Below are 57671 nucleotides of genomic sequence, written 5' to 3'. Positions count from 1 at the left end.
CCCATCATAGATCCTATATCAGTTAAAGATTTAAAGTCAATTTTTGTATCTAATAAATCTGCTGGTATACATCCACCAGAAGGCCCTCCACTTTGAACTGCTTTAAACTGTTTATTGTCATTAATTCCTCCGCCTATATCATATATTATAGTCTTGAGGGTAGTTCCCATAGGAACCTCTATTAATCCAGTATTATTTATCTGTCCTGCTAACGCAAATACTTTTGTTCCTTTACTATCATCTGTTCCAATACTCGAATACCAATCGGCTCCTTTAAGTAAAATTATTGGTATATTAGCATAAGTTTCAACATTATTATTAAGAGTAGGTTTTTCCCAAAGTCCAACCTCTGCTGGGAATGGCGGTCTAGGTCTAGGTTCGCCTCTAAACCCCATAACTGATTGAATTAGAGCAGTTTCCTCTCCACATACAAATGCTCCTGCTCCAAGTCTTATATCTAAATCAAAATCAAAAGATGAACCAAGTATATTTTTTCCGAGCAATCCTGTCTTCCTTGCTTGATCTATTGCTATTTCTAATCTTTCTACCGCAATAGGGTACTCTGCTCTTACATATACATATCCCTTATTAGCACCTATACAGTATCCAGCTATAGCCATTGCTTCTATTACGCTGTGAGGATCACCTTCAAGAATTGAACGGTCCATAAACGCCCCTGGATCACCTTCGTCAGCATTGCACAATACATATTTTTGTTCATTTTTATATAAAGAGGCATATTCCCATTTAAGTCCAGTTGGAAATCCTCCCCCACCTCTACCTCGAAGACCAGATTTTTTTATCTGATCTATAATTTCTTTTGGATCAATATTATTAGATAAAATATTAGCTAAGGCCATATATCCGTCCATAGCTATATATTCATTTATATCTTCAGGGTTTATCACTCCACAATTTCTTAATGCTATACGCATTTGGTTATTGAAAAAATCTAACTCATCTATAGTTCGTTGGATTTCATCATTTCTAGAAGATTTATATAATAATCTCTCTACAACATTACCATTTTGCAAATGATTCTCTACTATATCATCTACATCTTCTGGAGTAACTCTAGTATAAAATGTTCTATCTGGATGCACTACAATAATAGGACCTAATTTACAGAATCCAAAACAGCCTGTTTTGAATACTTTAACATTATCATTTAGTTTCCTTTTGTTTATTTCGCTTTCAAGTTTTTCACGCACAATACCACTTTTTGAGGAATTACATCCAGTTCCTGCACACACAAGAATATGATATTTGTTAATTTCATGGTCTATTTTGTAATCTTTAAAACGAAGTTTAATATTATTGAAATTTTCGTCCTTTAGTTTCTTAAGATCAGATATAGATTTTATATGTGTTAGTTCCAAAGTGTTCACCTCCTAATTATTTAATTTGTTTTTTCTTGTTTTATATATTGGTATAATATACCTGGAATATCTGAGGGAGAAAGATTTCCGTAGACATCCTCGTTTATTGTTATAACAGGCGCAAGTCCACATGCTCCTATACATCTAGTAGCTTTTAGTGTGAAAAGTTGATCCATACTAGTTTCGTTCACATCTATTTGGAGTTCTTCTTTTATAGCATTTAATATATCTTGAGAACCTTTTACATAACATGCTGTTCCCATACAAACCCCAATTGTATATTTCCCTTGAGGCTCTTGAGAAAATAATGAATAGAAGCTTACAACTCCATTAATTGTTGAAATTGGAATGTTTAATTTTTCTGAGATATAAGCTTGCACCTTAACAGGTAAGTAGCCAAATAACTCCTGTGATTTTTGTAATATACGAATAAGCATTCCTTCTTCTTTGCTATACCTGTCGATTATCTCGTCCAACTCTTTAAATTTTTCTATTTCTTTTTCATCTAAACGAATATCCATAAAAATTCACCTCACTTCTACTTGGTAAGTACATACTTAATCATCAGTATTATTTACTAGTATAAATATCATTATTCACTCACATTTAAATATTTATATCCATAAAAAATAAGGAATGGTAATAAAACCATCCCTTATTTTTTATTCTTTATCAAATAAGTCTAAAAACTCTTCATGTATGCAGCCATTTTCTTCAACTTTTACTTCATCGTACCTGCAGAAATTATCATCGTCAAACTTAATATCTAAACATCTAATATTTACATCATTAAACCACACCTTTATTACATAATGATTATCTGGACATAAAGGACCGAATAAAAACTGACCATGTTCATCTGTAAAGGCATGAGTTATAGGAATCAGTTTTTTATTACATGATACTTCAAACAATTTTACAACAGCATCTTCAACTACTTTTCCTTTATAATCCTTTACAACTCCATGAATCACACTTCTACGTTCTTTAGGTACTTTCACAACTACTTCTAATTGTTCATTTTCTTGAGGTTTAAAATCAAATTTAACTAATTTTGCTCCCATACAGCATACCCCCTATAATATAATCTTACAATAAATTTATTATATACAACTAAATAATATGTTTAAAAAATTTATTTATAACCAATATAAGATTTTGAAAATATATACAAACTAACAATTATAGACACATTAATAACTTAAAGGTATAATCAATATGTTTAATAAATTTATAAATAAACTTAGTAGGTGATAATATGGAAACAAATAAATACATGCCTATATCTAGACAAGATATGGAAAATAGAGGATGGAATGAACTAGATTTCATTATTGTTACAGGAGATGCGTATGTTGATCATCCAAGTTTTGGAACAGCTATTATATCTAGAGTATTAGAAAGTGAAGGATTCAAAGTCGGAGTAATTGCTCAGCCCAATTGGAAAAGTATAGATGATTTTATAAAGTTAGGAAGACCTAGGTTAGCATTTTTAGTAACTGCAGGTAATATGGATTCGATGGTAAATCATTACACAGTCAGCAAAAAAGTTAGAGAAAAAGATTATTACTCTCCTGGCGGAAAAATGGGATTAAGACCTGATAGAGCTACAATAGTATATTGTAATATGATACGACAAGCATACAAAAATATCCCCATAATAATAGGTGGCATAGAAGCAAGTCTTAGAAGGTTTGCTCATTATGATTATTGGAGCAACAAAGTTAGGAAATCTATATTAATAGATAGTTCTGCTGACGTACTAGTTTATGGTATGGGAGAAAAACAAATAGTAGAAATAGCGAGTTATCTAAATTGTGGTTTCGATATTAAACATATAACTCATATCCCTGGAACATGTTATCTGACAGATAACCTTGAAAATGTATATGATTATATAGAAATTCCTAGTTACAAAGATATTAGTGAAAATAAGCATGAGTACGCTAGAGCATTTAAAATTCAATATCAAGAACAAGATCCAATACGAGGAAAAAATTTAGTTCAAAAACATCATAATAAGTATGTTGTTCAAAACAAACCTATGATGCCACTTACTAGACAAGAACTGGATAAAATATACTCTCTTCCATACCAAAGAGATGTTCATCCTATATATAAAGAAAGTGGAGGAATTCCTGCCATAGAAGAAGTTAAGTTCAGTATAATAAGTTCTAGGGGTTGTTTTGGTAACTGTTCGTTTTGCGCTTTATCATTCCATCAAGGTAGAATAGTTCAAAGTAGAAGTCATGAATCAATATTAGAAGAAGCTTTGATTATAATAAAGGATCCAGATTTTAAGGGATATATCCATGATGTTGGAGGCCCTACAGCTAATTTTAGATATCCAGCGTGTAAAAGGCAACTTAAAATAGGAACTTGTAAAAATAAACAATGCTTATTTCCAAATCCTTGCAAAGAAATGAACGTTAGTCATACAGAATATTTAGATCTTCTAAAAAAATTAAGAAAATTGCCTGGTGTTAAAAAAGTATTTATTAGATCAGGAATAAGATATGATTACCTTATAGCTGATAATAATTCTTCTTTCTTCGAAGAGTTATGTAAGCATCATATAAGTGGACAGTTGAAAGTTGCGCCAGAACATATTTCTCCTACAGTTCTTAATTTAATGGGAAAACCTAAAAGAGAGATCTTTGATAGATTTACTAAAAAGTTCTACGATATTAATGAAAGAATAGGAAAGAAACAATACATTGTGCCGTATTTGATGTCTAGTCATCCAGGTAGTACCTTAAAATCAGCTATAGAATTAGCTGAATATTTAAGAGATATAAACTATCAACCCGAACAAGTTCAAGATTTTTATCCTACTCCAGGTACTTTATCTACTACAATGTTCTACACAGGCCTAGATCCTAGAACTATGAAGAGTGTATATGTACCAAAAACTAAGTCAGAAAAAGCTATGCAAAGAGCATTGCTTCAATATAAAAATCCAAAAAATTATGAGTTGGTTTATGAAGCACTTAAGCAAGCAAATAGAGAAGACCTTATTGGTTTTGGATCTAAATGTTTAATTAAACCTAAAAATACAGCTATAAAGAAACAAAATAAAAAAAATAACAAAACTAATAAAAGTTCAAAAAATAAATTAAAATCTAAGAAAAAACGTTAAATTTGCTAAAGCCTCTGCAAATTATGTGTGCAGAGGCTTTAACTTTTTTTGATGTAAGAACATATATTTTGTATAAACAGATAATTTTTTTAGGAAGGGGGAGAGAATGCTCAATACTGAAAATATATATTTGAAGGAGGGAAGATAAGTGAATAATGTATTATACAACTATAGTTTATATTTTTTATTAATAGCTGTTATTTGTGGGTATATGATATACATTTATAAGAAATACGAGGAAAAAGTAGCTATAAAAGAAGCAAGAGAGCTAGCCTATAAATTGATGCTTACAGCAGAAAAACTTTTTGTAAAAGGAGATGAAAAATTCATCTGGGTTGTTAATAAATTTTATAATATGCTACCAGAGTATACAAAAAATCTGTTTACAGAAGAAGATGTCGAAAACTTCATTCAAAAATCATTTGATGAAATAAAAGACATATTAGATGATGGTATGAAAAATAATTCTATAAATAAATAGTATATTTTCTTGTTTAACTCATATAAAATGTTAAAATAAAAAGAGAAACTTTAAAGTTTCTCTTTTTTATAACACATAGGAAATTATGTACTTTAATAAATTGTAAAAAAGTTATAATTTACGTAATGTGTTTCAATAAAGTCTTCTTTTTGAATCTTTATAAAGAGAGACTTTGTTCAATAGAAAAATATTGTGAAAGGGTAATTTTCTATGAAAGAATATTTGGACAAGCTAAACACTATACATAATTTCATATTTTCTGTTTTTGAAAATGAATTTGAATATAGATATGAAAAAGATATAGAATTTAAATATTTGATAGACAATGTATTTAGTAATACTTTCAAAAAAAATGTATTGGATGATAAGTTTAAAAAAGAATTTCTTAAAAAATGCAGTATAGTTTTAATAATCAAACTTATATTTCTAAATACTTGTTCTAAAAAAGGACTAGTAAAATCTAGAGACCACTTTTTATATTTAATTAATACTTACAAAATCAATACTCTTATTTCTAAATTTATTAAAGGATGTAAAATCAATTTTCAAAATATAGATATATATGAAATAATTAATATTGACAATACTACTCTTTATAAAATCATAAATGAATTTTATATGAGTATATTTGATGAGAGAGAAAATTGGATTGGAAAAGTTTATGAAAATAACTTAGATGATCATAAAAAAAAATCTTTTGGTGTATTCTATACACCTGAAATAGTAATAAGTTATATCTTACAAAATACAGTGAATAAGGTAGATGTTGTAAAAAAACCATTTGTAAGGATTTTAGACCCTGCATGTGGGTGTGGAGATTTTTTGATAAAATCCTATGATATTTTGTTTGAAAAATTTTCCAAAAACATTGATGTTTTAAGAAAAACTTATGAAAGATGTAAATATGAAATGTTAATAGAAGGAAAACTTGGATATATATTGGGAAAAGATTACTGGATAAAAGAAAACATAAGTTATCATATATTGAAAAATTGTATATATGGAGCAGATATTGATAGTTTTTCTGTAAATATTGCAATATTTAATTTGCTGTTAAAAAATATTGAAAATACATATGAAATTAATGTTGTAAATTGTGATAGCTTAATTAGGTATGAAAACATGAATAATCTTAATAGTTCTAATGATTTTTTATTTAAATTAAGTGAATCTAATATTATGTGTAATGAAAAAAATATAAGTACACTAAAAGGGTTTTGGAATCAAAGTTATGATTATATAATAGGTAATCCTCCTTATGTAGGACACAAATCTCTAAAAAAATCATACAAAAATTTTCTTTTAGATAATTATCATGAAGTGTTTAGAGATAAATCAGATTTATATTTTTGTTTTGTCAAAAGAGCTTTAGAAAAAGTTAAAAAAGACGGAATAATATCTTTTATAGTTCCTAGATATTTTTTTGAAAGTCCCAATGGATTGCATCTGAGAAGTTATTTGCAAAATTTCTCAGATATTATAGAGCTTGTAGACTTAAAAGATATACGGGCTTTTAAAAAAGCTAACATATCCACAGCTATATTAACTTGTAAGATAAAAGAAAGTATTAATAACAGCATAAAGATTCTGAAACCAAAAGATTCAAAAGAAGATATAAACAAGATTTTGGGTAATACAAATTTTTATATATTTAACGTAAATCAAGAACATTTAAATCAAGATAGGTGGATTTTTATTAAAGATGATTACATTGATATTGTAAAAAAAATAGAAGAACATTCTAAAATCCGACTTAAAAACATAGCAGAAAGTTTTCAAGGAATAATAACTGGATGTGATAGAGCTTTTGTTTTAGATTATAAAGATGCAGACAGTAATAAAATTGAAGAAAGTTTGCTAAGAAACTGGATCAAAAGTAGTTATGTACACAGATATTTTGTCAAAGATACTGACTTAAGATTGATATATTCTAATAATATAGATATTATTGATAACTTTCCTAACGCTATATCCTATGTATCTAAATATAAAACTTTATTACAAAACAGAAGAGAGTGTAGACTAGGCCTTAGAAAATGGTATCATTTGCAGTGGGGTAGACAAGAATCTATATTCAATAGGCCCAAAATTATATATCCATATAAATCTAGAAATAATAGATTTGCATTAGATAATCACGGCTACTATTTTAGTGCAGATATTTATAGTATGTATATAAAAGATGAGTATGTAGATATTTTCTCTTTAGAATATGTTTTATGTTTACTTAATTCAAAATTATATGAATTTTACTTTAAGCAGTACGCAAAATATATAGGAAATAACTTATATGATTATTATCCTAATTCAGTCATGGATATGAAAATTTTAGATATGAAAAATAAAGATCTGATAAGCAGCAAAGCTTTCAAGCTAATTGAATTATATAAAAGATTAAATCATTGTGAAAATGAAAAAGTAGATATTTTAAGAGAAATAAATAGACTAGAGGAGGAAATAAATAACATCATATACGATTTTATGGATTTAACTGATTATGATATTAAGTTAATAGATAATTTTCTAAAAAATAGTTAGGCTATATAGCTATTGTAGCTATATAGCCTTTATTTTATTGTTTATGTTTCTGTGTTCTTTCCATAGCCTCTTTACTAATTTTTCCTGTGAATTTACCGTCTTTATAATCTAAACCTAATTCATTTGCCGTTTCTATTTTTAATTGGTTTAGGTTACTTTTTCTATCAGTTTTCTTATTTTTGCTTTTTTTATTACCCATACTTATTTCCTCCATATTCTCAAATAAATATTTATTTTTTCTTGTGAGAAAGTTTAGATCTCTTTGTTAATTTTCTTCCATTTTGCCCTACTTTTTCTACATGAATAATACCTATTTCACTACCGTGTTCTGAATACATTTTTCTTAATTCTGCATTTGTTTTTTTATCAGTTTTTCTTAAATTTTTATTGTTATTCAATCCAATCACTCCTCTCATAATTAATTTAACCAATAACTCAAATAATAATAATATAAAATTTTTCATTTTATAATTTTGATGTATAATAAAATAATCATCATAAAAAAAACTAAGGAGGAATATATGAATAGTATTAAATTAATTGCACCTTGTTTATTTGGCCTTGAAAAGGTACTATCTAGAGAAATTAAGGAGTTAGGATATCACATAGAAAAAGTTGAAGACGGCCGAATAACGTTTTTAGCAGACGAGTATGGTATATGTAAATCTAATTTATGGCTTAGAACTGCAGAGAGAGTAATGGTTAAATTGGGCGAGTTCGAAGCTAAGAGTTTTGAAGAATTATTTCAAAATACCAAAAAAATAAAGTGGTCTAATTGGATACCTAAAAATGGTAACTTTCCAGTTTTCAAAGCTTCATCTATAAAATCAAATTTATCTAGTGTACCAGATATACAATCTATTGTCAAAAAAGCAGTTGTAGAAAGTTTAAAAGAAGAATATAATTTAGAAATTTTTCCTGAAACAGGAGAAAAATATCCTATTCATGTGTTTATTAATAAAAATATAGTAACTTTATCTATAGATACTAGTGGCGAGACTTTACATAAAAGAGGTTATAGAGAAAAATCTAATAAAGCTCCTATTAGAGAAACATTAGCTGCAGGTTTAATTTCCTTAACCCCTTGGAGAAGTAATAGATTACTAGTAGATCCATTTTGTGGTTCAGGAACTATATTAATAGAAGCTGCTATGATAGCTTTAAATATGGCTCCTGGATTAAATAGAGAGTTCGTAAGTGAAAAATGGGCAAAAATTCCGAAAAAAATGTGGTGGGATGCGAGAAAAGAAGCTTACGATCTTATGGTAAAAGATACAGATTTTATGTTATATGGATATGATATAGATAAAGATGTAATTGAAATAGCAAAAGAAAACGCTCAAATAGCTGGAGTTGACCATTGTATTAAATTTATACAAAAAGAGCTAAAAGAATTATGTATTGAAAATAATTATGGTTTCATTATTACTAATCCACCTTATGGTGAAAGGTTAGAAGACAAAAAATCCGTAGAAAAGTTATATCGAGATATGGGAAAAATTTTTTCTAAGCTGGATACATGGTCTTTTTTTGTTATAACTTCTCATCCTGAATTTGAAGCTCTATTTGGAAAAAGTTCTGATAAAAAAAGAAAGTTATACAATGGAATGCTGAAAACTTACTTTTATCAATATTTTGGACCTAAACCTAATAATAAAGAAAGCTCTAATTACTAATGTATGAAATTCCACCTACTTTTTTAGAATTTTTTATCCTGTTTTGGGAAAATCTAATTGTAAAAACTGAAAAGTAGGTGAATAACATGACAGAAATTCACATGGATCAGCCACTATCACACATACATATAGGTAATGCTTTATTTAATGAGTTGAAATCTAGATGTAAGAATAAAGCTATAGTATTATTATGTATAGGTACAGATAGATGTACAGGGGATTCTTTAGGTCCTTTAACAGGATACAATCTTAATAAAAATGTTTATACTAGAAAAAATATTCATATTCATGGAACTTTAGATAATCCTGTGCATGCTAAAAATCTTCTTGAAACAATAAATACCATACACTCTAAATATGAGTCTCCTTTTGTTATAGCTGTAGATGCATGTTTAGGAAATAAAGAAAGCATTGGAAAAATAAAGTTATCAAATAGTCCATTGCGTCCTGGAGCAGGTGTAAATAAAAATCTTCCTACTGTTGGAGATATTAGTATTTTAGGAATCGTAAACTTAGGTGGATTTATGGAGATTATGACACTCCAAAGCACTAGGTTAAATTTAGTGCTAAAAATGTCTGAAGTAATTTCCAAAGGTATAGAGTTTGGAATATGGAAATTTTTAAAGGAGTCTTCTTTTAACAATTTAGTTGATAATCAACATATACACATACCTTATATTAACTCTTATTAAATTTTATATGTAACATCTTCTTATCCCCATGCATAAGATACATTGTAGAAAAACTTTCTATCTAGGAGGATGAGAAGATGGCTATTTTAAGACTTAGGAAAGGATTATTTAGAAAACGTAAATCTAAAAAAAATAAAACTGAAGAAAAACATCAGGTCAAAGCAGAACCTAAAAAATCAAAAAAAGATAAACCTAGGGATGTAGAGTGTGACTTAAGTCAAGTACAACAAGAAATTAGCGAAAACAATTGTGAAGAAGTTGATTGCGAACATAAAAAAAACGTACTTAAAAATCCTAAATTATCTAAAAAGAAAAAATATAGAGACTCTAAAAAGGATGATACAAGTGATAACATAGACGAAGACCTTGATAATGAAGAAGAATAATTTTAGTTGAGAAAAGGAAGTTAAAGAGATTTTATCTTTTTAACTTCCTTTTGCGTCTTCTTTTTTAGAATATTTTTTGGTATAATATAGTTCAAACTTTTTAAAATATAATTTGTAGTATTAATACAGTGTTTAACCGTGGAAGGAGTCTGATTATGGGCAAAAGAAAAAATGTAATTATATCAGAAGATGAAATACAAAAGCAAGAAAATTTAATCAACCATATATATAAATTGAATCTTGGAAAGAATCTAAAATACACTATAAAAACGTATGGATGTCAAATGAATGAACATGATTCTGAAAAACTTTCAGGAATGTTAGCAAAGATGGGATATACCGAGACAGACGTTCTAGAAGATAGTGATATTATAATATATAATACTTGTGCTGTTAGAGAAAATGCTGAGCTTAAAGTATATGGAAATTTAGGACAACTCAAAAATCTAAAACAAAACAAGCCTTCGCTAAAAATTATAGTATGTGGGTGTATGATGCAACAACCTCATATAGTAGAAGAAATAAAAAATAAGTATAATCACGTAGATATAGTTTTTGGTACTCACAATTTATATAAATTCCCTGAACTTCTTGCTCAATCTTTTGATTCAGATATGATTTTGGTGGATGTTTGGGATATAGAAGGAGAAGTATTAGAGGGACTTCCTAGTAAAAGAAAATATGACTTAAAAGGATTTGTAAACGTAATGTATGGGTGTAATAATTTTTGCACTTATTGTATAGTACCTTATACACGAGGCAGAGAACGCAGTAGAGAGCCTGAAAAAATAATACAGGAAGTGAAAGAACTGGCAAATAATGGTACTAAAGAAATAACTCTCTTAGGTCAAAATGTAAACTCTTATGGTAAAACTTTGGATAAACCTTTTTCTTTTGCTGATTTATTAAGAGAGTTAAATAATATTGATGGAATAGAAAGAATAAGATTTATGACATCTCACCCTAAAGATTTATCTGATGAATTAATATATGCTATTAGAGATTGTGAAAAAGTATGTGAGCATGTACATTTACCTTTACAATCTGGTAGTTCTAGAATATTAGAAATTATGAATAGAAAATACGACCAACATTATTACTTATCATTAGTTGAAAAAATAAGAAAAGAAATACCTAATGTAGCATTTACTACAGATATAATTGTTGGTTTCCCAGGAGAAACAGAAGAAGATTTCCTTCAAACTCTTGAAGTTGTAAAAAAAGTAAGATACGATTCTGCATTTACATTTATATATTCTATAAGGCAAGGTACTCCAGCTGCTGATATGAAAGAACAAATTCCTGATAACATAAAACATGAAAGATTTAATAGGCTTCTAAGCGAAGTAAATGCTATAAGTAGTCAAATTAATTCCTCATATAAAGACAAAGTTGTAGAAGTGTTAGTAGAAGGTTATAGCAAAACGGATAAAAACAAATTAACAGGCAGAACTAGACAAAATAAACTTGTCAACTTTGAAGGAACTGAAGATTTAATCGGAAAACTTGTCAATGTAAAAATAACAGAACCTAAAACATTTTCTTTAAATGGAATAGTTGCAAAATAGGAGCACTCAAATCTGAGTGCTTTTGTACTTGATGGATTGGGGGAATTTTAGCATGAAAAAATTAACGCCTATGATGAAACAATATTTTGATATAAAGCAAAATTATAAAGATTGTATTTTATTTTTTAGACTAGGAGATTTCTATGAAATGTTCTTTGATGATGCCATTATAGCATCTAGAGTTTTAGAAATTACTTTAACATCTAGAGAATGTGGTTTAGACGAAAAAGCTCCTATGTGCGGAGTGCCCTACCACTCATCAAGTTCATATATATCAACACTTGTCCAAAACGGCTATAAAGTTGCTATTTGTGAACAAACTGAAGATGCTCAAAAATCAAAAGGATTAGTAAAAAGAGAAGTTGTAAGAGTTATTACCCCTGGAACTATAATGGAAGATGTTACATTAAATAATAATGATAGCAACTACTTAATGTCTATTTTTTCAGACGGAATATCAGTAGGCATCTCTTACGTAGATATATCCATAGGAGATATTTTTTGTACATCAGTACAAAATTCAACATTAAAAGAGGAAATATCTAAAATCAAACCAAAAGAAATAATATATAATTGTGAAAGTCTCAAATTTGATTTACAGGTAGTATGCAATCAAAATAATATATTTTTAAACAACAATAGTTCGGAATTTTTCTGTGGCAAAAATGACATAATGTATAAATATTTCGATAGATCGTATTTAGAAAATTTAAATATACTAAACAATTTAAGTATAAAATCAAGCTTATTAGGATTGTTAGAATATATATATTCAACTCAAAAACAAATTACGTCTAATATCAATAATATCAATTATTACAACTCATCAGATTTTATGTTTTTAGATACTTTCACAAGAAAAAATTTAGAACTTACAGAAACTATTAGAAACAAAGAAAAAAAAGGTTCTTTAATTTATGTACTAGACAAAACTAATACTGCCATGGGAGCTCGTCTATTGAAAAAGTACATAAGTGAACCTCTTATAAACAAGGATTCTATCGAATATAGATTAAATCTCTTAGATGAACTTGTAAATGAGTATTCTTTAAGAGAAGATTTAGATATAGAACTAAAACATGTCTATGATATAGAAAGATTGTGTGGAAAAATTGCTTTTGGTAATATAAATCCAAAAGAAATGATAAATTTAAAAAAATCCATAGACAGGATAAGAAATATAAAAACAATAATATCAAAATACAACAGTATTAATTTAAAAACATTATCTAGCCAACTAGATGATCTCTCAGATTTATATGACATAATAGATAAATCTATATTAGATGATCCATCTGCTAATTTAAAAGATGGAAATATAATTAAAGAATCGTATAATGACGAAATAAGTCAGCTTAGAAATTTGTCAAGAAATGCAATAAATATAATAAAAGAAATAGAAAGCAAAGAAAGAATTAGGACAGGAATTAAATCATTAAAAATAGGGTTTAATAAAGTTTTCGGATACTATATAGAGATAACTCATTCTAACTTGAAACAATTAGATATTCCTGATTATTATATAAGAAAACAAACTTTAAGTAATGCAGAAAGATTTATAACATTAGAGCTTAAAGAAATAGAGGAAAAAATACTAAACGCTGATGAAAGGATAAAAGATCTTGAATATCAGCTTTTTGTAGATATACGTAATAAATTATATAAAAATATAAACAGGATACAAAGTGTAGCCAAAATAATTGCTCAAATAGATGTATTTAATTCATTGTCTAAAGTTGCCTATGAAAATAATTATTGTAAGCCACAAATTAACACATTAGGTAATCTAGAAATTATAGACGGAAGACATCCTGTTATAGAGAAACTCATAAAAGAAGAAAATTTCGTTCCGAATGATACAATTATAAATAAAGATGATTGCAATGTATGTATAATAACAGGACCTAACATGGCTGGTAAGTCAACTTACATGCGACAAGTTGCTTTAATAAGTCTTTTAGCTCATATAGGATCTTTTGTTCCAGCTACAAAAGCGAACATATGTATAATGGATAGAATATTTACGAGAGTTGGGGCTAGTGATGATTTATCTCAAGGTCAAAGTACATTTATGGTGGAGATGGACGAAGTTTCGTATATACTTAAGAATGCAACTAAAAATAGTTTAGTTATCTTAGACGAAGTAGGCAGAGGGACTAGCACCTACGATGGAATTAGTCTGGCTTGGTCTATAGTTGAGTATATTCATGATAACATAGGATGTAAAACTTTATTTGCAACTCATTATCACGAATTAACAGCTCTTGAAAACGAACTCAAAAGAGTAAAAAATTACTGTGTAGCTGTAGAAGAACAGGGTAAAGACATAGTTTTTCTAAGAAAGATTATAGAAGGTGGAGCTGATAAAAGTTATGGTATACATGTAGCTAAGCTAGCTGATTTACCTGAGGAAATAATTGAAAGAGCTAATGAAATTCTTATAAAATTAGAAAAAAAAGAATCTAGAGATATAAACAATAGCATGTATGAAGTTGCCTTATGTAAAGAGGAAACAGAAAATATGTACAAACAACTTGATTTATCTCATATAAACACGATGCAGCTAATAAAAGAAATTTCTTCTTTAGACATAGCAAATATGACTCCTATACAAGCCTTAAACGTTCTATATAAATTGAATAATAAAGCAAAATCAATGGAGATGATATAATTTGAACTTTAAGATAAACATATTAGACGAAAATACTATAAATAAAATAGCAGCTGGTGAAGTAGTTGAAAGGCCTTCGTCTATAGTTAAAGAGTTAATAGAAAATTCTATAGATGCAGCAGCATCTAGAATAACGATAGAAATAGAAGATGGGGGTAAAAAATTAATAAGAGTTACTGATAATGGAACTGGAATAGATTCACATGAAGTTGAAAAAGCTTTTCAAAGACATGCAACTAGCAAAATTCTAAATATAGATGACTTATACAATCTAAATTCGTTGGGATTTAGAGGAGAAGCTTTAGCTAGTATAGCATCTGTATCTGAAATAGAAGTTATAACTAAAACTGAAAATGATAAATTTGGTACTAAGTTATATTTATCTGGAGGTAGTGTCATAAAAAAAGAACCTATAGGTTGTAGTATAGGAACTACAATTATAGTAAAAAATTTATTTTTCAATACACCAGCTAGAAGAAAATTTTTAAAACCTTCTAACGCTGAGACATTATCTATAACAGATATAATAAATAAGATTTGTGTAGGGAATCCCAATATTAAGTTTAAATATGTAAATAATAACAAAATTATGTTAACCACACCTGGTGATGACAACCTGAAAAACACCATACGCAGTGTATATGGAAAAAATATTGCTGACAATTTAATATCAATATCTACACAAAACAATTATTTCAAGATATATGGTTTTGTAGGAAATAATTCGATATATAGATCTAATAAATCTATGCAACATATTTATGTAAATGGAAGATACGTTAAAACTACTTTAATACTAGATGCTATAAGTGATGCATACAAATCTATACTACCAGTAAATAAACATGCTATTTGTTTTTTAAATATACAAGTAGATCCTAAGTCTATAGATGTAAATATTCATCCTACAAAGTTAGAAGTCAAATTTGAAAATGAAAATGAGCTATATAAGTTTATAAAACAAGAAATATATGCATCTTTGATACATTCATCTCTTATCCCCAAATTCGAAGAACACATAAATGATAATTTGTCCTTTAATTCTGTAGAGTTAAATAGTGTATCAAAAGAGATGGAAATCAAAGAAAATCTATTTATAGAGGAACAAATAACAATTCCTAAATACAACATATTAGAGGATGCTTCTGATCCTAAATTTAATATATTGAGAGAAAATTCTAATATACCTATTGATTCTAACGCTTATCTCAATAATAGTTCTGTAAACGAAAGTGAGTTTGTAGTAAGAGAAGATGAAAAAACAAAATTGCCAGATTTAGATATTATAGGTAATATATTCAATACTTATATTGTAGCTCGATCCAAAGAATCTATGTTTCTCATAGATCAGCATGCCGCACATGAAAAAATAATATATGAAGAATATCTATATAAACTAAAAAATAGTAAAATAACTTCTCAAATTTTAATAGATCCAATTGTACTTGATTTATCAACTAAAGACATATTAATAATAAAAGATAAGTTAAGTTTATTTGAAGAATTTGGTTTTGAAATAGATCTATTTGGAAATAATCGTATAATAATAAGATCTATACCTAATCTATTTGGACAGCCAGAATCAGAAAGATTTATTATAGAAATAATAGATAATATTAGCATAATCGAAAACCAATACGAATTAAGAAAAGATAAAGTAGCATCTATAGCGTGTAAAGCTGCAGTAAAGGCTAAAGACTTCTTAAACACTATAGAAATGGATGCCCTTATTAAAAAGTTAAGATTATGTGAAAATCCATATACCTGTCCTCACGGAAGACCTATAATAGTGGAAATAAAAAAATCTGAAATTGAAAAAATGTTTAAAAGAATAATTTAGAAAATAGAGAGGAATTTGATGTATGAGTATACCATTAGTTATAATTTGTGGTCCAACTGCTGTAGGAAAAACTGATATTTCTATAGATATAGCTAAAAGATTAAACACAAGTATAATTTCTGCGGATTCTATGCAAATATATAAATATATGAATATAGGTACGGCAAAAATTTCTTATGAAGAAATGAAAGGCATTAAACATTACTTAATAGATGAAGTAGATCCTAAAACACCTTTTTCTGTAGCCGAATTTCAAAAGTTAGCTAAAGAATATATACTTAAAATTTACAATCAAGAAAAAATTCCTTTAATAGTGGGAGGTACAGGCCTTTATATAAATTCTATAATTTATGATATGGATTTTAGCAAGTCAGATTCTGATGATAGTATAAGAAAACAACTAGAGCAGGAAGCTTTAGAGTATGGACCTGAATTTATTCACAATAAATTAAAAGATATAGATTCGAGTGTTGCTGAAAGAATTCATCCTAATAATGTAAAAAGAGTAATCAGAGCTTTAGAAATTTATATTAAAACTGGAGAGCAAATAGGGAATTTTAAGAAAGACATAAAGCTTAATAGTGAATATCATCCTATAATTATCATTTTAAATAGACATAGACAGAATTTATATGACAGAATAAATAAAAGGGTAGATTTAATGATTGAAAACGGATTAATAGATGAAGTTAAAAACCTTCTATCTTTAGGCTATCACGAGAATATGACTTCTATGCAAGGTATTGGATATAAAGAAATAATAAAATACTTAAAGGGTGAATACTCATTAGAAGAAGCTATATATATAATAAAAAGAGATAGTAGAAGATACGCTAAAAGACAATTAACTTGGTTTAAGCGATATAGTAATGCTAAATGGTTTAATATAGATGATTTTAGCAATAGAAATGATTTAATATATAATATACTACAATATGTAGAAGGAAATTTAAAACTTATGAAGAAGTAATACTAGATTAAGTATATAGGAGGGGTAATGCACTATGAAAAACAATTCACTTAATTTACAAGACTTATTCTTGAATCAGTCTAGGAAAGAAAAGATATCAATAACAATTTTTTTGGTTAATGGAGTTCAACTAAAAGGTACAGTAAAAGGTTTTGATAACTATATAATACTACTTGAAAATGAAGGAAAACAACAAATGATATATAAGCATGCCATATCTACTATAATACCTTCAAGAAATATAAGTTTAACAGTTAACAATTCGAAAAACTAATTTTCTAATCTCAAAAAAAGAAGAGTTGTTTAAATAACTCTTCTTTTTATTTTTTATATACCTATATTATAGTTTTTTAGAGTATTTTTCAAATCATCCACAGCTATATGAGTATATATCTGAGTTGTGGATATAGATGAGTGCCCTAGTAATTCTTGAACCTTTCTAATATCAGCACCATTTTTTATTAAATGTGTAGCAAAAGTGTGTCTAAATTTATGAGGTGTTATATTTTTATTTATATTAATATTTTTACAGTATTTTCTTGTTAACATTTGTATAGCCCTAGGGGTTATTCTTGTATTTTTACTCGATATAAAAAATGCATTAGTTTTTACTTGTTTTTGTATCCTTATATCGTAATAATGCTTAAGACACTTTAAGTATCCATCGTCTAGAAATTGCTTTAACAAAGGAACTTTCCTTTGCTTATTTCCTTTACCTATAATATTTAAAACTTCATACTCCATGGCATATTGAATATCTTGTAGATCTATATTTACTATTTCAGATATTCTCAGTCCTGTATATAGCATTAATGTAAAAATAGTAAGATTTCTAAATTTATAGAACTGATTAATTTCATTTTTATCTATGCAACTTAGTAAATTTATTATTTCATTTTTTTCTAAATAAGTGGGCAAAGGTTTTAAGTTCTTTGTTTTGTTTTTTATTATTTCATCTTTTAGTATAGGATTATGTCTTTCTAAGATTACTCCTTGTTCTATTAAATATAAGAAGAATACTTTCAGTACCATTTTTTTTCGAAGAATTGATCTAGGAGAATTTCTTTTTTCTGTCTGGAGATATGTATAATATTTAGTTATGTTTATAGGTCTTATATCTGAAATGTATTCAATATTTGGATATTTTAATGTTATAAAATCAAAGAAAATCTTTATATCAAAATAATACGAAGATATTGTATTGATAGATTTTTCTGCTGAAATTAATGCATCTATGAATATCTCTAATGCCTCTCTAAATTCTAAAGGATATGTATCGATATCACATTTAAATAATTTTCTTCTTAATTGTATATTTTCTGTAAGCTGCTCAATTGTATATTTCATAACATGTATTCCTCCTATATTTTTAGATAATAATTATATATTATTCTATAAAATAAGCTATAATCCTTCATGATACACCAAAATAACTTCGCATAACGTATCTTATGCGAAGTTTCTTCTGATTTATTGTCGATTTTAATTATATTAAATTGAATTAACATCTAATTTGTGATAAAATTCTTCTTATGTTATAGGGCATTATAAATGTTATTGCATAAGGAGTGATTTTATTTGATTTCAGAAACTAAACACGAACTACTAAATTTTTACGGAATATCCAAATCTATACTAGAACTTTCTAACAAAATCGAAGATCAAATTAAATCTAAATTTAAAGAAATAGATGATGTAAAAGAATATAATCAATATAAAGTTCTAAAGGCTATGCAACAGTCAAATTTAAGTGATATGCACTTTAATTGGACTACAGGTTATGGTTATAATGATATAGGAAGGGATAAGGTTGAACAGATATATTCAAAAGTATTTAATGCAGAAGATGCAATAGTTAGGCCTATAATCGTTTCAGGAACCCATGCACTTTCTCTTTGTTTGACAGGAATTTTAAGGCCTGGAGATGAATTAGTTTCTGCTACAGGAAAACCATATGATACTTTAGAAGAAGTTATAGGAATCAGAGAATCTAGAGGATCCTTAAAAGAATTTGGCGTAATTTATAAACAAGTAAATTTTCTCCCAAACGGAGAACCCGATTATATACGTATAAAAAATGCGATTACTAATAAGACTAAATTAGTGTTGATACAAAGATCTAAAGGATATAGTTGGAGAAAATCTCTAACAATAGATGATATTCAAAAAATTATACACGTAGTTAAATCTGTTAAAAAAGATGTTATAGTAATGGTAGACAATTGCTATGGTGAATTTTTAGAGCTTAAAGAACCTACAGATGTTGGAGCTGATATTATGGCTGGATCACTTATAAAAAATCCAGGAGGAGGGTTAGCTTTAACAGGAGGATACATAGTAGGAAAAAAAGACATTGTTGAACTTATATCTTATAGGCTTACTTCTCCAGGTATAGGAAAAGAATGTGGTTTGACATTTGGAACAACACGAACTGTACTTCAAGGTCTTTTTTTAGCACCTTACATAGTGTCTGAAGCGTTAAAAGGAGCTATATTCTGCGCTAAGATTTTTGAAACATTAGGGTATGATGTCCTTCCTAAATATGACGATCCAAGAAGTGATATAATACAGTGTATAAAATTAGATAGACCAGAAAGCGTAATTTCTTTTTGTAAGGGTATCCAAGCAGCAGCTCCAGTTGATTCTTTCGTATCCCCGGAACCATGGGCAATGCCAGGATATGATTCTGATGTGATAATGGCTGCAGGAGCTTTTGTTCAAGGATCATCTATAGAGTTAAGTGCTGATGCTCCTATCAAACCGCCATATAACGTATATTTCCAAGGTGGCTTAACTTTTACTCATTCTAAATTAGGAGTTCTCAAAGCTTTAAGTCAAATGTTAAAAGATAATAATTTAAAAGGTATATAACTAAAGTTATATACCTTTTAAATATTAAATCTAAACAAACCATATACTATACCTAAAATTTTGATGTCATCAACATAAATAGGGTCCATAAAATCATTTTCTGGTTGTAATCTAATAATATTTTTTTCCTTATAAAACCTTTTTACAGTAGCTTCATTGTCATTTATTAAAGCTACAACTATATCTCCATCTTTAGCCGTATTTTGTTGTTTTACTAATATATAGTCTCCATCAAATATGCCAGCATTAATCATGCTGTCACCTTTAACCTTCAACATAAAACTATGATGTCCTTTCAATAAACTATTCGGTAAAGGAAAAAAATCTTCTACATTTTCTAACGCTAGGATAGGAGAGCCAGCGGTAACTTGACCAACAATAGGGATATTACTTATAGATTCATTAATATTTATTCGGTTACTGTCAAAATCTAGAACCTCTATAGCTCTAGGTTTTGTAGGATCTTTTCTTATATATCCTTTTTCTTCTAATTTATTTAAATGAGAATGTACTGTGGATGTTGATTTTAATCCTACTGCCGAACATATTTCTCTAACCGAAGGGGGATATCCTACTCTTGTTAACTCGCTTTTTATGAAATTTAATATTTCTATCTGTTTTTTATTTAAATCATCAAACATCTTGTATACTCCTCTCGAATTCAATAATACATTTTAAATTATATCACTATATATATTCTTTTGCAAACAGGCGTTCTTTATGTTTACATAATTTGTATATAGTAAACTTATCTATTTATATTATTCATTTTCTCCTAACCACTCAAAATTCTTTACTATTTCTCTTTTTACATTTTTTTTGTGAGCAGCGTAAAGCTGAGTAGTAGTTACATTATCATGGTCTAGCAAATTTTGAACATCATATATAGAAAAACCATATTGAATTAGAGAGGTAGCAGCAGTAGCTCTTAATTTATGTGGACTATATCCGTTTTCTTTAGTGGTTCCCATAGCTATTGATGTATATTTTTTTACTAATTCTCTTATTGCTCTTGTTGTCATCCTAGTATTCTGTAAAGATAAAAACAATGCATCCTCATCATCACCCGTAATATTAGGTCTTTCATTTTCTATATATTCTATTATTGCAGTCTCACAAGTTTTATTAAGAGGCATTAAAACCTCTTTATTCCTTTTTCTGTATATTTTAAATTCTCCTCTAGAAAAATTAAAAGAAGATATATTCAATTGTTGCAACTCGCTCAACCTTAATCCATACGTAACAAACAACAACAAAATAGCTTTATCTCTTAATTTAGTCTTATTCCAATATAACTTTTCTTTGTCAGTTAATCCGTATCCGCTTTCTACAGCATCTATCATTTTAGCAACTTCATCTATTTCTAATCTTTTTATAGCATCAGGCTGGGGCTTAGGTAATTTTATAGGATTAAACCCATCTGTTATATTATTTTTTATTTGCTCATTTCTGTAAAGATATTTAAACAAAGACATTATAGATGCTTTTTTTCTTGCTAAAGCTCTATTATGATTTTCAAATATCAATAAGCTATTTTTAGTCTTTTTATAATACCTTGAACAGTATTCTCCTAAAAAAATATTAACATCCCTAGATTTAATATTTTCAAATTCTTCTAATTTTATTTCTTTTACATTAGAAGCAACCGTTAAATCTGTTTCATTCACCAAATAATTACAGAAAAAATAAATATCTTCTAGATAAGCCAGTCTAGTAGAAGTGGCAACAGCGTTTTTTAGATATATAAAATAATCTTTCATAAAATCAGGTAAGCTATTTTGTATATTGATGCATTTTTCTATAGCTTGGTTTTCTTTTAAAACTATGTTGTAGGGTTTATCAGATTTGTTATGAATTTTAATTGTTTTATTCATAGAATCACTCCTTAAAAAGTGGATAAAATTAATAAAATATAAATACTAGGAAAAGAATACAATATTTACTACCGAATTTCAAGACTGCGAATTAAACTATTCCCTAAATATACATTTAAAGAATAGTTGGGTGTCGCTTCTTTTCTAGTATCCAAAATGGTATTTTGTATGTTATTCTTTTAATATAATAAATTATACATACTTCTTGGAGGTTTTTATGTACGAAAAAAATATAAAAAACTACTTAATTGGATCTTCTTTGATTTTTTTTACATTGGGTTGTTTTTCTAATTTTTTAAGCATACACTTAAAAATTAATAATTTAGACGATGCTTTTATAGGATCTATATTATCTATTCAAACACTCGGAACAGCTATAGGGTCTATTATTTCTGGAATTTTTCTTAAAAAATACACACATAAACAAAGCGTATTATCATCTGTTGTCCTAATCAGTTCCAGCTGTATATTAATATCTATTAGCTTAAATCCAACCTTACTCTTAATATCATCATTTTTACTAGGAGTTGGAATGTCATTCCAATTTGTAACAGAATCTCCTTATTTAATGAAAGTTACAACTACCGAAAATAGAATGAATGTATTTAGTTTAAACTTTTCTATAAAGAATTTTTCTATGATGATAGGAACTCTTATAGCTGGATTTATGTCTGATATTAATCTCAGCACAAAGTATACACTACTTATTTTTTCAATAATATCATCACTTTCCGTATTCCCTATTCTTACGATAGAAAATATAAAAATGAAAAACTCCGATAGAACACTTAAAGATATAATTACTATTTTAAAGATAAAACCATCTATTAATATAATACTATTTAATGCTCTTATAGGGATAGGTTCTGGTCTTGTAGTTCCTTTTTTTAGTATGTATATTAAAGATACTATGAATGTTGACAACAAAATTGTAGGAGTTATTATTTGTATTTCTCAACTTGGGATAGTTTTAGGGGGATTATTGACTCCTTATTTAAGTACACTATTCGGAAAAGCTAGATCTGTAGTCATATGCCAAGCATTATCCATTCCTTTTTTGTTGTCTATATCGATGTTTAAAAATATATTTATTATATCTGTATGTTTTTTATGGAGAACAGCATTGATGAATATGGCCCAACCAATAATACAAAATTTATCAATGGAGACTATAGAAGAAAAAAATATGAACATGTTTTCTAGTTTTATAATACTTACATCTAACATATTCAGAGCAGCAGGAACATTTTTGGGTGGCCAGATCATTTATTATGTTAATTATGAAATTCCTTACTACATAACTAGTGTTATTTATATTATTGCCATAGTTGTTTTTACAATCACATTCCGATGTGAGGATACTAAAAATCCTGTTTGTAACTAGTTTTTCCAAAACGAACCCCCTTTTTAAGCAAAGGGGGTTCGTTTTTCTATACCTTAAGATTTATTTTTAATCCAAGTAATTCTTTATATCTATTCAAAATAGGATTTACCTCATTTTCAATAAATTCGTCTACCTGTTGCGGTGCTCTACCTATAAAATTTTTTGGATCCATAATGATATCTATATCTTCTTTTTTTAATTTAAACTCTTCATCTTCTAAAATATACTCTATAAGATTGTTTTTCTTACCTTCTAACTTTATTTCTTGTGTAACTTTCATAGAATACGACCTTATTTTTTCATGTAATTCTTGTCTATCTCCTCCTCTTTTAACAGCTTCCATAAGAATTGTTTCCGTTGCCATAAAAGGAAGTTCTTCTTGTATATGTTTATTAATTACTTTTTCATATACTACTAAACCATCAGTTACATTTATTCCTATTTCTAATATAGCATCTATAGCTAAAAATGACTCTGGTATACTAATTCTTCTATTAGCTGAATCATCTAAGGTTCTTTCTAACCATTGAGTAGAAAAGATTAGTGCTGGATTTAAAGAGTTTGATATTAAATATTTACATAAAGAAGATATTCTTTCGCATCTCATAGGATTTCTCTTATATGGCATTGCCGAAGAACCTATTTGAGTATCTTCAAAAGGCTCTTCTATCTCTTTTAAACTCTGAAGTAACCTTATATCATTTGTTATTTTGTGCATTGTCTGAGCTATAGATGATAATAGAGATAATATTTGATAATCTATTTTTCTACTATATGTTTGTCCTGTCACAAAATAACTACCCTTAAACCCCATTTTTTCACACAAGATCTGATCTAACATCTTAACCTTGTCATGATTTCCGTTAAATAAATTTAAAAAACTAGCTTGAGTTCCTGTTGTACCTTTTACTCCCCTCAGTTTTAAATTTTCAATTCTATATTGCAGGTCATAGAAATCTAATATCAAATCTTGTATCCATAAACATGCTCGTTTTCCTACAGTTGTTAACTGAGCTGGCTGAAAATGAGTAAATCCTAATGTAGGCGTATCCTTGTATTTTATAGCAAACTCTTTAAGGTTATTTATTAAGTTCACAAGTTTTTTAGATATAATATTCATTCCTTCAAACATCAGTATTAAATCTGTATTATCTCCCACGAATGCACTAGTAGCTCCTAAATGAATTATTCCTTTAGCTTTCGGACATAACATTCCATAAGCTTTGATATGCGACATTACGTCATGTCTAGTTTCCTTTTCTATTTTTTTTGCGTCTTCAAGATTTAGATTGTCTAAATTCTTTTTCATTTCATCTATTTGTTCTTGAGTTATATTCAATCCAAGTTCCATTTGAGCTTCAGCTAGAGCAATCCACAATTTACGCCAAGTCTTAAATTTATTGTAGTCAGAGAACAGTTCACTCATCTCTTTACTACAATATCTCTCGATTAACGGATTTTGATATCTAAACTCATTCATTTTTTCACCCCTAAACGTATTAAATAATTATTTTATATATAGATTATACATAATATATCGAACTATATCAAGACAAATAAAGAAAAAGGGCGTAAGATAAATACATAACGCCCTTTTGAGTCTAGCAAATCGCTTTCTCTATTCTATTTAGTCCCTCTATAATATTTTCTAATGAAGTAGCATAAGATAATCTGATATATCTATCATCACCAAAGCAAATCCCTGGAACTACTGCAACAGCAGCTTTTTCTAAAAGATATTCTGCAACATCCATAGAGCTATTTAGTATTTTTCCGTTAAATTCTTTCCCTATGACATTTGATATATTGACCATTACATAGAATGCCCCTTTTGGCTCTCTACAAGATAAACCTTTTATATTGTTAACTCTTTGTACCATTTCTTTTCTTCTTTTATCAAACTCTTTTCTCATTAATTCTATAGAAGACTGGTCTCCTTCTAAAGCTTCTATACTTGCATATTGAGCTATAGTATTAGGATTAGATGTTGCATGACTTTGAATATTGCCCATAATTTTAGCTATTTGCTTATTTGATGCAGTATATCCTATTCTCCACCCTGTCATAGCGTATCCCTTAGATAAACCGTTTACAACTATAGTTAAATCCTTTATTTTATCATTTAAAGAAGCTATGCTTACATGTTTAACTTCATCATATACAAGCTTTTCATATATTTCATCTGATACAACTATAATATTGTGTTTGATAGCTATCTGTGCTATTTTTTCCAATTCTTCAACAGTATATACAGAACCTGTTGGATTTGATGGACTATTTAATATAATAGCTTTAGTATTTTTAGATATATACTTTTCAAGATTTTCTACATCAAACTTGAAATCGTTTTCTTCAGAGCACTCAACTAATACAGGAACTCCTCCTGCCATCTTTACAAGTTCAGGATAACTTACCCAATAAGGTGAAGCCATTATTACCTCATCACCTTCATTGCATATTGCTTGAAAAATATTGTATAATGAATGTTTAGCACCATTAGAAACTATTATTTGATCTGGTGTATATTCTAACCCGTTTTCATTTTTTAATTTTTTGCATATACTTTCCTTTAAAGAAGGCATTCCAGACGCCGCTGTATAACCTATATTCCCTCTATTTATCGCCTCTATAGCAGCTTTTCTTATATTTTCAGGAGTATTAAAATCTGGTTCTCCTACGCTAAAACTGATTACATCTATGCCTTCCTCTTTCATCTTCTTGGCTTTAGCACTAATTGCTAATGTCAACGATGGAGAAATACTGTTATGCTTTCTTGATAATTCCATTATTTATACCTCCAGATTAATTTTTATTTGTCAATAATAACTATTCTACAACAATGCTGTTTTTCCTTCATTGTATATATTAAAAATTTGTCAAATAAATTACTCTTTATCATTTATTTTTAACTTATTAGTTGACATTATATAATCGATAGGTTGATCATCCAAGAAATTAATTACGTATTTGTATCTTATAGCATAGTATTTATCACTCCATCCAAGATGTTGTTTTATAGTTTCATCAGGGCACCCTAATTTCAACGAAAACGAAGCAAAAGAATGTCTGAAGTCTTTACACGAATATTTTTCTAGACCTGCTAAACTTAATGCTTTTTTAACTATTAATCTTATATTCCTATCTGTTATACTTTGATTATCTTTTCCTTTAAATATAAATTCATCTGTAGGTTCAAAAAAATATTTCATACCTAAATTTTTTCTATAATCAATTATAAGTTCCCATAAGTAAGGATGTAGTTTTATTATTCGTTCTTTCTTTTTTGAACCTATTTTACAATAATAATTATTTTTTTCGTCAATAATAAAATCTTTCCACTTAATACTTACTAATTCACTTAATAGGCACCCGGTTGTCAAAAGAAAAACAACTATAACTCTATCTCTTATATTAAGCTTATCAAGTATAGATACTAATCTGTTTACTTCATCAAAACTCATAACATCATCTTTAGTTTTCATTCTAGAAACTGAGGGTTTTTTAACAAATTTAAACGGATTTGTCTCTATATAACCATGTTTATATAAGAAATTGTAAAAACTATGTAAGTAGCCATATATTTTCTCACAAGTAGACTTAGCATATTTATTTTGAATAAATTCTATAAAATTTTTACAATCTTCTACTTCTACATGAAATAAGTCTTTATCATATTTTGATATACTAGATTTAAAAAGACTAAGCTTATTTATATAGTCATTTTTTGTATATTTCTTTAGCTTTTCTAAAAATTTTTCTATTACTGCTTGCTCATATTCTGTAAAATAATGCAAAACTACCACCCCTTTTAAAAAGCTTATGTGTATACTTTGTTTCTGATATAATTATTCTAATATATTATTTATATAAATTGAAGCATTCTATTTGAAGTTTTCTAAAATTTAGGAGGTAATAGTATGAAAAAACTTGTGTTATTTTTAATAGTTTTAATGATCTGTATTTTATCAGGATGTGTATCCAAGGATGAATCTTACATATCTAAAACTGATCTTGTCATGGGAACTATAGTAGATCTTCATGTATATGGATACGATGATAAAAATATTTTAAATAAAGCATTTGATAGATTAAAAGATATAGAAAAAATGATGAGCATAAATATAGGAAGTAGTGAAATATCTAGTATAAACAAGCATTCTGGACAAAAACCAATAATTGTTAGCAAAGATACTTTTTATGTTGTGTATAAAAGTTTATATTACGCTAAATTATCAAATGGAAAATTTGATCCTACTATAGGTCCTTTAGTCCAATTATGGAATATAGGAAATGAAAATGCTAAAATACCATCTCAATGTGATATTTCTAAAGTGTTAAGTCTGATAAATTATAATGATGTTGTTTTAGACAAAGAAAAAAATAGTATATTTTTGAAAGAAAAAAACATGTCTTTAGATTTAGGAGGAATAGCTAAAGGTTATGCAGCAGATGAAATTAGAAAGATTTTTGAAGAAAATGGAATAACTAGTGCAGTAATTAACATAGGAGGCAATATAGTAACTATAGGAAACAATCCTGATGGTAGACCTTGGAACATAGGTGTTCAAGATCCTAATGAAGATACAGGTAGTTACATGGGAATATTGCAAGTAAAAGATGCGTCTGTTGTTACTTCAGGAATCTATGAGAGATATATAAAATCAAACGAAAAAATTTATCATCATATATTTGATACAACAACAGGATATCCTGTTGACAACGAAATTTTATCTGTAACTATAATAAATGAAAACTCAATAGATGGAGATGCTCTTTCAACAGTTATATTTTTATCTGGAGTTTACGATGGCTTAAGTTTGATAGAATCAATAGAAAATACAGAATGTATAATAGTAACAAAAGATAATGAGGTATATTTATCTTCGGGAATTAAAGATTCTTTTAAAATTACAGATGATAAATATGTTATCAAGCAAAATAATATTATTAATAGTTCATATTAAATATATTTTTAAAAATAGGGAAATATAATTAGTAAGTTATATAATTTATAATGGGGTGATAAAGTGCTAAATGGCGTTGTAGAGATAAGAGAAAGAAAGAATAACAATTTATATAATCTTACACTAGAAATTCCAGATAAGCGTTATTTTGAAGTCTATGAAGATATAAATGAAGAAAATGCATTAGATATAGTAAATAGATACTTAATAAGCAAACAAGATGATGCTAGACCTCAAAATATCAAGATTAAATACGATCAAAATTCACATCTTATTAGGCTTACCACAGATCTTTATTATTTAGGAAATGATCATACTGATTATAACTAAAAAATAAACAAAATACTAGCTGTTAGCTAGTATTTTGTTTATAACTATCTTGTGTTAGACTGTAATGTTTATTCTTTTCAGTATAGACTTAATCAATTCTAAGAGTTTTCCAATAATCGATTTAACTTCATCATTATTTTCAATAACATTCGACAATTTATTGCCTATATTCTTTATTTGGTTTGATATTGTAGTCACATCTAAGTTTAATCCACTTATTCTTTTCATAAGATCTACTATTTTATTTATTTGGTCTTCTGATAAATTGATATCATAATGATTCGCTATTTTTCTTATTATAGTTCTAATATCATCTGGATTTGTAATTTTATTTTCAACTACTTCCTTTTTTATATCATTTATAAACTGTACTGCCTTATCTTTACCTACTATTTCACCAAGTTCTCCTGTAGTTATAATTTCTCTATTCGCTGCTTCCTTAGCATTAGAGTCTAATTTTTTACCAGTAGCTTTCTCGAATCCTTTTATTATTCCAGTCAAAGCAGCAGTCCCAGATACTTTAAACGGAGCTGCTGCTATCACTTTTGCATCATTTATTCCAGCTGTTATAAGAGCATTAGATATCATATCTTCTGTTACCCAAGTTAAATTTAATGTCTTAACATCTAAACCAGAACCTTCTGGTAAAGGTTCAACATACGCTGAAGATATCGCTCTTGAACCTATTTGAGACTCAGGAGCAATACCACTTAAATAACTTCTTTCTTCTTGATTTGTTATCGTTATTATTTCAGCATCATCCTCCGTAACATTGAATATATCTAGCATTTTTTGTCTTTGATCATCTCTTAAGTCATTTCCTAAAGTTACAACTTTAAAATTATCTGCGTATCCTAAAAGAGTTAAATTTAATACAAATGCCAGTGTAATGATTAGTATACTTTTTTTCATATTATCACCTCTTTTTATGTTAGCATTTTTCTACTTTGTCTCTATATACATCCATAATCCCACTAAGTATATCTGATGTTAATGGTGGTGTATAAGTTATAGCATTAGCTCCAGCTTCAATTGTTTGCAAAATAGTTTCATCTGTAGGGCCGCCTGTAGCTATGATAGGTAAATATGGATAATCCTTTCTTATGTTTCTAACTATATTAGGTGTATTTGCTGCACCTGATACATTTAATATAGATACTCCTGCTTTTATTCTTGCATCTATATCTTCACTTTCAGATACAACAGTTACTACTATAGGTATATCTATCCTTTCTTTCATTTCTCTTATTACCTCATTAGGTGTTGGAGCATTTAAAACCACGCCTAGCGCTCCTTGAAATTCAGCATGTAACGCTATGTTTATAGACCTTTGTCCACTAGTTATTCCTCCGCCTACTCCACAAAAAACAGGTACAGTCGCTACATCCATTATGGCTTGAGTAATTGCAGGTTGAGGAGTGAAAGGATATACAGCTATTATGGCATCTGCATTTGTATTCCTTATTATAGCTACATCTGTTGAAAACAGAAAAGACTTTACTCTCTTGCCAAAGATATTTATTCCACTTGCTTTATAGATAGATTTAGGAACTTCAATTATATTTTTTCTCAGTTCTGTTCTTATTTCAGGTATAAACTTTTCTTTCTCCATATTTTTCACCTTCCTTACAAGTTATCTTACGCAATCTATATATTATCACAATTTTAAAAATTACACACCTAAATATTTATACATAAATATCCATACATTTTAAGTAAACCAATATGCTATAATTAATTGTACTCTATTTCATATATAAGGGGGTAGACATCTTTGTTTATATCATCATTAGGAAAATTTATAACTTTATCAGGAGTAGTCATAAGTTTAATTGTTGCATCTATTCATTCTTATTTTAGTAATACTACAGAAATTGTAATTTCATTTATAATAGGTCTAATAAACATATATTGCTTCTATATTTTTTCAAACCATAATGAATTGCGATAATAATTAATATATAAGTTCAATATATATATATTGAACTTATATATTATATCAAAAATCTAAAGAATTATTTAGCATATCCATTATATCACTTTCTTCATTTTTCAATGTTGTTATAATAGTCAAAAAGTCTATAGATCTAGTAAGTGCTGTATAGACTATGTTTAGATTACAAACAAATTTACTCTTTTTATAATTCGTTAGGTCTGGATTTATCTTATGGTCATACAACATTTCTATTTCACAGAATATAACTGCTCTATACTCTACATTATTAGCAAAGCATATATTTGTAATAGTAACACCCTGTTTTTCTTCTAATGAATTTAGCTCATCAGTCCCATATATATATGGTATCCCGTTATTTTCTAATGCTTTTCTAAGAATATATTGAAAATATATACTATTACCATTTTTTAGTTTCCTCTTGTTAAAAGGATATACTACTACTATATCAGAAAAATTTAATCCTTTTTGATACACTAAATGGTTTATTTCCCAAATTATAGTTTCGATCTTTTCATCTATTGTATCAACTTTTATAATCTGAACTTTGTTTCCGTCATTTCGTAACGAATGAGTTTTTTGAAATTTATATTCATAATTGTTATTGACTTTTCTAGTAATGTAATCTTCTACATTATAAGTAAATTTGTTGATAAAATTAACTATATTTCTTGTTTGCCTATAATTATAATTTAGTTCTACAAACTCATCTATATTTATAAAATTTAATATTGTTTCTATCGATATAGCTTTAGATGTGTTTTTTCCAGTATCTACGGATATATTTAATATCTTTTTATTTTCATACAGAATAGATTCTAAAAATTTAATTTGATCTGTATCGAATTTTTCACCTTCATCTATAAAAATTCCTTTATATATAACTTTATCCTTTAGATAATTTTTAACTTGTAAAAATATATTGTTAAAATATTTGTTGAAATTTTCATTTAACTTTCTAAAATCTACTACCAAGTTAAATTGCTTTGCTAATTTTATTACAAAACCATGAAAATTATATATGTCTAAGTTATCAATATCACCTTGTAAAACACTTATTTCAGTTTTTATATTGTTCATTAGATGCTTGCTATGTGTTATAAATAAAAATCTATCTCTTGGGTACAATTTACTTAGTTTAATTGATCTTGACATAAGTAAAGTAGTCTTACCACTGCCAGATCCTCCAGTTACTAAACTGTTACAATATTTTATAGAATTTATTTTGCTAATTTGAGTATAATCTAAAAATAATCCACTATAATTATAATTTTTATGATTAAATGTAATTCTCTTGAAATCTCTGTTTATAACTCTATTTTCTATCCCACTTTTTACTACATGATATTCTGAACATATGTAAAATCTAAATAAGTTTAATATTGTCTCTTCATTTTCTCCAACAAAGTACCTTTTTAAAAAATTTGCATCTTTAACTATATATTCATATTTAGTTTTATCTATTATATGATATTTTATAAATTCCTCTGAGTGTACATATCTATTTATGCGAACATAAGGCATAATATAAACTATGTTGTATTTTATATCTAGGTTAAATTTGTCTATATTCGCTTTTATCGTATTGTACTCCTCATTTATAACTTCAATTAATTCTTCTTCTAATATTTCATATGTATCACTACTCGTATCCATAAATTTCATAAATAATATATTATTATTTTCTATGTACATTAAGTCTAAACTTATTCCCTTACATGGAACTATTTTGCTTATAGCTGTACCTTCTAGCCTTTCAGATATATCTTTATAAAAATCTCTTTCACTCTTTTTGATTTTTAGCGATTCTATATCAGACGTTATATTTCCAGAATATAATTTCAAGATTTATATCCCCCTTAGAGTTTAATGTTCCAATTATTTACTATATTATACTATATAAAAATATATAAATAAACCATAGTTTTAAACTATGGTTTATTTACCCTAATGTACTTCTCTAACTATTTTGTCAAAATTTTCATCCATCCATTTATTCATTTTTCTTTTTATTTTTGTTTCTTTTACATCTTCAAATATTGCATCTGTTATTTTTAGTCTTTCTAATATTCTTTCTACTTCTGTTGGGTAACTTAAAAATTCTCCGTTTTTATTTAAAAAGCCCATATACAATACCTCGTATTCATCTTCTTCATAATTTGTCTTAGTAACTATTCCATACTCAACAGTATTATCATTTAGTTTTGTTATTTTCACGAATTGATTTTGCGATAATTTATTTAACATTTCGCTTCTCCTTTCAAATTTCTTTATTAATATTATTTGTATATTTTTTATTTATTAATTTTTATTTTTTATTTTTATTTTTTATTTTTAGTATTAAATTCTACTAGGAATAGTTCAAAATAAAGGTTCTATAATAAATGTTGGGGGCATGAAATATTGTGCTTCAACATTTATTTTTTGGCATAATAAAAGCACTTGTGAAATAAATCTGCTAAAATGTTAATTGACCTTAAAAAAAAACATAGAAAGGAGATTTATTCACAAGTGCACTCTAATTTTATCAATAAATTACTAAATTTACAAGGCGTAAAAATAAATAAAATTTCTCATGAGGATTCTTTTATAAAAATATATATAAAAACCAATCCACGTGAACATACTTGCCCTGCCTGCGGCTGCTTAACTTCTAGGGTTCATGATTATAGAAATCAATTAATTAAGGATTTGCCGTTGCAGTTTAAACATGTATTCCTTGTGCTACGAAAAAGGCGATATGTATGTTCATGTGGTAAAAGATTTTATGAGCATTACGACTTTCTTCCCCGTTATAACCGCATGACTAAGCGCTTAGTATATTATATTTGCAATGAACTTACTAAAGTTACTAGTATGACTTCAATAGCTAAATCTGCTAATGTATCTGTTTCTACGGTTACTCGTATCTTTAACTATGTTAATTACAGTATACCTACTCTTCCAAAAGTTCTTTGCATTGATGAGTTTAAGGGTAATGCTGAAACCGGAAGGTATCAATGTATACTTGTTGATGGCGAGAAAAATAAGGTATTAGATATCCTTGCGGATAGGTCTCAAAATCATCTTATAAGTTACTTTAACAAATTTTCCCGTAAAGAAAGATGTAATGTTCAATTTTTTGTTTGTGATATGTGGCAACCATATACTGATCTAGCAAAAATTTATTTTCCTAATGCTAAAATTATTATTGATAAATATCATTTTATTAGACAAGTCACTTGGGCTATTGAAAATGTTAGAAAGCGTATACAAAAAAATATGCCACTTAATCTTAGAAAATATTACAAACGAAGTAGAAAACTTATACTTACCCGTTATCATAAACTTCAAGATGAAAACAAAAAAGCAGTTGACTTAATGCTATTGTATAACGATGACCTGCGCGTTGCGCATAAGTTAAAAGAATGGTTTTATGAGATATGTCAAAGTAATAATTATTCTTATCAAAGTGATGCTTTAATCAATTGGATTAAAAATGCAGAAAGCTCTAAAATAGAAGAGTTTGAAAAATGTGCAGCTACATATAGAAGATGGGTTAATGAAATAAGAAATGCCTTTAAATAACGTGTTTCCTTTGGAATTAAGAATTTCCATAGATTCCGAAATAGAATTATTCACTGTACTAATTAAATACCATAAAATTCCTACATTTTAGTTAGGTTTATTTAGTGTACCCAAAAACATGCAAAACTCTATGGCTATATTAAAATAGGTTCAAATATAGTAATGGAGTAGGATTGATGTCAACCCTACCCCAACTATTGACAAAGAGCCAAAATAAATTAACCCGACGACTTAAGTCGTCGGGTTAATTTATTTTGCATATTCAACAGCTCTAGTTTCTCTTATAACACTAACCTTTATTTGTCCTGGATACTCTAACTCTTCTTCTATTTTTTTAGTTATTTCTCTTGCTAAAAGATTTATTTCATCGTCTTTTACTTGATCAGGTTTGACTATAATTCTTATTTCCCTTCCTGCTTGTATAGCGTAAGATTTTTCTACTCCCTCATATGAATTAGATATTTCCTCAAGCTTTTCCAAGCGCTTAATATATGATTCTAATGTCTCTCTTCTTGCTCCTGGTCTAGCTGCAGAAATAGCATCAGCAGCTGTAACTAATACAGCTTCAATACTTTCTGCTTCATAATCTCCGTGATGAGTACTCATAGCATGAATAACATCTTTAGATTCTTTATATTTTCTCAATAGATCCATCCCTATTTCTACATGAGTCCCTTCCATATCATGGTCAACAGCTTTTCCTATATCATGTAATAATCCAGCCCTTTTTGCAAGTCTTACATCAGCACCTATTTCAGCAGCCATAATTCCAGCTAAATGAGCAACTTCTATAGAGTGCTTTAAAACATTTTGTCCATAACTTGTCCTATATTTTAATCTTCCTAAAAGTTTTATCAATTCTGGATGTAAACCATGAACTCCAGTTTCAAATGTAGCCTTCTCTCCCTCTTCTTTTATAATGTTTTCAACTTCTTTTTGTGCTTTTTCAACCATTTCTTCAATTCTTGCCGGATGAATTCTTCCATCCAGTATCAGTTTTTCAAGAGCTATTCTAGCTACTTCTCTTCTTATAGGATCAAAACCAGATAAAATTACTGCCTCTGGAGTGTCATCAATTATTAAATCAATTCCAGTTAATGTTTCAAGAGTTCTTATATTTCTTCCCTCTCTACCAATAATTCTACCTTTCATTTCATCATTAGGTAAATTAACAACAGTAACTGTTGTTTCTGCTACGTGATCCGCTGAACATTTCTGTATAGAGTAAGCTATTATTTCTCTAGCTCTTTTTTCTGCCTCTTCTTTAGCCTGAAGTTCCATTTGTTTTACCATTATAGACATTTCATGTCTAAGTTCTTTTTCTGCATTAGAGAGAAGGATTTCTTTAGCTTGTTCTGATGTAAATCCAGATAAACTCTCCAGCTTTTCTATTTGTTGCTGCTTTATAGCTTCTATTTCTATTTGCTTTTGTTCAACCTCTTTTAGTTTCTCATTTAGCATCATTTCTTTTGTTTCTGAAGCCTGAATCTTTTTATCTAAAGCTTCTTCTTTCTGAATTAATCTTTTTTCATATCTTTGTAGCTCATTTCTTCTTTCTTTACTTTCTCTTTCTAATTCGTTTCTTAGTCTATGAACATCTTCTTTAGCTTCCAATAATTTTTCTTTTTTTATAGTCATTGCATCCTTGTTAGCTTCTTCTATAATTCGCTTTGCTAATTCTTCTGCTGAATTTATTTTTCCTTCTGCTATATTCTTTCTTGTTAGGTAACCTATCAATACTCCTACTCCAGTTCCTACAACGACTATTAGTATATCTGCTCCACTAATAATCTCCACCTCCCTCAATATGATAAAAGCTTAGTTGACTAATTTATAGCTTTTAAAAATACTCATAAGACTATATAATACAAAGTTTGTTTTAATTGTATCTATTTTCTAATTTTATATCTTTTTTATTTGAGTGTCAAGCTGTATAAAAATACATTAAAAAGCTGCTTATAATTATAAGCAGCTTTTTAAACTACACATTTTCTACTAGTTCATTAGATGTATTAATTGTAGTTCCTATATTATAATGTTGTCTAATTAAACTTTCAATTTCAGTGGCTACATCTTTATTTTCTATTAACCAATTCTTTGCATTTTCTCTACCTTGGGCTAATTTAGTATCATTATAACTATACCAGGATCCTGATTTTTTTATAATTCCTATATCAGTAGCTATGTCTAATATGTCTCCTATCTTAGAAATACCTTCTCCATACATTATATCAAATTCACATTGTTTAAATGGTGGAGCTACCTTATTTTTAACCACCTTTACTCTTGTTCTACTTCCTACTACTTGATCCCCTTGTTTTATAACATCAACCTTTCTAACATCTAATCTTACAGATGAATAAAATTTCAGCGCTCTCCCTCCAGTAGTTGTTTCTGGGTTTCCAAACATTACTCCTACTTTTTCTCTTAATTGATTTATAAATATAGATATGCATTTTGATTTATTTATGGCCCCAGCTAACTTACGCAAAGCCTGAGACATAAGTCTTGCCTGAAGACCAACATGAGATGCTCCCATTTCACCTTCAATTTCTGCTTTTGGAACAAGAGCTGCTACTGAATCCACAACTAAAACATCTATAGCACCACTTCTAACTAAAGCTTCTGCTATTTCAAGCGCTTGCTCCCCTGTATCTGGTTGAGATATTATAAGATTATCTATGTCCACTCCTAAACTTTTTGCATAAACCGGATCAAGTGCATGTTCTGCATCTATAAATGCAGCTATACCACCATTCTTTTGGGCTTCAGCTATAACACTTAAAGCTACTGTAGTCTTTCCTGATGATTCTGGCCCAAATATCTCTATTATTCTTCCTTTTGGTAAACCACCTATACCTATAGCTATATCTAAACCTATGCAACCTGTAGATATAGCTTCTATAGTTGCCTTTGATGCTTCACCTAGTTTCATAATAGAGCCTTTACCAAAGTCTTTTTCTATTTCAGCTAAAGCTCTTTCTAAAGCTTTCTTCTTATCATCCATGATTCATACCACCTTTCTTCCGATCAGAACAAATGTTCTAAAATCATTATATAATATATATTTGTATTCGTCAACGCATTTTGAGAATGAAATGTATCTGTCACTATAAGTATTGACATGATTATAAAAAAATAACAATAATTCCATTAATTAATAGAATTATTGTTACTATAAATTTTGCTATACTAAACCTTTTCTTTGAAAAGATCTTTGTTTACATAAATATAATCATATCCAGAATATATAGTCAACACTAAACTAACCCATAAGAATATATTATAAAAAGGGAGTTGAAGTAGTACCATTATTATAGCTATTATTTGAGAAATTGTTTTATACTTTCCCCATTTGCTAGCAGCTATAACAATACCACTAGAAGAAGCTATAGCTCTTAATATACTGACTGCAAATTCTCTAGATATTATCAATATAACCATCCACGAAGGAACTAAACCTAACTCTACCATACTTATTAAAGCTGAGGCAACTAAGATTTTGTCAGCAAGCGGATCCATAAATTTTCCAAAATTACTTATCATGTTGTATTTTCTCGCTATATATCCATCTAAAAAATCTGTGATAGAAGCTACAATGAATACGCATGCTGCTATTGTTAAAGAATAATCTATATCTGTTAAAACTGTTACTATAAATACGGGAACTAACCCTATCCTAAGAAGCGTTAGCTTATTTGCTAAATTCATCAATCATTTCACCTACCAAATCATACTCTAACGATTGCGTTATTTTTACATTTACAAAGCTACCTATGCTTATATCTTTTTTAGAATTCACATATACAACACCATCTATTTCATAAGCATCTTCAAAACTTCTTCCACAATATAAGTTATCCTCAACTTTTTCATCTATTAGTACCTTATATATTTTTCCCACCTTTTCGCAATTCTTTTTTGCAGATATATCTTGTTGTATAATCATTAACTCATCTCTTCTTAGATTTTTTATTTCGTCAGGAATTTGTTCCTTTAATTTTGCTGCTGCTGTTCCTTCTTCCATAGAATAAGTAAATACACCTAATTTATCAAACTCGATCTGCTTAATGAAATCCTTTAACTCATCAAATTCTTCTTTTGTTTCACTTGGAAATCCAACTATTATTGATGTTCTAAGTATTGCATCCGGAATATAACTTTTTATTAATCTAATTTTATTGATTAAATCTTCTTTTGTTGTCCTTCTATTCATTAACTTTAAAATTCTGTTATTACAATGTTGTATAGGAATATCAAAATAGTTACATATCTTTTCATTACTTGCAATTACTTTTATAACCTTTTCATCTATCGCCTCAGGGTATGAATACATAACTCTTATCCAACAAATTCCTTCTATTTTAGACAACTCTTCTAATAATATATGAAGTTTTGATTCCCCATATATATCTATGCCATACCTAGTTGTGTCTTGAGCTATAACTACAAGCTCTTTTACACCTGAATTTGCTAATTTTTTAGCTTCCTCAACTAAATCTTCTATTTTCCTACTTCTGTATCTACCTCTTAGTTGTGGTATTATACAATATGTGCAATTATTATCACATCCTTCTGCAATTTTTAAATACGCCATATACTTAGGAGTACTTACATATCTAGGTAAATTTTCATTATACACAAAATTTATGTCATCTAAAACAACTATATTCTTTTCTTCAGAAAGTCTATCAATTATTTCATTTATCTTAGTATAACTTGCAGTTCCAACTATTGCATCTATTTCAGGTATTTCTTTTTTTAAATCATCACTATATCTTTGAGCTAAACAACCTGAAACTAACAATAATTTAGCTTTGCCTATATTTTTGTATTCTGCAAGCTCTAGTATAGTATTTATAGATTCTTCTTTTGCAGACTCTATAAAACCACAAGTATTTACTATTATTATGTCTGCTTCATAAAAATTTCCTGTAATCCTGTAGCCCTTATTTTTTAAAATACCTAACATTATTTCTGAATCCACTAAATTTTTTGAACACCCTAGTGATTCTAATGCTACTTTTAAACTCATTTTTTTTGCTCCTTTCTAATTTGTTATTTGTCACTTGTTGCAGCAGTATATTGCTCTTTATTAATTAATACTTTTCTAGGTTTACTTCCTTCATTTGGCCCTACAATACCTCTGCTTTCCATTTCATCCATAAGCCTTGCTGCTCTATTATACCCTATTCTGAACTTTCTTTGTAGCATGGAAGTTGAAGCTTGTTGAGAAGAAATGATAAATTGTATAGCTTCATCTATTAAATCATCTTCTGAAGTAGTCTCTATAGAAATATTTTTGCTTATATTTTGTAATAAATCTTCTTTATAAAATGTCTGATTACATACTTGTTCTTTTATATATTTAACTATATCTTCGACTTCTCTTTCAGATACAAAAGCTCCCTGAAGTCTAATAGGTTTTGCTGCTCCTATTGGATAAAATAACATATCTCCTTTACCTAAGAGCTTTTCAGCTCCACCCATATCTAGTATTGTTCTTGAATCTGTTTGAGATGATACTGAAAAAGCTATTCTAGATGGTATATTAGCTTTTATTACTCCTGTAATAACATCGACAGATGGCCTTTGTGTTGCTACTATCAAATGCATACCAGCAGCCCTTGCCATCTGAGCCAATCTACATATTGCATCTTCTACTTCGTTAGCACTTACCATCATTAAATCAGCTAATTCATCTATAATAATTACTATACTTGGTAATTTTTCATGGGATTTTTCATTGTAACCATATATATCCCTAACTGAGTTTTCTGCAAATAACTTATATCTTCTCTCCATTTCATTAACAGCCCAAGATAATGCCGATGCTGCTTTCTTAGGATCTGTAACTACTGGAATTAATAAATGAGGTATTCCATTATAATTTCCAAGTTCTACTACTTTAGGGTCTATCATAAGAAACTTAACTTCATCAGGTTTGGATTTATATAAAATACTTGTTATTAAAGTATTTACACAAACACTTTTTCCTGATCCTGTGGCTCCTGCTATTAATAAATGAGGCATTTTTGATATATCTGAAACTATAGGAGTTCCCGATATATCTTTTCCTATTGCAAAGCTTAATTTAGATTTACTTTCAGCAAACTCTTTTGATTCTATAACTTCTCTTAAAGTTACTAATTGTATCTCTTCATTTGGAACTTCTATTCCTATGGCTGATTTGCCTGGAATAGGTGCTTCTATTCTTATGCTTTTAGCTGCTAAACTTAATGCTATATCATCTGTTAAACTAACTATTCTGCTCACCTTTACTCCTGATTTAGGCTGTACTTCATATCTAGTTATAGTAGGACCCTTTGTAACTTGATTTATACTTACCTCTACTCCAAAATCTCTCAAAGTTTTTTCTAATAATTTAGCATTTTTTAATATCTGTTTTTTGTCTTTTTGATCTCCTAAAATATTAGGTTTATTTAATAAATCTATGCTCGGAATTAAATAATCTAAATAATTATCATCACAGTTTGAAATAGCAATATTCATATGTTTTTCATCTGTATTTTCTAATTGTAACTTTTCTTGATTAGTTTCTTTACTTTCTTCATATAAATTGTTGTTAAAATCTACAATTTTAATTTCGTTGTTTTCTATATGTTCATGACTTTTATACTCCATTTTTTCTGTATTTTTTTTCAATCTTTTAGTTTTCTTATCTTTTTCCTCAACCATAATTAGATCTAGTATTAATTTTTTCATATCTATAAATATCCTTAGTATAAAGTCTATGGTATTTTTACACATATCCTTTAAAGATATATTAAATCCAAATATAACTAGTATTATCGTTAAGAAAATACTTAGTATATAAGACCCTACAATTCCAAATAACTTAATAAAATAGTAAGCTATAATAGTACTAAATATTCCACTTCCTTTTCCTTCTACTCCCATTCTAAAAATTATTCTTAAATTTTGAGGTAAAAAAGGTGAATCTTGAGGAATAAAATCATGATTAGATATTCCATATAATAGCATTACTATAAATATAAATAAATTAGACAGCTTATACTTTATAAACTTTTTCAATTTTTCGAACTGAAATAGATTTATAACACCAATACAAATAATTATGTAAGGAAAAACTATAGACACATTAGAAAAAAAACCTAAGAATATTACCCTTATAAACTCACCTATTTTCCCCATAGATTTGGTAGTTAAGCTAAATGAAAGAAATAATCCTGAAAAAATTAGACCTATAGAATAAAGCTCTTCTCTGAAGCTTTCATCTAATTTTATAGCTTGTTTTTCTTCTTTGTAAATTTCTTTTTTATTTTTTTTTCTTTTCATAGTTTTTACCCCCAAAATAAATTAAAACCTCCTAAGTATGTAATTATAAACACAACAAAAGTGTTAATGTCATTACATTAACACTTTTATTTACTAATTATATCATATTATTCTTTATCCTGCGAAATCAATTTTTGAAGATAAGATAGAGCATCTTTTAATCCTCCTACTTGATCTATTAGTTTATACTTTACAGCTTCTTCTCCTATTAACACACTTCCTATATCATTTATAAGTTCATTTCTTGAATTCATAAGCTGAATAAATGTATCTCTTTCAATATTAGATGTTCTGGTAACAAAATTTATTATTCTCTCTTGCATCTTTCTAAAATATTCAAACGTTTCATGAACACCTATTACTAAACCATTCATTCTTATTGGATGAATAGTCATAGTAGCTGTAGGAGCTATAAATGAATATTTTCCTGAAGTTGCTAAAGGTACACCTATACTATGACTGCCTCCTAGAACTAATGTTACAACATGCTTTGACATACTGTTTATAAGTTCTGCTATTGCAAGTCCTGCCTCAACGTCTCCACCTACTGTATTTAATATTACTAATATCCCTTTAGTTTCTTTACTTTCTTCTAAAGCTACTAACTGTGGTATAATGTGTTCGTATTTTGTAGATTTTTTCTGAGGAGCAGCCATAATATGACCTTCTATCTCACCAATAATAGTAACACATTGAATTTCCTTACTTTCAGGTATTGGTAAATTAGCAACTCCATACTCTTTTATATTTTCTGAAACAATTTTATTCTTATTCATCTCTTCCTTAGAATTCCTAATCATCTTTCCCTCCTAAAATTTTAATTTGTTATTATTATTTTGTCCAATTGAGTTATTAAATACTCTCTAGACAAAAAAACAAAGCCTTTCTTATGAAAGACTTTGACTTTAGGTTTTCAAGATATATAATTACTCTTTATATAACACATTTATTGCATATTAATTAATTTCTTCTGATAAGTTAAACTCTTTATGAAGAGAATTTACTGCTGACTTTACATCATCTTGACGTATTAGTATAGATATAGTCATATGCGAATCTGATGTTTGAAGTATAGGTATGTTATTACTACATAAACATTTAGCTATTTTCGCCATAACTCCTGGTATACCTGTTATATTCGATCCTATCAAAGTAACCTTTGAGCATTTATCAATGATGTTAAAGTTTACATTATAAGATTCTAATATTGATTTTATTGAATCTATCTTATCACTATCTATTACAAATACTTTTTCCTTTATAAAAAAATTTATCATATCTATACTAATGTTATTTATCTCTATAGCACTTAAAATTTCAGTAAATATGTCTTCTTGGCAATCTTTTATAGATATTTGTGTTATTTCATTCTTATGAGCAATAGCTGTAATAAGATTTTTGCACTGCTTTAATTTATAAATATCTAATTTTTGATCTTTATATGAACATATATCTGTTCCTTCTCCTGGGTTAAAAGTATTTTTTATTTTAATAGTTATATTATTATTTTTAGCAATTTCTACCGCTCTTGGATGAATAACTTTTGCACCTTTATCAGCCATTTGAAACACTTCATCATAATTTATATTTTTTATAACCTTTGCATTGCTTTCTATTTTAGGGTCAGCTGTCATAATTCCATCTACATCTGTATATATCTCAACAACATCTACATTTAAGCCTGCTCCTAATACTACAGCAGTTGTATCACTTCCACCTCTGCCTAAAGTCGTTATCTCACCAGATAAAGTAGCCCCCTGAAAACCTGTGACTACAACTACTTTTCCATCTCTTAGTTCTTTTAATATTCTTTCTGGGTTTATCTGTATTACAGATGCATCTGTATGTTTATCATCTGTTATAATACCTGCTTGAGCTCCTGTAAGAAGAATAGAATCTATACCTACTTTTTTAAGAGTATGAACTAATACACAGCCTGAAATTATTTCTCCACAAGACATTATTAAGTCTAATTCTCGTTCTGATATAGAATTGTTGGTTTGTTTACATAATTGTATTAATGTATCTGTTGCGTAAGGAGCACCTTTTCTACCCATTGCTGAAACTACAACTACTATATTATGTCCTTTATCTTTAGCTTGCTTTATTATATTTGACACAACTAACATTTTTTCATGAGATTCTACAGATGTTCCTCCGAATTTTTGTACTAATATATTCATATAAAAATACCTCCAATTATATATTTCCTTCGTAATCTATAATTATCATATCATTTCCTATTTTTTTTATATTTTTCCAAGGAACTTCCATGAATTTCTTTTCTCTCTTCAAAGAGAAAAAACCCCTATCTCTTGGTATTATTAACGATAATATTTTACCATTTGATTCATCTATGACTAAATCTGACTCTGCTATAACTCCTAGTCTTTCTCCTGTAGCTAGATTTACAATTTCCTTTCCGGCAATAGAAGACAATTTCATTTAAACACCTCCTGTTTATGTATAACAATTATACTTTAAAAAACTTTATCTTATTACTATCTACACTTTTTACTATACTACAAGGATGTATTCTTTTAAATTATAATTTACATAAAAATTTTAATCAACTTCAAATATATCCATTAGTCTACCAACTTTATAACCTTCACCTGTTACTATTTCTATTATGGATCCTAAAGTTTTTACTGTAGCTTCAGTTGGATGAAGTAAAATTATACTTTCTGAGTCGATAGTTTTATTTTGTACTCTTTGTATTATTTTTTGAGGATTATCTTTATATAACCAGTCTGCTGTATCTATTGTCCACTGGACCGGAATATACTTTAAATCCAATGCTGCTTTTATAGTATTCTTATTAAACGATCCTGAAGGCGGTGAGAAAAATCTCGTTTTGTCATCAATTATACCTTCTATTATGTCTTTTGCTTCTTTTATCTCTTCGTAATTCGTTTTGTAATCTAACTTAGAATAGTCTATATGTCTAAAACCGTGGTTTCCTATTTCGTGACCATTTTCCTTTATCTTCAGTAATATATCAGGATATTTTTTTGCCCACCTTCCTGTAACCATAAACGTTATTTTTACATCTTTACTTTCTAAGATTTTTAATATATCTTCTATGTATTCATTTCCCCAATCTACATTGCATGTTATTGCTACATAATTAGATTTTTCCTTATTTCCTTTATAATATGGTTCAGACAATGTTTTAAATGTAAATACACTTAAACTAGTTGTGATATATATCCCTACAGTTAATATGCATATAGCAGTTAAAAGTAGGAGTTTTCTCTTATTTACTATTATTATCACTTACCTGCCTCCCTTAATTTTCTATGCTATATTATTATTAATAACAGTAGGAATTTATGCAAACAAAAATAAGCACGTACTTGTGCTTATTTCGAATTATTCATCTTTTGTTTTGTCATCTTGTGTAATTAACACTTTTCTTGACAAATTAATTCTACCTTGTTTATCTATTTCTGTAAGTTTAACTTCTATTTCATCTCCTATAGCTAAGACATCCTCAACTTTTTCTACTCTCTCATTAGATATATTTGAAATATGAAGCAAACCTTCTTTTCCTGGAAGTATTTCTACAAAAGCTCCAAAGTTAGTTATTCTCGTAACTTTACCTATATATACTTCTCCTACCTCTGGCTCTTTAACTATTCCTTCAATTATTTTTTTAGCTTTATTACCCATTTCTAAATCACTTGAAAATATAAAAATAGTTCCATCTTTTTCTATATCTATCTTCACACCTGTATCTTCAATTATTTTAGTTATAGTTTTTCCTCCTGGTCCTATAACCTCTCTTATCTTATCTACATGTATAGACATTTTTATTATTCTAGGTGCATATGGAGATATTTCTTGTCTTGGTTTATCTATTACTTTTTTCATTTCATCTAATATGTGTAATCTTCCTTTTCTTGCTTGCTCTAAAGCTTTCTTTAAAATTTCCTTATCTATACCCTTTATTTTTATATCCATTTGTATAGCTGTTATTCCTTGATCTGTTCCTGCAACCTTAAAGTCCATATCTCCTAAAAAGTCTTCCATACCTTGAATATCTGATAAAATAGCTATTTTTTCATCTTCTTTTATAAGACCCATAGCAATTCCAGCTACCATTTTCTTTATAGGAACTCCTGCATCTAATAAAGCTAACGTACTTCCACAAACACTTGCCTGTGATGTAGACCCATTAGAACTTAATACCTCTGAAACTAGTCTTATAGTATAAGGAAATTCATCTTTACTTGGTATCATCGGTTCTAATGCTCTTTCAGCTAAAGCTCCATGTCCTATTTCTCTTCTACCTGGTCCCCTTAAAGGTCTTACCTCTCCTACACTATATGATGGAAAATTATAGTGATGCATATATCTCTTGTTTTCTTCATCTTCTAGTCCATCTAATACTTGAACTTCTCCTAGTGCTCCTAATGTTGCTACTGTTAAAACTTGTGTTTGTCCTCTTGTAAACAATCCTGAACCATGTGTTCGTGGAAGAATTCCTACCTCACACCATATATCTCTTATTTCTTCAGGCGTCCTATTATCTGGTCTTATGTTTTCATTAATTATCATATCCCTAACTTGTTCCTTAACTATACTATGAAGAATCTCCTCTATATCTTTCAAATTCTCAGGGTATATTTCTTCAAAATGAGCTAGTGTTTCTTGTTTTACCTTGTCCATATTTTCTATTCTCTCTAGCTTTTCTACAGTTTTAATAGCATCTTTCATCTTTTCTGTAGCAAAATTGCGCACTTCTTCCTCTATTTGTTTATCAGGAGAATATAATTCAACAATACTTTTTTCCTTACCCACTTCTTTTACTATTGATTCTATAAATTCTACTATTTGCTTTATATGTTCATGTGCAAACATTATTGCATCTAACATTAATTCTTCTGAAATTTCATTTGCTCCAGCTTCTACCATCATTATGGCATCTTTCGTTCCTGATACAACTAAATTCATTTCGCTTATTTCTTTTTGTGATGATGTTGGATTAACAATAAATTCTCCATCTATTAGTCCTATAGATACTGATCCAGTAGGTCCATCAAAAGGTATATCTGATATCGATAGTGCTATTGAAGATCCTATCATAGCTACTATATCAGGAGTACAATCTTGATCAACAGACATAACTGTAGCTACCACTTGAACATCATTTCTGTACCCCTTTGGAAATAAAGGTCTTATAGGTCTATCTATAAGTCTTGATGTTAAAATAGCTTTTTCCGAAGGTTTTCCCTCTCTTTTTATAAATCCTCCTGGAATTTTTCCAACAGCATATAATCTTTCTTCATAATCTACGCTCAAAGGAAAAAAATCTATTCCTTGTCTTGGTTCAGAAGAAGCGCATACATTAACTAATACAACTGTATCTCCATACCTAACTATACAGCTGCCATTAGCCATCTCACAAACTTTTCCTATTTCTACACTAAGTTTTCTACCTGCTAAATTCATTTCAAAATTTCTATACATAATCTACCTCCTCTTATAGGTACAATACTACAAAATCTTCCTTTAGTAAATATATTATTTTGATTTTATGTTATTATTATTTACTTATATATGTGTAAAGTCAAGGAAATTTAAGGAATAGTAATAAAAAACATATAAAAAGAGCAGGATATACCTGCTCTCTGATCTTTGCTACTTTCTTAGACCTAATTTTTGGATTAGTTCATTATATCTATCTAAATTTTTGTTTTTTAGATAGTTTAATAGATTTCTTCTCTTACCAACCATTCTTAAAAGTCCTCTTCTTGAATGGTGATCTTTTTTATGAACTTTTAAGTGTTCATTTAACTCATTGATTCTTGCTGTTAACATAGCAATTTGAACTTCTGGAGATCCTGTATCTCCCTCATGAGTTTTGTAAGCTGCAATTATTTCTTGTTTTTTAACTTTGTCTAACATACCTAATAACACCTCCATAGTATTATCCCCTCTTCCCAAGTATTCGGCGGTGATTCAAATACTTAGCAAGGGTTCACATTCTATATTATCTTATCATATATTCATTTTTATGTAAATATTTTTTTATTTTTGTTATATCCTTTTTTACCTGTTCAACTAGTTCATCTATATGATTAAATCTTTTCTCATCTCTAATTCTTTCTAAAAAATATATGGTTATTTCTGATTTGTATATTTCTTTATTAAAATCAAATATATGAGTTTCTATATTTAATGATTTACCACAAACCGTTGGATTAAATCCAACATTTGTAGCCCCATCATATATTTTTCCTTCTACTTCTACTTTAGTATAATACACTCCTGTTTTGGGTAGTACGATATCATCTCTAACTGCTATATTTGCAGTAGGAAACCCTAACTTTCTTCCTAGTTGCATTCCATAGTTAACAGTTCCTCTTAAAGAATAAAATCTTCCTAAAAACTCTTTACATTCTTTTACCTTTCCTTCATGTATTAAATTTCTTATAAAACTGCTACTTACTCTAATTCCATTTAATAATATAGGATCTACAATCTGTGTATCTATATTGTATCTTCTAGCTATTTCTTGAAGTTTATGAGCATTAGCTGACTTATTTTTCCCAAATGTAAAGTCATGTCCAACTATAATATGTTTACATTTTAATAAGTCAGCTAATATATAACTCACGTAACTTTCTGCAGACAAATTTGCAATTGTATCATTAAAAGGAATGCTTATACAATAATCTATATCTAAAGTCTCTATAAATTTACATCTTTCTTCTTCTGATGATATCTTGGGAACTTTTGTTTTTCTAACAAAACTTAAAGGATGATTTGAGAATGTAAAAACTACACTCTTAAAATTCTTTTGCTTTGCTAGCTTTGAGACTTTTTTTATTATATATTGATGCCCTATATGTATTCCATCAAAACTTCCTACTGTTACTACTGTAGGATATTTTATATATACATCTTCTAATTTTTTTATCAAATGCATACGAATCATCCTCTAAATTAAACAAATAACTTAAAGCTTTTTATATTTATTGGGTTTTTACTAGTTACCTTTGCTATACCATAAAATATATTATCACAATATACTCTGACTAGTTCATCTTCTAAGCGAAAATAATTTTCTGATGTGATAATTCCTTTTTCCGAGACTGTAGCTCCATTTATAAATGACTTTAAAGCACTTTCTTTAAGATTTATTCTCTTATAGTCTTTTAAGCAAAAGTCAATGTTAAATAAATATTCTCTTATATCTCTATTTAAGTGCTTCTTTAGGTTTTCTAAAGTAACAGAATTTTTTAGATTAAATGGACCTGATGATGTTCTTAAAAGGAATGACATATGTCCTCCACATCCTAACTCATCACCTATATCTTTGCAAATACTTCTTACATAAGTTCCTTTAGAACATACTAAATCAAATAATACTTTATTTTTATCAATATTTAGAACATCTATCTTTTTTATAAAAACTTTTCTTGGCTTTACATCTATATTATCTATGCCCTGTCTAGCAAGTTCATAAAGTTTTTTTCCTTTTACCTTTATAGCTGAATATATTGGTGGAACCTGCAATATCTCTCCTTTAAACTGTTTGAATGCTGTTAATATATCATTTTCTGATATACTACTTATATCTTTTCTAGATAGGATATTTCCAAAAGAATCATAAGTGTCAGTTTCTATTCCCAAGGTCAATTCAGCCCTATATATTTTTTCTTTATTTAATAAAAACTCTGACACTTTTGTAGCTTTTCCTATACAAATAGGCAATACGCCAGCAGCATTTGGATCTAGTGTTCCTGTGTGTCCTACTTTCTTAATGTTAGTTATTTTTTTTATTTCTTTCACTACATCATGTGATGTCATTCCTGTTGGTTTTAGAATATTTATTATTCCATCCATTTCTAATCACTCACTTAAATATGTTTTAAAACTTCACTTATTATTTTAGACTTAGCATCTTTTAACGACATGTTCATGGTACATCCAGAAGCTCTTTTATGTCCTCCACCTTTAAATTTACTAGCAATCCTATTTACATCAATATATGATTTTGACCTAAAACTTATTTTTATCTCGGAATCGGATTTTTCTTTAAATAATATAGCTAACTCCACTCCATTTATATCTCTTGCATAATTTACTATACCATCAACATCATTAAAATCTATCTCGTATTTATCCATAAGTTCTCTAGTTACTTCTATGCAAGCTACAGTTTTATTTATTACTTCTATAGTACCTATAGCTTCACCTATTAACTTTATGAGATTCAAAGGATTGCTTTGATATATATTTTCTATTATTCTTTGTTTATCTATATTCAAAGATAGTAGGTCTGCTGCCATTTTGAAACTACTAGAATGTGTATTTGAATACATAAAGTTTCCTGTATCTGTTATTAATCCAGTATATAAACACTGAGCTATATCCTTATCAAGTAATTTTTTATCTAGTTTATATACTAAATTATAAACTAATTCACAAGTAGAAGATGCATTTTCATCTATATAATTTACATTTCCAAATTTATTATTACTTGCATGATGATCTATATTTACTATTATCTTAGAGTTTTGTTTGATTTGATCACTACAAGACAATCTTGAAAAATCACCACAATCTACACAAACCAACGTATAATCTTCTATATTCAAATCTTCAGACTTATTTATGGATATGTTATTACACAAAAATTGTAAATTCATAGGTATTTTATCGTCTAAAACTATATATACATTTTTACAAATATTTTTGAACATATGATACAAAGCTACTGACGAGCCTATACTATCTCCGTCAGGAGAATAATGTGAAGTGATAACTATGTTATCACTTCTTCTTATCACATCTATTACATCATTGATCTGACTCATTTTTTTCTCCTCTTGTAATTTTTGTATCAGTTCTGACATATAAACACCTTTTTCTATAGATTCATCTAGTTTAAATATTATTTCAGGTGTATATCTTAATTTTACTTGTTTACCTACTTCTCTTCTAATAAATCCACTAGCATTTTTTAACCCTTCTAGTGCTGTAGCTTTTTCGTTAGAAAATATACTCACATATATATATGCATACTTAAGATCTGCTGTAACATCTACGTCTACTACACTTATAAGTGATGTTACTCTAGGATCTTTTATATCTTGAAGTATTAACTTACTTACTATTTTTTTTATTTCTTCACTTATTCTTTTAGTTCTAGGATATGACATAATATCCCAACCTTTCTTAGTTATTTTCTATCTATTTCTTTTAAAATATATGCTTCTATTATGTCTCCCTCTTTTATATCATTAAAGTTTTCTATAGATATACCACACTCATATCCCTGTGTTACTTCTTTTACATCATCTTTAAATCTCTTTAGTGATGATAACTCTCCTTCGTGAATTACTACTCCATCCCTAACAAGTCTTACTTTTGCACTTCTAGTTATTTTTCCGTTAGTTACGTAACAACCCGCTACTGTTCCAGCTCCTGAGATTCTAAATACAGCTCTAACTTCTGCTTTTCCAAGCTCTTGTTCTTCATATTCAGGATCTAACATTCCTTTCATAGCTGCCTGAACATCTTCTATAGCCTTATATATAATTCTGTATGTTCTTATATCTACGTTTTCTTTCTGAGCTAAAGATTGTGCACTTGTTACAGGTCTTACATTGAACCCTATGATTATTGCATTTGATGCTGATGCAAGCATTACATCTGATTCTGTTATTGCGCCTACTCCAGCATGTATAACTTTTACAGCTACTTCGTTATTAGATAATTTCTCTAAAGACTGCTTAACAGCTTGAACCGAACCCTGTACATCTCCTTTTACAACTATGTTAAGATCTTTTATTTCTCCTTTTTCCATTTGCTTGAATAAATCATCAAGAGATACTTTAGTGCTTGCTTTCATTTGCTCTTCTCTTAATTTTTCTTTTCTATTTTCAGCTATACTTCTAGCAATTTTATCATTTTCAACTACTATAAGCTGATCTCCACTTTGAGGAACTTCAGATAATCCTAATATTTCTACAGGAGTAGATGGTCCAGCTTCTTTTAATCTTTTTCCCATATAATTTATCATAGCTCTAACTTTACCATAACATGCACCTACTACTACTGAATCTCCTATTTTCAAAGTTCCATTTTGAACCAAAACAGTAGCTACAGGTCCTCTTCCTTTATCTAGCTGAGCTTCTATAACTGTTCCTACTGCTTTTCTGTTTGGATTAGCCTTTAGCTCTTCTATTTCTGCAACTAAAAGAACCATTTCAAGTAAAGTATCTATATTTTCACCTTTAAGAGCGGAAACTGGTACTGCTATGACATCTCCACCCCATTCTTCTACCAAAAGACCTTGATCTGCTAACTCTTGCTTTACTCTATCTATATTAATGTTTGGTTTATCTATCTTATTTATAGCTACTATTATAGGTACGTTTGCAGATCTTGAATGATTTATTGCTTCTATAGTTTGTGGCATTATACCGTCATCTGCAGCAACAACTATTATAGATATGTCTGTTACTTGAGCTCCTCTAGCTCTCATAGAAGTAAATGCTTCATGCCCAGGTGTATCAAGAAATACTATTTTTTTCCCGTTTATATGAACCTCCGATGCACCTATATGCTGAGTAATCCCACCTGCTTCTTTAGCTGTTACATTAGTTTTTCTTATAGCATCAAGTAAAGATGTTTTTCCATGGTCTACGTGTCCCATAACTGTTACTATCGGAGGTCTTGGTAATAGATCTTCGGGTTTATCTTCTGGTATTAATATATCTTCTTGTTCCTCTTTTGTATCTTCCTTCTCAACTTCATATCCGAATTCTAAAGCTACAATTTCTGCTATATCAAAGTCTATTTCCTGATTTATTGTAGCCATTATTCCTAATTGTATAAGCTTTGTTATTAGCTCTGAAGGAGTTTTTTGAAGCAATTTAGCCAAATCTTGAACTACTACTTTATCAGCTATTTTTATCTTCTGCATAGCTTCTTCTTCCTTTTCATTTATTTTTTCATTATTATTAGATTCTTTAAACAATTCCATAACCACCTTAACATCATCTTCTTCTAATGTACTCATATGATTTATAACATTTATTCCTAGTTGTTGAAGTTTTTCTATTAATTCTTTACTAGTTATTCCGAATTCTTGTGCTAACTTATAGACTCTCATTTTCGTCAAAAGCTTCACCCCCTATTAAATTTTTGATCTGTCTTGCAAGATTGATATTTTTTATTCCTATAACTGCTCTTTCATTTTTTCCTATTGCCTTGCCTAACTCAAATTTTGTTGAAAATATTACATAATCAATATCCCTGAATTTAGCCTTATCTATAAACTTTTTCTTAGTGTTATCAGATGCATCCTGTGATATAATAACCAACTTAATTTTTCCTTTTTTAATTTCATTTAAGGTTGTATCTTCTCCAGAGACCAAGTTTGCGCCTTTAGCTGTCAACCCCAATAAAGAAAGTACCTTATTATTCACTTTTATCTATTACCCCTCTCAAATCTTCGTAAACTTGATTAGGAACTTCAATTTTGAAGGCTCTATTAATAGCCTTAGTTTTGACTGCTTTCTCAAGACATTCAATGCTCTTGCATATGTAAGCTCCTCTTCCGTTAGCTTTACCTGTTAGATCAACAAAAATATTTCCCTCTTTGTTTTTAACTATTCTTATAAGCTCTCTTTTATTATCTCTATCCTGACAAGATATACATTTTCTTTGGGGTATTTTTCTTTGCTTCAAAACATAGTCCCTCCTTACATAATTACATTTTCTCTGCTTGACTTTCACTTTTTATATCTATTTTCCATCCAGTCAACTTTGCTGCAAGCCTAGCGTTTTGTCCTTCTTTCCCTATAGCTAAAGATAATTGATAATCAGGTACTACTACTTTAGCACTTTTTTCATCTTCATTTATATCTACAGAAACAACCTTAGAAGGACTAAGAGAACTTAAAATAAATTCCTCAGGATTATCACTGTATTTAATTATATCTATTTTTTCTCCCTTTAATTCAGTAACTATATTCTTTACTCTACTTCCTTTTGGTCCTACACATGATCCTATAGGATCTATATTTTCATCACAAGAATATACAGCTATTTTTGTTCTAGAGCCCGCTTCTCTTGCTATTGATTTAATTTGAACTACACCATCATATATTTCAGGAACTTCAAGTTCAAATAACCTTTTTACAAGTCCTGGATGACTTCTTGATAATATTATTTGTGGCCCTTTAGAGCTTTTTTTAACTTCTAGTATATAACATTTTATTCTTTGTCCTATTTCATAAACCTCTCCAGGAATTTGTTCTGTTTGACTTAATATTCCTTCTACTTTTCCAAGCGAAACGTATACAATTCCTTTACTAATTCTAGCCACTATACCCGTTACTATTTCGCTTTCCTTATTTATAAACTCTCCAAATATAACTTCTCTTTCTGCTTCTCTAATTCTCTGAACAACTACTTGTTTAGCCGTTTGTGCAGCTATTCTTCCGAAATTTCTAGGCGTTACTTCAAACTCTATTATATCTCCTAATTCATATCTTGAACCAAATTTTTCTTTACTCTCTTCTAAACTAATTTCTAATAAATCATCCTCTACTTCTTCAACCACCTTTTTTAATGAAAATACTTTTACATCTCCTGTTTCTCTGTCTATATGAACCCTAACATTTTGAGATGATCCAAAATTTTTCTTGTATCCAGAAACCAAAGCAGCTTCTATTGTTTCTATAAGTATTTCCTTTGAGACTCCTTTTTCTTTTTCTAGTTGCTCTAAAGCCTCTATAAATTCTCCGTTCATACCTAATCCTCCTTATTAAATTTTTACTGCTAACCTTATTAGTGCGATTTCTTTTCTATCAAACTCCAATATTTCATCATCTACACTTATTTTAATTTTGGTTTTATCAAATAATCCTATAAGCATACCTTCAAACTCTTTCTTTCCATTTAAAGGCTTATATAGTTTTACTTCTACATCTCTACCTTTATATCTTTCAAAATCTGCTTCTTTCTTTAGAGGCCTATCAAGACCTGGTGAAGATACTTCTAGAAAATAATTTTCCTTTATAGGATCTATTTCATCTAACTTAGCACTAACTGATTCACTTATTATCTGACAATCTTTTAATGATACTCCACCTTCTTTATCTATGTATATCCTTAAATATCTATTGCCAGCTTCTAGCACATATTCTACATCAACTAATTCAAACCCTTCTTTCTCAATGAAAGGAATTGCTATATTTGATACAATTTCCTCTATATTTTGTCTCATTTTTTCCCTCCTGTTCTTTTCTATTTTCACAGAAATTGAACAAATTAAACCTGTGAGTGTTATAAAAGCAAAGAGTGGGTAATTCCCCACTCTTAATTTGTCCCAAAATATAATTTTCAAATCTATTATATCATAGTATATTTCATTTTGCAACTTATCATAACAGGGATATCTGATTTGTCTCTGGCATACCATCTAAACAACCGTGATTTTTTAATGTTTCTATTACAGTTTTTGAAATTTTAGTTCTAATTCTCAAGTCTTCTATTGATAAAAACTCTTCACTTTCTCTTTCCCTAGCTATATTTATTGCTGCATTTTCTCCAACTCCTTGTAACGCTATTAAAGGTGGGAGTAGTTTTCCATCCACTATCTTAAATTTTTTAGCATCTGATTTATATAAATCTACCTTCAATACTTCTATCTTTCTTGCAAACATTTCTAAAACAACTTCTAAAACAGTTAATAAGTTTTTTTCCTTCGCTGTAATATTATTACCCATTTTTTCAATTTCTTTTATTTTTTCTTCAACGCTTTTCTTTCCTCTCGTTACCAAATCAGCGTCAAAATCTTCTGCTTTTGTCGTAAAGTATGTGGCATAAAAAGCTAGAGGATAATGTACTTTAAAATATGCTATCCTAAAGGACATCATAACATAAGCAACTGCATGAGCCTTAGGGAACATATATTTTATTTTATTACATGAGTCTATATACCACTGAGGTACATTATTTTGTTTCATCATTTTTTCATGTTCTTGTGTTAATCCTTTACCTTTTCTTACATTTTCCATTATTTTAAATGCTTCTTTAGGGGCTAATCCTTTATATATTAGATAGTTCATTATGTCATCTCTTGTAGAAATAACATCTTTTAACTCTGCTACACCATTTCTTACTAGATCTTGTGCATTGTTTAGCCATACGTCTGTCCCATGTGAAAGCCCAGAAATTCTTACTAATTCAGCAAATGTTGAAGGTTTCGTATCCATTAACATCTGTCTTACGAATTTAGTTCCAAATTCAGGTATACCTAAGCTACCAATCTCAGAATTTATATCATTAGGGCTTATTCCTAGAGCTTTCGTCGATGTAAAAATAGACATAGTCTTTCTATCATCTAAAGGTATTTTAGTCGCATCTACACCTGTTAAATCTTCTAACATTTTTATTATTGTAGGTACATCGTGTCCTAATATATCTAGCTTTAATATTCTACCACTTATCGAATGGTAATCGAAATGAGTTGTTATAACCCCAGCAGATGAATCGTTCGCTGGATATTGTATAGGGGTAAAATCATGTATATCTTTATGTCTAGGGACTATCATAACTCCACCTGGATGCTGACCAGATGTTCTTTTTATGCCTGTACATCCATTTGATAGCCTATTTATTTCTGCAGATGTAGCACTTATATTACACTCTTCTAGATATTTTTTCACAAATCCATATGCTGTTTTTTCAGCTATAGTTCCTATTGTTCCAGCCCTAAAAACATATCCTTCTCCAAACAATTCCTCTGTATATTTGTGAGCTGTAGATTGGTATTCTCCAGCAAAATTCAAATCTATATCCGGTTCCTTGTCTCCCTCAAATCCAAGAAAAACTTCAAAAGGTATATCATGTCCATCTTTAGTTAATAAAGTATCACATTTAGGACACTTCTTATCAGGTAAGTCTGCTCCTGATCCAACGCTTCCATCTGTATAAAAGTATGAATATTTGCAGCTTGAGCATATATAGTGTGGTGGTAGAGGATTTACTTCTGTTATATCACTCATGGTTGCCGCAAATGAAGAACCTACTGATCCTCTAGAACCTACTAAATAACCATCTTCTAGTGACTTTTTAACTAGTTTTTGAGCAATTATATACATAACTGCATAACCATTATTTATTATAGAATTAAGCTCTCTGTCTAGCCTATTTTTTACTATATCTGGCAATGGATCTCCATATATTCTATGAGCCTTTTCATAACAACTATTTCTTAACTCATCTTCTGATCCTTCAATTATAGGAGGATATGTTTCATCTGGTATAGGTTTTATATTCTCAATTAGATCCGCAATTTTATTAGTGTTTGTTATTACAACTTCTCTTGCAAGTGATTCTCCAAGATATTCAAATTCTTTCAACATTTCATCTGTACTTTTAAAGTATAGTGGTACACTAGTATTTGCATCTGAAAAACCTTGACTGTGTTTTAATATTTTTCTAAAAATTTCATCATGCTCATCTAAAAAGTGTACATCTCCAGTTGCTACAACAATTTTATTATATTTTTTCCCTATATCTACTATTTTCCTATTTATAACTTTTAATTCATCTATACTTTTTACTACTCCTTTTTCTAACATAAATTTATTATTGTCTACAGGCATTATTTCAAGATAATCATAAAATTTTACAATTTCTTCTAGGTTTTCTTCACTTACATTATTTAAAACTGCTTGATAAACTTCTCCTGCTTCACAAGCAGACCCTATCAGTAAACCTTCTCTATATTTCGATAAGAGAGTCTTAGGTATTCTAGGATTTTTATAAAAATAATTTATATGAGATTGCGATACTATTTTATATAGATTTTTTAAACCTATATAGTTCTTAGCTAGTATTGTTATATGGTTTGTTTTAAGTTTTTTATAATCATCTACTCTAAACACATTGTTTACTTCGTATAATGTTTTTACTCCTTTTTCAGATAACATTTCTAAAAACTTTACAAATATATGGGCTGTTGCTTGTGCATCGTCTACAGCTCTATGATGATTTTCTAATTTAATATTTAACTCTTTGGCTACTATATT

The 57671-nt window shown here is 28.5% G+C and carries 51 protein-coding genes and 2 pseudogenes (2 of these 53 only partly in view); 16 read left to right on the top strand and 37 right to left on the bottom strand.

Annotation, left to right across the window (positions count from 1 at the left end):
• From JWYL7_RS04860 to JWYL7_RS04850, 3 genes are all read right to left on the bottom strand, one after another.
• A protein-coding gene (locus JWYL7_RS04860; RefSeq protein ID WP_083528282.1) for an NADH-quinone oxidoreductase subunit NuoF crosses the window boundary here: on the bottom strand, window positions 1-1379 show its 5' portion. It extends 520 nt beyond the left edge of the window; the window shows 1379 of its 1899 coding nt (coding positions 1-1379); it begins with the start codon at window positions 1377-1379; its stop codon lies off the left edge, out of view.
• Window positions 1380-1399: 20 nt separating this feature from the next.
• Window positions 1400-1900 (bottom strand): NADH-quinone oxidoreductase subunit NuoE family protein, encoded by a 501-nt coding sequence (locus JWYL7_RS04855; RefSeq protein WP_066069747.1) that lies wholly within the window; start codon window positions 1898-1900, stop codon window positions 1400-1402.
• A 141-nt stretch (window positions 1901-2041) separates the two neighbouring features.
• A complete protein-coding gene (locus JWYL7_RS04850) occupies window positions 2042-2443 on the bottom strand; it encodes a carboxypeptidase-like regulatory domain-containing protein (protein WP_066069744.1) in 402 nt (133 codons plus the stop codon).
• Between the two features lie 194 nt (window positions 2444-2637).
• Here JWYL7_RS04850 and JWYL7_RS04845 point away from each other — a divergent pair, with 194 nt between their 5' ends.
• The 3 genes from JWYL7_RS04845 to JWYL7_RS04835 all read left to right on the top strand — a co-directional run bounded on the left by JWYL7_RS04845 (window position 2638) and on the right by JWYL7_RS04835 (window position 7537).
• Window positions 2638-4518: a YgiQ family radical SAM protein gene (locus tag JWYL7_RS04845; protein ID WP_066069741.1), complete on the top strand. Its 1881-nt coding sequence runs from the start codon at window positions 2638-2640 to the stop codon at window positions 4516-4518.
• Window positions 4519-4666: 148 nt separating this feature from the next.
• Window positions 4667-4999, top strand: a complete 333-nt coding sequence (locus tag JWYL7_RS04840) for a hypothetical protein (RefSeq protein ID WP_066069738.1) — start codon at window positions 4667-4669, stop codon at window positions 4997-4999.
• A gap of 210 nt (window positions 5000-5209) precedes the next feature.
• Window positions 5210-7537: an Eco57I restriction-modification methylase domain-containing protein gene (locus JWYL7_RS04835; protein WP_066069735.1), complete on the top strand. Its 2328-nt coding sequence runs from the start codon at window positions 5210-5212 to the stop codon at window positions 7535-7537.
• Window positions 7538-7571: 34 nt separating this feature from the next.
• Here the strand turns inward: JWYL7_RS04835 and JWYL7_RS10390 are convergent, their stop codons facing one another.
• Both JWYL7_RS10390 and JWYL7_RS10650 read right to left on the bottom strand, forming a co-directional pair.
• Window positions 7572-7736: a small, acid-soluble spore protein, alpha/beta type gene (locus JWYL7_RS10390; RefSeq protein ID WP_149683724.1), complete on the bottom strand. Its 165-nt coding sequence runs from the start codon at window positions 7734-7736 to the stop codon at window positions 7572-7574.
• Window positions 7737-7767: 31 nt separating this feature from the next.
• On the bottom strand, window positions 7768-7935 hold the full coding sequence (locus JWYL7_RS10650) for a hypothetical protein (protein ID WP_169794322.1): 168 nt from the start codon (window positions 7933-7935) through the stop codon (window positions 7768-7770).
• Window positions 7936-8058: 123 nt separating this feature from the next.
• On the opposite strand from JWYL7_RS10650, the gene JWYL7_RS04830 reads away from it, so the two are divergent.
• From JWYL7_RS04830 to hfq, 8 genes are all read left to right on the top strand, one after another.
• The gene (locus JWYL7_RS04830; protein WP_066069732.1) at window positions 8059-9213 is read left to right on the top strand and encodes a THUMP domain-containing class I SAM-dependent RNA methyltransferase; all 1155 of its coding nucleotides are present in this window, start codon (window positions 8059-8061) and stop codon (window positions 9211-9213) included.
• Window positions 9214-9299: 86 nt separating this feature from the next.
• Window positions 9300-9905 (top strand): spore protease YyaC, encoded by a 606-nt coding sequence (yyaC, locus tag JWYL7_RS04825; RefSeq protein WP_066069729.1) that lies wholly within the window; start codon window positions 9300-9302, stop codon window positions 9903-9905.
• Between the two features lie 77 nt (window positions 9906-9982).
• The gene (locus JWYL7_RS04820; protein ID WP_066069726.1) at window positions 9983-10291 is read left to right on the top strand and encodes a hypothetical protein; all 309 of its coding nucleotides are present in this window, start codon (window positions 9983-9985) and stop codon (window positions 10289-10291) included.
• Window positions 10292-10446: 155 nt separating this feature from the next.
• Window positions 10447-11859: a tRNA (N6-isopentenyl adenosine(37)-C2)-methylthiotransferase MiaB gene (gene miaB / locus JWYL7_RS04815; protein WP_066069723.1), complete on the top strand. Its 1413-nt coding sequence runs from the start codon at window positions 10447-10449 to the stop codon at window positions 11857-11859.
• A 52-nt stretch (window positions 11860-11911) separates the two neighbouring features.
• The gene (gene mutS / locus JWYL7_RS04810) at window positions 11912-14530 is read left to right on the top strand and encodes a DNA mismatch repair protein MutS (protein ID WP_066069720.1); all 2619 of its coding nucleotides are present in this window, start codon (window positions 11912-11914) and stop codon (window positions 14528-14530) included.
• A 1-nt stretch (window position 14531) separates the two neighbouring features.
• Window positions 14532-16370: a DNA mismatch repair endonuclease MutL gene (mutL, locus tag JWYL7_RS04805; RefSeq protein ID WP_066069718.1), complete on the top strand. Its 1839-nt coding sequence runs from the start codon at window positions 14532-14534 to the stop codon at window positions 16368-16370.
• A gap of 22 nt (window positions 16371-16392) precedes the next feature.
• Complete coding sequence (gene miaA, locus JWYL7_RS04800; RefSeq protein WP_066069716.1) at window positions 16393-17340, top strand: tRNA (adenosine(37)-N6)-dimethylallyltransferase MiaA; 948 nt, start codon at window positions 16393-16395, stop codon at window positions 17338-17340.
• 34 nt (window positions 17341-17374) lie between these two features.
• Window positions 17375-17614, top strand: coding sequence for an RNA chaperone Hfq (gene hfq / locus JWYL7_RS04795; RefSeq protein ID WP_066069713.1), 240 nt, complete (start codon window positions 17375-17377; stop codon window positions 17612-17614).
• Between the two features lie 53 nt (window positions 17615-17667).
• On the opposite strand, the gene JWYL7_RS04790 is transcribed toward hfq, so the two are convergent.
• Window positions 17668-18687 carry a tyrosine-type recombinase/integrase gene (locus tag JWYL7_RS04790; protein ID WP_066069708.1) on the bottom strand — a complete coding sequence of 340 codons (1020 nt, stop codon included), beginning with the start codon at window positions 18685-18687 and terminating at the stop codon, window positions 17668-17670.
• Window positions 18688-18918: 231 nt separating this feature from the next.
• On the opposite strand from JWYL7_RS04790, the gene JWYL7_RS04785 reads away from it, so the two are divergent.
• Window positions 18919-20211 (top strand): methionine gamma-lyase family protein, encoded by a 1293-nt coding sequence (locus JWYL7_RS04785; RefSeq protein ID WP_066069705.1) that lies wholly within the window; start codon window positions 18919-18921, stop codon window positions 20209-20211.
• Between the two features lie 17 nt (window positions 20212-20228).
• Here the strand turns inward: JWYL7_RS04785 and lexA are convergent, their stop codons facing one another.
• Both lexA and JWYL7_RS04775 read right to left on the bottom strand, forming a co-directional pair.
• Complete coding sequence (gene lexA, locus JWYL7_RS04780; RefSeq protein WP_066069702.1) at window positions 20229-20852, bottom strand: transcriptional repressor LexA; 624 nt, start codon at window positions 20850-20852, stop codon at window positions 20229-20231.
• 120 nt (window positions 20853-20972) lie between these two features.
• Window positions 20973-22085: a tyrosine-type recombinase/integrase gene (locus JWYL7_RS04775; protein WP_066069699.1), complete on the bottom strand. Its 1113-nt coding sequence runs from the start codon at window positions 22083-22085 to the stop codon at window positions 20973-20975.
• A gap of 184 nt (window positions 22086-22269) precedes the next feature.
• Between JWYL7_RS04775 and JWYL7_RS04770 the strand changes: the two genes are divergently transcribed.
• Window positions 22270-23469 carry an MFS transporter gene (locus JWYL7_RS04770; protein ID WP_331721872.1) on the top strand — a complete coding sequence of 400 codons (1200 nt, stop codon included), beginning with the start codon at window positions 22270-22272 and terminating at the stop codon, window positions 23467-23469.
• 46 nt (window positions 23470-23515) lie between these two features.
• On the opposite strand, the gene purB is transcribed toward JWYL7_RS04770, so the two are convergent.
• The 3 genes from purB to JWYL7_RS04755 all read right to left on the bottom strand — a co-directional run bounded on the left by purB (window position 23516) and on the right by JWYL7_RS04755 (window position 27272).
• Window positions 23516-24949, bottom strand: a complete 1434-nt coding sequence (gene purB / locus JWYL7_RS04765; RefSeq protein WP_066069694.1) for an adenylosuccinate lyase — start codon at window positions 24947-24949, stop codon at window positions 23516-23518.
• 121 nt (window positions 24950-25070) lie between these two features.
• Complete coding sequence (locus tag JWYL7_RS04760) at window positions 25071-26255, bottom strand: pyridoxal phosphate-dependent aminotransferase (RefSeq protein WP_066069692.1); 1185 nt, start codon at window positions 26253-26255, stop codon at window positions 25071-25073.
• Between the two features lie 99 nt (window positions 26256-26354).
• Window positions 26355-27272 (bottom strand): tyrosine-type recombinase/integrase, encoded by a 918-nt coding sequence (locus JWYL7_RS04755; protein WP_066069689.1) that lies wholly within the window; start codon window positions 27270-27272, stop codon window positions 26355-26357.
• Window positions 27273-27386: 114 nt separating this feature from the next.
• Between JWYL7_RS04755 and JWYL7_RS04750 the strand changes: the two genes are divergently transcribed.
• Window positions 27387-28433: an FAD:protein FMN transferase gene (locus tag JWYL7_RS04750; protein ID WP_066069686.1), complete on the top strand. Its 1047-nt coding sequence runs from the start codon at window positions 27387-27389 to the stop codon at window positions 28431-28433.
• A 63-nt stretch (window positions 28434-28496) separates the two neighbouring features.
• On the top strand, window positions 28497-28763 hold the full coding sequence (locus JWYL7_RS04745) for a hypothetical protein (protein ID WP_066069683.1): 267 nt from the start codon (window positions 28497-28499) through the stop codon (window positions 28761-28763).
• Window positions 28764-28817: 54 nt separating this feature from the next.
• Here the strand turns inward: JWYL7_RS04745 and JWYL7_RS04740 are convergent, their stop codons facing one another.
• From JWYL7_RS04740 to JWYL7_RS04725, 4 genes are all read right to left on the bottom strand, one after another.
• Window positions 28818-29675 (bottom strand): DUF1002 domain-containing protein, encoded by an 858-nt coding sequence (locus JWYL7_RS04740; protein WP_066069679.1) that lies wholly within the window; start codon window positions 29673-29675, stop codon window positions 28818-28820.
• 19 nt (window positions 29676-29694) lie between these two features.
• Window positions 29695-30375 carry a beta/alpha barrel domain-containing protein gene (locus tag JWYL7_RS04735; protein WP_083528281.1) on the bottom strand — a complete coding sequence of 227 codons (681 nt, stop codon included), beginning with the start codon at window positions 30373-30375 and terminating at the stop codon, window positions 29695-29697.
• Between the two features lie 387 nt (window positions 30376-30762).
• Window positions 30763-32562: a UvrD-helicase domain-containing protein gene (locus JWYL7_RS04730; RefSeq protein WP_066069672.1), complete on the bottom strand. Its 1800-nt coding sequence runs from the start codon at window positions 32560-32562 to the stop codon at window positions 30763-30765.
• A gap of 102 nt (window positions 32563-32664) precedes the next feature.
• Window positions 32665-32964, bottom strand: a complete 300-nt coding sequence (locus tag JWYL7_RS04725) for a hypothetical protein (RefSeq protein WP_066069669.1) — start codon at window positions 32962-32964, stop codon at window positions 32665-32667.
• Window positions 32965-33180: 216 nt separating this feature from the next.
• On the opposite strand from JWYL7_RS04725, the gene JWYL7_RS04720 reads away from it, so the two are divergent.
• Window positions 33181-34284, top strand: coding sequence for an ISL3 family transposase (locus JWYL7_RS04720; protein ID WP_331722110.1), 1104 nt, complete (start codon window positions 33181-33183; stop codon window positions 34282-34284).
• A gap of 249 nt (window positions 34285-34533) precedes the next feature.
• Here the strand turns inward: JWYL7_RS04720 and rny are convergent, their stop codons facing one another.
• The 22 genes and pseudogenes from rny to JWYL7_RS04620 all read right to left on the bottom strand — a co-directional run.
• Window positions 34534-36075 carry a ribonuclease Y gene (gene rny / locus JWYL7_RS04715; protein ID WP_489752599.1) on the bottom strand — a complete coding sequence of 514 codons (1542 nt, stop codon included), beginning with the start codon at window positions 36073-36075 and terminating at the stop codon, window positions 34534-34536.
• A 190-nt stretch (window positions 36076-36265) separates the two neighbouring features.
• On the bottom strand, window positions 36266-37291 hold the full coding sequence (gene recA, locus JWYL7_RS04710) for a recombinase RecA (protein ID WP_066069662.1): 1026 nt from the start codon (window positions 37289-37291) through the stop codon (window positions 36266-36268).
• A gap of 185 nt (window positions 37292-37476) precedes the next feature.
• Window positions 37477-37995, bottom strand: a complete 519-nt coding sequence (gene pgsA / locus JWYL7_RS04705; protein ID WP_066069659.1) for a CDP-diacylglycerol--glycerol-3-phosphate 3-phosphatidyltransferase — start codon at window positions 37993-37995, stop codon at window positions 37477-37479.
• Entirely contained in the window at window positions 37979-39319 is a 1341-nt protein-coding gene (gene rimO / locus JWYL7_RS04700; RefSeq protein WP_066069657.1) for a 30S ribosomal protein S12 methylthiotransferase RimO, read from the bottom strand. Before rimO ends, pgsA begins: the two co-directional genes overlap by 17 nt.
• 23 nt (window positions 39320-39342) lie before the next feature.
• A complete protein-coding gene (locus tag JWYL7_RS04695) occupies window positions 39343-41604 on the bottom strand; it encodes a DNA translocase FtsK (RefSeq protein ID WP_066072362.1) in 2262 nt (753 codons plus the stop codon).
• Window positions 41605-41711: 107 nt separating this feature from the next.
• Window positions 41712-42404, bottom strand: a complete 693-nt coding sequence (locus JWYL7_RS04690) for a ClpP family protease (RefSeq protein ID WP_066069655.1) — start codon at window positions 42402-42404, stop codon at window positions 41712-41714.
• 156 nt (window positions 42405-42560) lie between these two features.
• A complete protein-coding gene (gene dapG, locus JWYL7_RS04685) occupies window positions 42561-43787 on the bottom strand; it encodes an aspartate kinase (protein WP_066069652.1) in 1227 nt (408 codons plus the stop codon).
• 16 nt (window positions 43788-43803) lie between these two features.
• Window positions 43804-44049 carry a YlmC/YmxH family sporulation protein gene (locus JWYL7_RS04680; RefSeq protein WP_066069649.1) on the bottom strand — a complete coding sequence of 82 codons (246 nt, stop codon included), beginning with the start codon at window positions 44047-44049 and terminating at the stop codon, window positions 43804-43806.
• Between the two features lie 120 nt (window positions 44050-44169).
• Window positions 44170-44883, bottom strand: coding sequence for a polysaccharide deacetylase family protein (locus tag JWYL7_RS04675; protein ID WP_066069648.1), 714 nt, complete (start codon window positions 44881-44883; stop codon window positions 44170-44172).
• 96 nt (window positions 44884-44979) lie between these two features.
• The gene (gene pnp, locus JWYL7_RS04670; RefSeq protein WP_066069646.1) at window positions 44980-47079 is read right to left on the bottom strand and encodes a polyribonucleotide nucleotidyltransferase; all 2100 of its coding nucleotides are present in this window, start codon (window positions 47077-47079) and stop codon (window positions 44980-44982) included.
• Between the two features lie 171 nt (window positions 47080-47250).
• Window positions 47251-47517, bottom strand: a complete 267-nt coding sequence (rpsO, locus tag JWYL7_RS04665) for a 30S ribosomal protein S15 (RefSeq protein ID WP_066072359.1) — start codon at window positions 47515-47517, stop codon at window positions 47251-47253.
• A gap of 85 nt (window positions 47518-47602) precedes the next feature.
• Window positions 47603-48541: a bifunctional riboflavin kinase/FAD synthetase gene (locus JWYL7_RS04660; RefSeq protein ID WP_066069644.1), complete on the bottom strand. Its 939-nt coding sequence runs from the start codon at window positions 48539-48541 to the stop codon at window positions 47603-47605.
• Between the two features lie 17 nt (window positions 48542-48558).
• Window positions 48559-49461: a tRNA pseudouridine(55) synthase TruB gene (truB, locus tag JWYL7_RS04655; protein WP_066069639.1), complete on the bottom strand. Its 903-nt coding sequence runs from the start codon at window positions 49459-49461 to the stop codon at window positions 48559-48561.
• A gap of 14 nt (window positions 49462-49475) precedes the next feature.
• Window positions 49476-49745 (bottom strand): DHH family phosphoesterase, encoded by a 270-nt coding sequence (locus JWYL7_RS10905; protein WP_349254367.1) that lies wholly within the window; start codon window positions 49743-49745, stop codon window positions 49476-49478.
• 231 nt (window positions 49746-49976) lie between these two features.
• Window positions 49977-50378, bottom strand: a pseudogene (locus JWYL7_RS10900) (DHH family phosphoesterase); the annotation flags it as partial.
• Window positions 50379-50426: 48 nt separating this feature from the next.
• Window positions 50427-50780, bottom strand: a pseudogene (rbfA, locus tag JWYL7_RS10870) (30S ribosome-binding factor RbfA); the annotation flags it as partial.
• Between the two features lie 20 nt (window positions 50781-50800).
• Complete coding sequence (gene infB, locus JWYL7_RS04645) at window positions 50801-52747, bottom strand: translation initiation factor IF-2 (protein ID WP_066069637.1); 1947 nt, start codon at window positions 52745-52747, stop codon at window positions 50801-50803.
• On the bottom strand, window positions 52725-53054 hold the full coding sequence (locus JWYL7_RS04640) for a L7Ae/L30e/S12e/Gadd45 family ribosomal protein (protein ID WP_331721846.1): 330 nt from the start codon (window positions 53052-53054) through the stop codon (window positions 52725-52727). The genes infB and JWYL7_RS04640 overlap by 23 nt, the downstream gene beginning before the upstream one ends.
• Entirely contained in the window at window positions 53047-53316 is a 270-nt protein-coding gene (gene rnpM / locus JWYL7_RS04635) for an RNase P modulator RnpM (protein WP_066069631.1), read from the bottom strand. Before rnpM ends, JWYL7_RS04640 begins: the two co-directional genes overlap by 8 nt.
• Before the next feature lie 22 nt (window positions 53317-53338).
• Window positions 53339-54382, bottom strand: a complete 1044-nt coding sequence (gene nusA / locus JWYL7_RS04630; protein WP_066069628.1) for a transcription termination factor NusA — start codon at window positions 54380-54382, stop codon at window positions 53339-53341.
• Between the two features lie 15 nt (window positions 54383-54397).
• Entirely contained in the window at window positions 54398-54859 is a 462-nt protein-coding gene (gene rimP / locus JWYL7_RS04625) for a ribosome maturation factor RimP (protein ID WP_066069626.1), read from the bottom strand.
• A gap of 157 nt (window positions 54860-55016) precedes the next feature.
• Window positions 55017-57671: the 3' portion of a PolC-type DNA polymerase III gene (locus JWYL7_RS04620; protein WP_066069623.1), read on the bottom strand. It continues 1638 nt past the right edge of the window; only the last 2655 of its 4293 coding nucleotides appear in the window; its start codon lies off the right edge, out of view; it ends in the stop codon at window positions 55017-55019.

Source organism: Alkalithermobacter thermoalcaliphilus JW-YL-7 = DSM 7308 (assembly GCA_001584565.1).
GTDB lineage: Bacteria > Bacillota > Clostridia > Peptostreptococcales > Peptostreptococcaceae > Alkalithermobacter > Alkalithermobacter thermoalcaliphilus.
The sequence above is the reverse complement of the archived record's forward strand: the minus strand, read 5'-3'. Positions and strand labels throughout refer to the sequence as shown.

Excerpts from the sequence above, each read along its gene's own strand:
- JWYL7_RS04855 (WP_066069747.1), bottom strand. The coding sequence starts at position 1,900 with ATGGATATTCGTTTAGATGAAAAAGAAATAGAAAAATTTAAAGAGTTG.
- JWYL7_RS04850 (WP_066069744.1), bottom strand. The coding sequence starts at position 2,443 with ATGGGAGCAAAATTAGTTAAATTTGATTTTAAACCTCAAGAAAATGAA.
- JWYL7_RS04845 (WP_066069741.1), top strand. The coding sequence starts at position 2,638 with ATGGAAACAAATAAATACATGCCTATATCTAGACAAGATATGGAAAAT.
- JWYL7_RS04835 (WP_066069735.1), top strand. The coding sequence starts at position 5,210 with ATGAAAGAATATTTGGACAAGCTAAACACTATACATAATTTCATATTT.
- JWYL7_RS10390 (WP_149683724.1), bottom strand. The coding sequence starts at position 7,736 with ATGGGTAATAAAAAAAGCAAAAATAAGAAAACTGATAGAAAAAGTAAC.
- JWYL7_RS04830 (WP_066069732.1), top strand. The coding sequence starts at position 8,059 with ATGAATAGTATTAAATTAATTGCACCTTGTTTATTTGGCCTTGAAAAG.
- yyaC (WP_066069729.1), top strand. The coding sequence starts at position 9,300 with ATGACAGAAATTCACATGGATCAGCCACTATCACACATACATATAGGT.
- JWYL7_RS04820 (WP_066069726.1), top strand. The coding sequence starts at position 9,983 with ATGGCTATTTTAAGACTTAGGAAAGGATTATTTAGAAAACGTAAATCT.
- miaB (WP_066069723.1), top strand. The coding sequence starts at position 10,447 with ATGGGCAAAAGAAAAAATGTAATTATATCAGAAGATGAAATACAAAAG.
- mutS (WP_066069720.1), top strand. The coding sequence starts at position 11,912 with ATGAAAAAATTAACGCCTATGATGAAACAATATTTTGATATAAAGCAA.
- miaA (WP_066069716.1), top strand. The coding sequence starts at position 16,393 with ATGAGTATACCATTAGTTATAATTTGTGGTCCAACTGCTGTAGGAAAA.
- hfq (WP_066069713.1), top strand. The coding sequence starts at position 17,375 with ATGAAAAACAATTCACTTAATTTACAAGACTTATTCTTGAATCAGTCT.
- JWYL7_RS04790 (WP_066069708.1), bottom strand. The coding sequence starts at position 18,687 with ATGAAATATACAATTGAGCAGCTTACAGAAAATATACAATTAAGAAGA.
- lexA (WP_066069702.1), bottom strand. The coding sequence starts at position 20,852 with ATGTTTGATGATTTAAATAAAAAACAGATAGAAATATTAAATTTCATA.
- JWYL7_RS04775 (WP_066069699.1), bottom strand. The coding sequence starts at position 22,085 with ATGAATAAAACAATTAAAATTCATAACAAATCTGATAAACCCTACAAC.
- purB (WP_066069694.1), bottom strand. The coding sequence starts at position 24,949 with ATGAATGAGTTTAGATATCAAAATCCGTTAATCGAGAGATATTGTAGT.
- JWYL7_RS04760 (WP_066069692.1), bottom strand. The coding sequence starts at position 26,255 with ATGGAATTATCAAGAAAGCATAACAGTATTTCTCCATCGTTGACATTA.
- JWYL7_RS04750 (WP_066069686.1), top strand. The coding sequence starts at position 27,387 with ATGAAAAAACTTGTGTTATTTTTAATAGTTTTAATGATCTGTATTTTA.
- JWYL7_RS04740 (WP_066069679.1), bottom strand. The coding sequence starts at position 29,675 with ATGAAAAAAAGTATACTAATCATTACACTGGCATTTGTATTAAATTTA.
- JWYL7_RS04735 (WP_083528281.1), bottom strand. The coding sequence starts at position 30,375 with ATGGAGAAAGAAAAGTTTATACCTGAAATAAGAACAGAACTGAGAAAA.
- JWYL7_RS04725 (WP_066069669.1), bottom strand. The coding sequence starts at position 32,964 with ATGTTAAATAAATTATCGCAAAATCAATTCGTGAAAATAACAAAACTA.
- JWYL7_RS04720 (WP_331722110.1), top strand. The coding sequence starts at position 33,181 with ATGTTAATTGACCTTAAAAAAAAACATAGAAAGGAGATTTATTCACAA.
- recA (WP_066069662.1), bottom strand. The coding sequence starts at position 37,291 with ATGGATGATAAGAAGAAAGCTTTAGAAAGAGCTTTAGCTGAAATAGAA.
- pgsA (WP_066069659.1), bottom strand. The coding sequence starts at position 37,995 with ATGAATTTAGCAAATAAGCTAACGCTTCTTAGGATAGGGTTAGTTCCC.
- rimO (WP_066069657.1), bottom strand. The coding sequence starts at position 39,319 with ATGAGTTTAAAAGTAGCATTAGAATCACTAGGGTGTTCAAAAAATTTA.
- JWYL7_RS04695 (WP_066072362.1), bottom strand. The coding sequence starts at position 41,604 with ATGAAAAGAAAAAAAAATAAAAAAGAAATTTACAAAGAAGAAAAACAA.
- JWYL7_RS04690 (WP_066069655.1), bottom strand. The coding sequence starts at position 42,404 with ATGATTAGGAATTCTAAGGAAGAGATGAATAAGAATAAAATTGTTTCA.
- dapG (WP_066069652.1), bottom strand. The coding sequence starts at position 43,787 with ATGAATATATTAGTACAAAAATTCGGAGGAACATCTGTAGAATCTCAT.
- JWYL7_RS04680 (WP_066069649.1), bottom strand. The coding sequence starts at position 44,049 with ATGAAATTGTCTTCTATTGCCGGAAAGGAAATTGTAAATCTAGCTACA.
- pnp (WP_066069646.1), bottom strand. The coding sequence starts at position 47,079 with ATGTATAGAAATTTTGAAATGAATTTAGCAGGTAGAAAACTTAGTGTA.
- rpsO (WP_066072359.1), bottom strand. The coding sequence starts at position 47,517 with ATGTTAGACAAAGTTAAAAAACAAGAAATAATTGCAGCTTACAAAACT.
- JWYL7_RS04660 (WP_066069644.1), bottom strand. The coding sequence starts at position 48,541 with ATGCATTTGATAAAAAAATTAGAAGATGTATATATAAAATATCCTACA.
- truB (WP_066069639.1), bottom strand. The coding sequence starts at position 49,461 with ATGGATGGAATAATAAATATTCTAAAACCAACAGGAATGACATCACAT.
- JWYL7_RS10905 (WP_349254367.1), bottom strand. The coding sequence starts at position 49,745 with ATGGATAAATACGAGATAGATTTTAATGATGTTGATGGTATAGTAAAT.
- nusA (WP_066069628.1), bottom strand. The coding sequence starts at position 54,382 with ATGAACGGAGAATTTATAGAGGCTTTAGAGCAACTAGAAAAAGAAAAA.
- rimP (WP_066069626.1), bottom strand. The coding sequence starts at position 54,859 with ATGAGACAAAATATAGAGGAAATTGTATCAAATATAGCAATTCCTTTC.